The sequence below is a fragment of the Cupriavidus sp. USMAA2-4 genome (assembly GCF_001854305.1).
Lineage (GTDB): Bacteria > Pseudomonadota > Gammaproteobacteria > Burkholderiales > Burkholderiaceae > Cupriavidus > Cupriavidus malaysiensis.
In genome coordinates this window covers 510,013-565,887 of sequence record NZ_CP017749.1, presented here as the reverse complement: position 1 = coordinate 565,887, position 55,875 = coordinate 510,013, and the positions used below count along the sequence as shown (strand labels likewise).

Below are 55,875 nucleotides of genomic sequence, written 5' to 3'. Positions count from 1 at the left end.
GGGACCTACCGCCTGCTGCTGGTCGCGTCGCCCGGCTATCTGTCCCGCCACGGTACGCCGCGGGTGCCCGCCGATCTGGCCGGCCATGCCTGCCTGCAGCACAAGTTCCCCAGCACCGGCAAGTTCGAAGCCTGGCCGCTGAAGCGCAGCCACGCGGCGGCGGCGGACGTGGTGCTGCCGGCGACCATGGTCTGCAACACGTCCGAAGCACTGCTCGATGTGGCCAAGGATGGCCTGGGCATCGCTTGCCTGCCTGATTTCATGGTGAGCACGGCGCTCGAACTGGGCGAGTTGACCACCGTGCTGGACAAGCACATAGAACACCAAGGCACCTTCCGCCTGCTCTGGCCCTCCAGCAAGCACCTGGCGCCGAAACTGCGCGTGTTCATCGACTTCATGGCCGAGAGACTCTTCGCGGGCCAGGGCTTCGGCATGCCATCCGACCGCGCCACCCGGTGACTTCGCCCCCGCGCGCCACGCCCCTGACCCGCGCTACGTCGGGCCTGGCGGACCCGCTTGCCGCCTGCCCACGGCCACGGCCACGGCCTCACTCTTCCACACGGATGCGGGCCGCCTTGACCGCCGCGCCCCAGCGCTGGTTCTCGGCCTGGACGAACTCGCCGAACTTCCTCGGATCGATCGTGATCGGCGTATATCCCATGTCGGCCAGGCGCGCGCGGAAGTCGGCCTGGCCGGTGACGCGCGCCACCTGCGCCTGGATGGCGTCGACCACGGCCTGCGGCGTGCCGGGCGGGGCGAGAATGCCGAACCACGTATCGGCATCGACGGCATAGCCGCTTTCCGCGAGGGTGGGGATATCCTTGATCGACGGGAACCGTTCCGGTGATCCCAGCGCGTAGAGACGCAGCTTGGTCTTGTTGGCGACCGCCAGCGGCGTCGGGATGAAGGCGTAGTCGACCTGTCCTCCCATCACGGCCGTCATGACCGGCGCGGCGCCGCCAAAGGGAACCTCGAGCATCGTGCCGATATGCGCTTTCGTCTTCAGGATCTCCATGCCCATCTGCGCCATGCTGCCCGGGCCCCAGTGCCCGTACGAGACAGGGCCGTTCTTCGCCTTGGCGACGATGTCCTGCACGGTCCGGGTTTCCGCGTCGGGCCTGCCGGCGAGGACGAATCCCATCTTTGCCACCGGGGCCACGGGGCGGAAGTTGTTGGGCTGGAACTGCACGACCTTCGGGTGAATGTACGGGGCGACCGATATGAAGTCGGCGGCGGCGAAGAGCAGGGTGTAGCCATCAGGCGGTGCGCGATAGACGAGGTTCGCACCGATCACGCCGTTCGCGCCGGGGCGGTTCTCCACGATGAGCGGCTGGCCGAGGCCGTTCTCGATACCTGCCACCACCAGCCGGGCCAGGACATCCGTGCCTCCGCCGGGGGCGTAAGGAACGATCAGGCGGATGGGCCTGCCCGGGGTCCAGCCACCTTGCGCCCGGGAAGGCTGGATACTGCCGAACGTCATGGCAAGGGCGATAGCGAGGGCGGCCACTTGCGTGCCTGCCCCGACGACGCGCGAGAGGCGCCGCGCCTGGGTTGCGTTGGTCATCATTGTCTCCTGCTACGTTCCGTAGCTTCCTGTTCTTTGGCGGCCGCGTCCTGGGCGGCCGCATCCTGGGCGACCGCATCTCCTGCGGCCGCGGGGGCTTGTCAACGTTCCTGGTGTCTTCCCGCCTGTGCCGCGGCATGCTCGCCGGCCAGCTTGCCGAACACGGCGCCCCGCATCACCGAGGTCGCCCCGGTGTAGACCTGGTAGTACAGGCCGGCAGCTTCGCCGGCCGCATAGAGCCCTGGAATCGCCTTGCCGTCGGTATCCACCACCTGGGCGTGGCGATTGACCTTGATGCCGCCGAAGGTAAAACAGATGCCCGGCATGATCGGGTAGGCGTAGTACGGGGCCGTATCGACCGGCCGTGCCCAGTTGGACTTGGGCGGATGGATGCCGGAAGTGCAGAGATGATCGACTTCGAGCGGACGGAACTCGCCCGGCCGGCATGCGGCATTGAAGGACTGCACCGTCTTCTCCAGACCCTCCGGCGCAATGCCGCATTTCGCGGCCAGTTCCGCGATGCTCTCGCCTCGCAGGGGCGGCTGGTCGGTGCGGATGCCTTTCCTCCAGTTCGGCACGTCGTCGATCCGTCCGTCGAAGATCACGAATGCGATCCCGCCGGGCTGGTCCTTGAAGGCCCGGGAGATATGGTCGTAGTGAACATCGACCGGTCCCGGTGCTTCATCGGTGAAGCGCTGGCCGAGCTTGTTGACGAGGATTCCGTAGGGGAAGTTCATGACCAGCGCCTCGACCTGGGCCGAGCGGGGGTCCAGCGGTTCGGCGTGAAAAGAACTGAAGTCGCCGGCAGGCGCTGCGCCGAGGGCCAGCGCCATGCGGATGCCTTCGCCCTTGTTGTAATAGCCGCCGCGAGCCACGGGACGGATGTAGCGTGCCGCCGGGCCAAGGTATTGCGCCAGCATCTCCGGATTTCCCTCGAAGCCGCCCGATGCGATCACGACATGGCGTCCCTGCAGCGCGAAGGCATTGCCACCGCCGTCCACCAGGCCGAGCCGCAGATTGCCGCTGGCATCCCGGCGTGCCAGACGGCTGGCCGTGGTTTCGTAGAAGAACCGCACGCCAAGATCGGAGGCGTGGGCATGCAACGCTTCGATCATGGCCAGTCCTCCGCCTACCGGCATCAGGCGGGGGGCCGCGGCGGTGACGAAGTAAGTGGGCAGCGCATCGAAGCGGATACCGAAGGACTTGAGCCACTGCACGGTCGGCCCGGCCTGGCTCGAAAGCGTCGACAGCAATTCGGGATCCGGCATGCCGTGAGCCTTGACTTGGGGGGGCCAGTCCTCGTAGGGAGCGGCCATGCTGCGAATGACATCGGGGTCGAGATTGTCGCCCGCGTTCGCGCTGAGCAACTCGTCGAAATCGTCGCTGACCTCGGTATCGCTCTTCATGCGGAAGTAGGCCTCGGTCCAGCGGGTATTGCCACCGGACTCCTCGCGCGTGGCGCGCTCGATGACAGCGACGCTGACGCCACGGCCGGCCGCGGCAACGGCTGCCGAGAGGCCGGAGATGCCGCAGCCGATCACGATCACGTCGAAGCTGTCGGCACTGTGCGCAGTGCTCATGATGTGTCTCCTCGCGGTGGGGTCAGTATTTGCGGATGAACGGGTCCGGCATTTCCAGGTCCGTGGAGATCCACACGCTCTTGGTCTCCATGAACTCCTTCACGGCCTCCATGCCGCCTTCGCGACCGAGTCCGCTGTCCTTGTAGCCGCCGAACGGCGTGGTGAAGCTGGTGGAGCGATAGTTGTTGATCCAGACCGTGCCCGCTTGCAGCCGCTCGGACATGTACATGGTCCGGTGCAGGCTCTTGGTCCATACACCCGCGGCCAGGCCGAAGCGGATGTCGTTGGCGATGCGCAGCGCATCGTCTTCATCCTTGAACTTCAGCACCGACAGCACGGGGCCGAACACCTCCTCCTGCGCGATGCGCATCTCGTTCGAGACATTGGTGAAGATGGTGGGCTCGACGAACTGGCCGGCGCCGAATCCGGGGCCGCTGCGGACATTGCCGCCAAAGGCGCAAGTCGCGCCTTCCTCCTTGGCAATGCGGATATAGTCGACCACCTTGTCGAACTGCGGACGCGTGGCGACCGGTCCCATCTGCACGTCCGGGCGGGATGGGTCGCCCAGCCTGGCCTTGCCGGCGATCGCGATCAGGCGATCGACGAACGCGTCGTGGATGCTCTCCTGCAGCAGCAGCCGGGAACCGGCCATGCAGGTCTGGCCGCCGGCGGAAAAGATGCCCGTGATGACGCCATTCGCCGCGTTGGTCAGGTCGGCGTCGTCGAACACGATATTGGGGGACTTGCCGCCAAGCTCGAGCGTGACCTTCTTGAAATGCGCGGCGGCCGCCATGTTGACGCGCCGGCCACCCTCGTCACCGCCGGTGAAGGCAATCATGGGAACCAGGGGATGTTCCACCAGCGGCTCGCCGACATCCTTGCCGAAGCCGGTCACCACGTTGAACACGCCCGGCGGGAACCCCGCCTGCACAAAGAGCTTGGCCAGTTCCAGCAGCGAAACGGAGGTGTGTTCCGACGGCTTGGCGACGATCGTGTTGCCGGCACACAGGGCGGGCGCCACCTTCCAGGCAGTCAGGAGGAGAGAAGAGTTCCACGGGGTGATGGTGCCGATGACGCCGACCGGCTCCATGCGGGTGTAATTGAAGACCTTCGGCTTGTCCATCGGAATGACGGCGCCCTGGATCTTGTCCGCCATGCCGGCGTAGTAGTAGAAATACTTGGCGACGTAACCCACCTGGCCGCGGACCTCGCTGCGCAGCTTGCCGTTATCGCGTGCTTCGACTTCGGTGAGCAGCTCCAGGTTCTCTTCGATCAGGCCGGCGAGCTTGTAGAGCAGCATGCCTCGCGCGGTGGGCGAAAGCCTGGACCATGGCCCCTTCATGGCGGCGGCCGCGGCCTGGGCCGCACGGTCGACGTCTTCCCGTGTCCCCCGTGGGATCCGTGCCCAAGGCTCGCCGGAGTACGGGTCGAGCGAATCGAACCATTCGCCCTGGACAGGGTCGACCCATTCATTGTTGATCAGGAGTTGGTAATGCGATGGCATGCAAAGTGTCCTCTGTGATTGGCAGGAAGCCCGGTGGATGTGTCGTTTCCTGCGTGTCGATTCTGGTGATCGCGCTTGCCGCTGGCAAACGAAAAGAACTCCAGAGAAGATGAGGTTTTGTCATGAACTTTCCGAGGCAGTCCGCAGGCGGCGGGGAATTGCCCGGGCCGCCGCCTGCGCGGGCACGCTCCGGCTGCCCCGTGCTGCCACGCAGGCGCGCACGGGTGCGAGGCGGTGGTCGGCATCGTGCTCGCGCAAGGTCGGCGCCGGCGCGGCATTCGAGACGCGGGAGCCGGACAGGCCTGTCCGGCGGGGGATAGAGCGGAAGTCTTGAGCGATGCCGCGCGGCAGCAAGGCATCGACCGGTGGGCGGCGTAGACGGTGGGCGGCGTAGATAGTGGAAGCGTCGGCGGACAGACCCGGACTACGCCGGCCAGCACTGCATTGGCGCCGGGGAAAGGAGGGGCCGGCGCAAGCATGGCGTCCGCAGGCGGGGCGCTTGCGGACGACAGGCTCGGCGCTGCGCTATGTCAGCCGGGCACGGAAGCCGGACTCGATGCCGACCACCCAGTCCCGAAACACCCGCACCAGCTCAGAGTCCTTCTTGCGCTCGGGATAGACCAGGCAATAGCGCTTTTCATGCTTGAGCGAAAGATCGAAGGGAACGATCAGGTCGTTGCGCTGGATTTCATCCTGCACATAGACGCGCGGCACCAGCCCGGCGCCCAAGCCGGCACGGGCCGCCTCGATCACCATCCCATACAGCTCGAAATGCATGCCCGGCACCGGCGTGAAGTCGGCCACCCCGGCCGCTTCGAACCAGTGCTTCCAGGCTTCCGGCCGCGTGGCCTTATGCAGCAGCGGCATGCGGGCCAGGTCAGCCGGCGCGGCGAGGAGCAGGGCGTCGAAATAGCGTGGGCTGACGATCGGCACCAACTCTTCGTCGAACAGGTCCACCTTGACCACATTGGTCCAGGAGGGATGATCGAAATTCAGGGCCGCATCGAAGTTCGTCTCGTCAAAACCGAACGGCAACGGCCGCTCGGAGAGATTCAGGATGATGTCGGGGTGGCGCTCGCGGAAGTCTCTCAGGCGCGGCAGCAACCAGCGATTGGCGAAGGTGGGGATCACGGCAAGCTCCAGCACACCCCCCACGCCCTTATGAGACATCAGCGCGGCGGTATGCGCTTCGATGTCGGACAGGTTGCGCGCGATGTTCTTGAGGTAAAGCCGCCCGGCATCGTTCAGGACGACCTGCTTGCGCACGCGCGTGAACAGCTTGACGCCAAGATAGGTCTCCAGCGAAGCGATCTGCCTGCTGACCGCGCTTTCCGTCAGGCAGACTTCGCTCGCGGCACGCGCAAAGCTGCCCTGCCTGGCAGCGGCTTCGAACACCGCGAGCGCAATCGTACTAGGGATTTTGCGTCTCATAGAGCATATGTTTTCTGGCGTGCGCGAATCGCATCGGTCGCAGATTATGGCGCAATGGCGGAAGACGGCGCTTCGAGGAGGCGGAAGCAGGGCAGTCCCCGATATACCCGGGTCACCGGGCGCGGCCGGCGGCCCGAGCCCAGGCGGTTGGTACCGATGGCCGGTCGATGGCGAGCCAGTCACCGGCGCGGGCCGGACTTCTTGGCCTGGCCGTTCAGCCTTGTCGGCGCCGGGGCGTCGATTCCGGCTCCGGCACGGCGGACCCGGCTCCGGCTTTCGTTTCCCACGGTGGCGGCGACATCGCCTGTTGCAGGTATTGCACCAGCGAGCGGATCTTTCTTGAGGTGAAGGGGGTACGCGGATAAACGGCGAAGATGCCGTCGTCGAGCAGTGTCTCGTGCGGCAGGACGTGGATCAGGCGGCCCGCCGCCAGGTCGGCGGCGACGATGAACAAGGGCAGTGCCGCGAGGCCGTGGCCGGCGAGTGCCGCGTCGCGCAGTACTTCGCCATTGTTCGCGGTGAATGTGCCACGCGCAGTGATTGCCCTGCGCGTGGCCTGCGGTGTGGTGTCCTGGAACGCCCAGACCTGGCCGGGCGGCGAGTTGCTGTAGCTGAGGCAGGCGTGCCGGGCAATGTCGCCGATGCTGGCCGGCAGGCCCGCGCGTGCGGCATAGGCGGGGCTGCAGCATACGACGCGCCGGCTCACTGCCAGCCTGCGCGCGATCAGTGCGCTGTCGCCCAGCCGTGTGATGCGGATGGCGACGTCGGCACGCTCATGGCCGATGTCGACTACTCGATCGTCGAGATCCATCACGACGTGCAAGCGCGGGTAGGCGCTGGCAAACTCGGCGATCAATGGCGACAGCCAGAGCGTGCCGAAGCTCATCGGCGCCAGGATCCGCAGTTCGCCGCACAGTTGTTGCGACGTCTCCGAGATGCTCTCCGCGGCGTGGGTCAGCTGCGTCATCGCGGCACGGGCCTGGTCGTAGAAATGCTGGCCACTTTCGGTGGCTTGTACACGGCGCGTGGAGCGCTGCAGCAATGTGACGCCAAGGCTGCGCTCGAGGTCGTTGATGCGTTTGCTGACGACCGACTTCGATAGCGACATGCGGCGTGCGGCACCGCTGACGCTGCCCAGTTCCACCACCAGCAGGTAGGCTTCGATCTCCTCGGTCCTGAGTTGCATATTGGCTTTGCGCATTCGTCGTGACAGGAGATTGAACGGTAGTGCAAAAGAGCGGTGCTTGCGTGCTTGTCCACATGCGGCAACCTGCCGCCCGACCCGTTGCGCTATGGCGCGGCGATCGCGGATCTCTGTTGCGCTGCGGCAAAGCGATCGCTTGGGCCGGCCGGCCCGCGTGCGGCGCCCCGGAACGCGGCCTTTGGGAGGGGCAGCGGAGGTGTCGCCGGCCGCGGCTCATCCATGCAGCGGATTGCGCTTCTCCGGGTCGATACCGTACCTGGTGATGGCGTCCCGCAGCACGCTTCGTTCCAGCGAGCCTTCGTCTACCAGCGCCTTCAGTGCCGCCAGCGTGATCCAGCGGCGGTCCACTTCGAAGAAGTCGCGCAGTTTTTCGCGGGTGTCCGAGCGGCCGTAGCCGTCGGTGCCCAGCACGGTGTAGGCACGCGGCACGAAGGGTCGGATCTGTTCGGCCAGCAAGCGCACGTAGTCGGTAGCGGCGATGACCGGGCCGCGGGTTTGGGCCAGGCAACGTTCCACATGCGATTGCCGCGGCGCTTGGTCGGGGTGCAGCAGGTTCCAGCGCACCACGTCGTTGCCGTCGCGAGCCAGTTCGGTGAAGCTCGGGCAGGCCCACAGGTCGGCCTGGACGCCCCAGTCCTGTTCCAGCAGGTCAGCCGCGGCGATGGCCTCACGCAAGATCGTGCCCGCACCGAGCAACTGCACGCGCGCTCCCTGGCCATCGCCCGCGCGGCGGAACGCGTACATGCCTTTCAGGATGTCCTGCTCCGCTCCTTCCGGCATCGCCGGATGCTCGTAGTTTTCGTTCATCACGGTGATGTAGTAGTAGACGTCCTCCTGTTCCTGCAGCATGCGGCGCAGGCCGTCCTGGATGATCACCGCCAGTTCATAGGCAAAGGTGGGGTCATAGGAGATGCAGTTGGGGATGGCGCTGCCCCACACCAGGCTGTGGCCATCTTCATGCTGCAGGCCCTCGCCATTGAGCGTGGTGCGGCCCGCCGTGCCGCCCAGCAGGAAGCCGCGGGCGCGCTGGTCGCCGGCAGCCCAGGCGAGGTCGCCGAAGCGCTGGAAGCCGAAGATCGAATAGAAGATGAAGAAGGGAATCATCGGCTCGCCGTGCGTGCTGTACGACGTGGCAGCGGCGATCCATTCGGCCATGGCGCCCGCTTCGTTGATGCCTTCCTGGAGGATCTGGCCGTCCTTCGATTCCTTGTAGAAGCTCAGCTGCGAGGCATCCTGCGGCGTGTAGGTCTGCCCCTGCTGCGACCAGATGCCGATCTGCCGGAACAGCCCTTCCATGCCGAAGGTGCGCGATTCGTCCGAGACGATCGGCACGATGCGGCGGCCGAGCACTTTGTCGCGCAGCAGACCATTGAGGATGCGCACGAAGCTCATCGCGGTAGAGAACTCACGGCCCTCGCCGCTGGCCTTGAGCTGGGTGTCGAATGCCGAGAGCGGCGGCACCGGCAACGAGGGTCCCGTGCGGCGGCGCGAGGGCAGGTAGCCGCCCAGCGCCTGCCGGCGTTCGTGCAGATAGGCGTGCTCGCGCGAGCCTTCCTCGAATTTCAGGTAGCTGAGATCCGCCAACTGCTCGTCGCTCAGCGGCAGGCGGAAGCGCTCGCGGAAGCGCGCCAGCGTTTCCACGCGCATGTGCTTCTGCTGGTGGGTGATGTTCTGGGCCTCTCCGGCCTCGCCCATGCCGTAACCCTTGATGGTCTTGGCCAGGATCACGGTGGGCTGGCCGGTGTGGCTGGCCGCGGCCAGGTAGGCCGCGTAGACCTTGTGCGGATCGTGGCCGCCACGGTTGAGCAGCCAGATGTCGTCGTCGGACCAATCCGCCACCAGCGCCTTGAGCGCGGGCGTGTTGAAGAAATGCTCGTGCACATAGGCGCCGTCCTTGGACTTGAAGGTCTGGTAGTCGCCATCCACGCATGCCATCATCCGCTGCGCGAGGATGCCTTCCTTGTCGCTCGCGAGCAGCGCGTCCCACTTGCTGCCCCACACCACCTTGATCACGTTCCAGCCGGCTCCGCGGAATTCCGCTTCGAGTTCCTGGATGATCTTCCCGTTGCCGCGCACCGGGCCGTCCAGGCGCTGCAGGTTGCAGTTGATGACGAAGACCAGGTTGTCGAGCCGCTCGCGCCCGGCCATGCCCAGCGCGCCGCGCGACTCGGGTTCGTCCATCTCGCCGTCGCCGCAGAACACCCACACCTTTCGTGCATGGTGGTCGCCGAAGCCGCGGTCCTGCAGGTACTTCATGAAGTGGGCCTGGTAGATGCCCATGATCGGGCCAAGACCCATCGACACGGTCGGGAACTGCCAGAAATCCGGCATCAACCAGGGATGCGGGTAGGAGGAGATGCCTTGGCCGCCGACTTCCTGCCGGAAGTTGTCCATCTGCGCCTCGCTGAGCCGGCCTTCCAGGAAAGCGCGGGCGTAGAAGCCCGGCGCCGAGTGTCCCTGGAAGAACACCAGGTCGCCGCCGTGCCGCCCGGAGGGCGCGTGCCAGAAGTGGTTGAAGCCGACTTCGTACAAGGTGGCCGCCGAGGCGAAGCTGGCGATATGGCCGCCTACGTTGGTGTCACGCCCCGCGCGCAGCACCATGGCGATGGCGTTCCAGCGGATATAGGAGCGGATGCGATGCTCCAGTTCGTGGTCGCCAGGGCTGCGCGCCTGGCGTTCGACCGGAATCGTGTTCAGGTAAGCCGTGTTGGCGCTGAATGGCAGGTAGATGCCGGCCTCATGGGCGCGCCGGATCAATTGCTCGATGAGGAAGTGCGCGCGCTCCGGGCCTTCATGGGCCATGACGCCTTCCAGGGCATCCAGCCATTCCTGGGTTTCCTGTGCATCGATGTCGTTGTCGTTGTCGTTGTCGTTCGAGGACGAAATAGGCATCACGGGCAACATGATGGTCTCCTGTCGGCCCGACATGGGCAAGGGTGCGGACAAGGCCGCGATGAAGGGGAACGACGCACGGGGACACTAGCACCGGGGCGCTGGGCGGGTAAGGCGCGCCGTGGCGAATATCGTGTGCGGCATCGGGGCACACCGTCACGCAGGGGAATGCGCCGTGCGTGACGGCGAGGCGCTGTCAGGCGCCGTCGGTGAACGCATCGACGGGTTTCGCGGCGCCGTCGGCGTAGGGGGCGGTGCTGCGTACCGCGCCGTCGGTAAAGGGATCGGTCTTGCGCAAGGCAAGTGCGCGGAACTGTTCATCGGCCAAGGGCTGCGGCGTGCCGCGCGCGGCGAGTGGTTGGATAGGAGGGGGCGCTTCACTGCGAGCACCATCGGTGAACGGGTCGGTCTTGCGGGGGGCGGCTTGTGCGCCGGCGGCGACGATCAGCAAGGCGGCGGTGGCCAGACAGGCGGTCTTCAAGATTTCATCTCCTTCATTCAGGTGAGGCAGGCCGCGGCGTTGGGCGGGTAGCGTGGTGCGCGGTGCCGGCAGCGATCTCAATATAGCACAAACCGTACGGTATGGTACGCATTGTTGAGGGCGGTTGCCTTTGGTAGACTGCGCCGTCCATCCCATCCCATCCCATCCCATCCGTTCCGGAACCGTCCTGTGAAATCTATGCCATCGCCGACGCAGAAACCGCCCGCCTCCACGGACAAGCCCGCCGTGCGCATCACGCGCCGCGGCGAAGCCAAGCGTGCGGCGATCCTGGAAACTGCCGCCGGGATGTTCCTGGCCAACGGCTACGATGGCGTCAGCGTGGATGAAATCGTCAAGGCCTGCGGTGGCTCGAAGACCAATGTCTACAGCTATTTCGGCGGCAAGGACGGCCTCTTCGTCGCGGTGGTCGAGGCGCTGTGCGACCGCTTCCTCGAGAAGGTCGAGCAGATGGAACCGTCATGCAACAGTACGGCCCAAGGGCTGCACGTGCTCGCACGGGGTTTCCTCGAGTCATTGCTGCAGGACAGCCACCTGGCGTTCCTGCGGTTGATCATTGCTGAAGCGCGCCGCTTTCCCGAGATCGGGCAGGTCTGGTACACGCGCGGACCGCTGGCTACCTGCCAGTTCATCGCCGCCTACCTGGCGCGGCAACAGGCTGCCGGTACGAAACTGAACACCACGCCCGAAGTGGCGGCGCAGCATTTCCACAGCATGGTCATTGCCGGTGTCCTGCATCGCACGCTCGCCACCGGACAGCGCCCTGGCGAGGCGCAGATCGACGCACTGATTGCATCCGCCATCGACCTGATCGTGGCAAGGCCGGGGGCCGCAGGCTGAGCGGCCGGTGTCCTGATTCTGGAGTCGGTTGACTCACCCGGTCTGTCGAGAAGCCAGGCGAGGCCGGGAACGAAGCATCGCGAGGCCCATCGACGAGGCCGGATTCAGGGCAGGCTGGATAGGGGGAGCCACCAGCCGCGGCGCTGCTACGCATCGTTCGGCAGCGTCGAACAGCAAGTTCTGCCGCTCGCTATCACGCTGGCGGGCGGTCCTCACTTATGCTGCAAGGGCTCGCCGCAACCGAGAACCGGTCATTGACCAGCGGTGCGACGCGCACCGCAAAGCGAGCGTCTGCCCATTTTTCCAGGAGACCACCATGGCCAGCGAACCCATCCGCGATCCTCTCAAGGACCATCTGCTCACGCCGCAGAATGCAGCCTTCGTCGTCATCGACTACCAGCCGGTGCAGGTGAACTCGATCGCCTCGATGGATCGGCAATTGCTCGTCAATAACATCGTCGGTACCGCGCAGGCAGCGCTTGCCTACAAACTGCCGATCGTGCACTCGACGGTGAACGTCAAGACCGGCCTGAACAAGCCGCCGATCCCGCAACTCGCCAAGGTGCTGAAGGACCATCCGACCTACGACCGGACCAGCATCAATTCATGGGAGGACGTGGAGTTCCGCGCAGCGGTGAAGGCGACGGGCCGCAAGAAGCTCATCATGACGGCGCTGTGGACCGAGGCCTGCCTGACGTTCCCGGCACTGGATGCGCTGGCGGAGGGCTACGAAGTCTATGTCGTGGTCGACGCGGTCGGCGGCACCTCGCTGGCCGCGCACGAGGCGGCGCTGCGCCGCATCGAGCAAGCCGGCGGCAAGATGATCAGCGTGGCGCAGCTGTTCTGCGAACTGCAGCGCGACTGGTCGCGCAGCGAGACCGTGCCGGCTTTCATCAACCTGTTCATCGAAACCGGCGGCACGGCTGGCATCCAGTTCTCGTACGACCGCAATGAGTAGGTGTGGCTGACGGGTTCTACCTGCCCGTCGGGGGTGGTCGGAATGGCGCGTTCCTGGATGCGCCATGGCGGTCCACCCCCCTCCGCCCGGGGCGCATCGGCCCGCCCCAGCCATTGCCACTACCTGGTTTGGAGCAGGGCTGTGCAATTCTCTGATTCGTCAGTGACCTTCAGTGACCTTCAGTGACCGGCACCCCGTTGATCTGAGACGAGACCGCAGGCAGCCTCTTTTGTCTCTCCCACGCCTCATCGTCAACCGATCATGGCAATCTCGTCCCGCGGCTGGCGGATTCCATTCGGACGAGCCAGCGCCCCCTTGTGATCCGGGCCCGATGAAAAGGCGTACCATCAAAGCGTGATCGAACGCCGGCTCTGTCCGTGCCTGAGCGTGTCACGTCTTTCATGTCACGTCTTTCCAGCCAGGGGGTTCCGTCATGATCCTCTACCACACCGACCCCGATTCCCCGGTCGTCGAAATATCGGTCGAAGGCAAGGTCACCGACCAGGACCTGCGCGACGCGATCGAGCGCATGCGCGGGGATCTCGAACTGCATGGCAAGACCCGCGTGCTCGAGCGCATCGAGCATTTCACCGGCATTGAACCCAAGGCCTTGTGGACCGACCTGACGCTCGGCGTTCCGCTGGCGCGCAGGATCACGCGCGCCGCCGTGGTGGCCGACGCGGGATGGATCCACGCTTCGATGCATCTGGCGCGGTTCTTCACCAAGGCAGAAGTCAAGACGTTCCACATCGACGAACTGGAGCAGGCGCGGGCCTGGATCCATGCCTGAGCGCCGCCCGGCGCATCGCGCATCGTGCTGGTGCCGCCCCTGACGGGCGCGCGGAAATCGGCCTAGGCCGGCCGCCGCGCGCCTGGCGGGAACCGGCGCGGCGCAGGGCGTGCCACCGAATCCCCCGACCTGGCACACGCCGATGCTGTCATCCTTGCTCGGACGGCTCCTGATGGCCGCGTTCACCGAGGCCTTGCCGAAGATCGGCGAGACGGAACGGGCCGCGCTGGAGTCCGGTACGGTCGGGTTTGAAGGCTGCCTGTTTGCGGGCAAAGCCGATTTCGCCAGGCTGGCGGCGATTCCGGCCGAGCGCTTGGATGAGGAGGAGCGGGTCTTCCTCGAAGAGCAGGTGGCCGAACTGTGCGGCATGCTCGACGACTTCGCCATCGACGAGGCGCACGATCTGCCGGCCGAAGTCTGGGACTACCTGCGCAGGCATCGCTTCTTCGGCATGATCATCCCGCGCGCCTACGGCGGACTCGAGTTCAGCCATGCCGCCCATGCCGCCGTCGTCACGCGCATCGCAAGCGTCAACCTGGCCGCGGCGGTGACCGTGATGGTGCCGAATTCGCTCGGGCCCGCCGAATTGCTGCTGCGCTACGGCACCGAGGCTCAGAAAGCGCATTACCTGCCACGCCTGGCGCGCAGCGAGGATCTGCCGTGCTTTGCGTTGACCTCTCCCTATGCGGGCTCGGACGCGGCGGCGATCCCCGATGTCGGGGTACTGACGCAGCGTGAATGGAACGGTGCCATGACCCCGGGCTTCGCGCTGACCTTCTCCAAGCGCTACATCACACTGGCACCGGTTGCCACGGTCGTCGGCCTCGCTTTCAACGCCATCGACCCGGCCAGGCCCGCGGGCTCGCAGGAACTGGGCATCACCTGTGCGCTGATCCCGGTGCCGCACCCGGGCCTGCGCATCGGCGCACGCCACAGGCCGATGAACGGGGCCTTCATGAACGGACCTGTGCAGGGCGAAGACGTGTTCATTCCGCTCGACTGGGTCATCGGCGGCAAGCAGAACATCGGCAAGGGGTGGCGCATGCTGATGGAGTGCCTGGCCACCGGCCGCGGGATATCGTTGCCTGCCCTCAGCGTGGCGCTGCAGCAGACATCGCTGTATGTGGCCAACGGCTACGCGCGGCTGCGCAATCAGTTCGGCCTGTCCATCCACCGCTTCCCCAACATCGCCACGCCGTTGGCGCAGATGGCCGCCGAGCTCTATGCCACCGATGCCGCGCGACGGCTGACCACCTGCGTCCTCGACCAGGGCGAGCGGCCGAGCGTAGCCAGCGCCATCGTGAAATACCATTCGACCGAAGCTGCGCGCCGAGCGCTCAACCACGGCATGGACATCCTCGCCGGCAAGGCCATCTGCGCCGGCCCGTCCAACCTGCTGTCGATCGCCTATCGCCATGCGCCGATCGCCATCACCGTCGAAGGGGCGAACATCCTCACCCGCGCGCTGATCATCTTCGGGCAGGGGGCGGTGCGTTGCCATCCCTATCTGCTGAGGGAAATCCAGGCAGTCGAGCAGCGCGACGCCAGTGCCCTCGGCGAAGCCCTGCTCGGGCATTGCGGTCAAGTGCTGCACTGCCTGCGTGGCATTCTTCTCCAGGCGCCGCTGCTGGGCCAGGTCCCTCGGGGTTTCGAGCGCGAGGCACGCACGATTACCCGGCTCGCCGCCAGCTTTGCCTTCACCACGGACGTTTGCGTCGGGATCCTGGGTGGCAAGCTCAAGCGTCTCGAATTGCTGTCGACGCGTCTGGGCGATGCGCTATCGCATCTCTATATGGCATGTGCCTGCTTGTGGCGATACGCCGGGCAGCCGGATGCGGGACTCGCGCCGGTCGTGCATGGCGCTGTCCGGCAGCAGATCTGGCTCGCCAGTGCAGCCCTGCATGCGCTGTATGGCAATGTCTCCAATCCGGCGCTGAGGGTGGCCGGCATGGTCGCGCTGGGGGGACTCCGGCCGATTCGGCGCTTGCGTGACGCGGAAACCCTGGCGATTGCCGAGGCACTCGACGATCCGCTCGTCATCGGCCGGCTTTGCCCGGATATGGGTCTGCCCCGTGCGGGGGGCCTCCGTGACTTGCATGATCTGCTGTCACTGGCGCAGGAGATCGGCGAAGAGGAGAGCCAGCGGCTGGCCGGCGCCATCCGCCAGTCCAAGGCGCTGGAGGAAATCGCCGCGACGTCAGCCGCACCGCAGGCGCTGGCCTTCCTGCGTGCGCTCGACAAGGTGATCCAGGTGGACAGCTTCCCGGAATAGAAGGTCAAGGCGTCAATGCGCGTCAAGGCATCGACGCCGACGCGGCCTGCGACCGCTCCCTGACGGTGTCGCCAGGACGCGGTACGTGCCCGCACTCAACGCACATGCCCGCCGAACAATCCCAGGCAGCCGATGACGATCAGGTAGATGGCGACGATGTAGTTGAGCAGGCGCGGAATCAGCAGGATCAGGATCCCAGCGATCAGCGAGATAAGTGGGCCAGCGCTGGTGATGAGGTGCACGATGACTCCTTGGAGGCGGGCGATGGGTCGCATCGCTCCGGCCCTCCCGCGCGGGGCGCGGGGGACGGGCCGGGCGGCGCGTCGGCTGCGTCGGCTGCGTCAGCTGCGTCAGCTGCGTCAGCTGTGTCAGCGTGAGGAGATCTTCAAGGTGTCGTGGACGGAGTTCACGCCCTTCACGCTGCGGATCGTCTCGAGCGCGCGATCGTGTTGCTCCTTGCTCGGCACGTTGCCGCTGACATTGACCACGCCGTCCCTGGTCTTGACGTGGATGCCGGTGGACTTCAGGTCCTTGGTGGTCAGCAGCTTGGCCTTGACCTTGGTGGTGATGGTGCTGTCGCTCAGTTTCTCCTTAGCCTTGTCTGAACTCATGGCCGGGGTTGCGGGCTGTTGCGTGTCACGCTCGCCCTGCATGCGGCCGGACTGGGCAGGCGCCGCAGGGTTGGCCGGCGCGGTGGCCGGCGCCGTTGTCGAGTAGTCGTCCGCGGCTGTGCGCACGATGCCGCCGCTATCCAGTGCCAGCACGGTACCCGTGGCCGCTGCCAGCGCTGCTGCCAGGCAGGTCTTGCGGAACGCACGGGTGTGCGAGGTCGTTCGGGTCGTTCGGGTCTTGCGCATGGTCTCTCCTTTGAGGATGGCATGGAGGATTGGTCGCCGCCGCGTCCGCTCCAGGCGACGCGGCAAAGGCCGCACGATCCCTATCCCACCTATCCCATCTATCCCGCATGCCGCGCCAGCGCTTGCCGCTTGATGAGAACGGCGCGTTGCCGCGACACGGCATCAGGTGTTGGAACGCTCATCGGCCCTGGGTCTTTCCTGCAGTCCATCACAACTGCCGCTTCTTCATCTCATCGCGCCGCTGGTATTGACACACCGCGTTTCACGTGGCTGTGCTTTCGTTCTAGGATGGGGCCGTCGATACGGATGTCGGACGATCTCCTATTCTGCGAAACGATGGCCGGCTCGACCGCTCGATGTGAGCCCGGGACGCCCCAGGCAAAGACCCGGCGTGGCGCTTGCTCCCTTTCAGGCGGATCCAGGTGCGCCAGGCGGATCCAGCAGGTGCGAGCGGATCGGACCACCGGTTACAAACCGTCACAACGCTGGCTGAACCCTCGCCACGCACGGCATCGAACAGGGAAAGGAACTGCCCGCATCGGCTGCATTCCCATCCGCGCGCATCCGTGCGCGGCAAGGCGGCAGCAAAGGACCCTACCTATGCGTTCCAATCCCCGAAGTCCCCTCGAAGACGCTGTCAGCAAGGTGCCGGCGATCACGTTCGGCTTCTGGATCATCAAGATTGCAGCGACCACGCTTGGTGAAACCAGCGGCGACTGGGTGACGATGTCGCTCAAGCTCGGTTATCTCGTCGGCTCCCTGATCTTCCTTGCCGGCTTCCTCGTGCTGGTCTCGGCCCAGATCCGTGCGAGCCGGTTCTACCCGGTGCTGTACTGGGCCACGATCGTCGCCACGACGACGCTTGGCACGACGCTGGCCGACTTCTGCGACCGCTCGCTCGGCGTCGGCTATCCGGGCGGGGTCTCCATCGTCGCCACGCTGCTGGTCGCGAGCCTGGCGATCTGGTACCGCGTCGAGGGCACGGTTTCCGTCGGGAGCGTCGTCAGCGCGCGTGCGGAATGGTTCTACTGGATCACCATCATGTTCTCGCAGACGCTCGGAACCGCACTCGGCGATTGGGTGGCCGGCGAGGACCGGGGCGGCCTCGGGCTCGGCTATGAAGTCGGCGCGGCGATCTTCTCTGGCGGGCTTCTCATCACGGCCTTGCTCCGGCTCTGGCCGAGGATCTCGCGCACCGCGCTCTTCTGGGTCGCATTCGTGCTCACGCGTCCGCTTGGCGCGACCCTCGGCGACCTGCTCGACAAGCCTGTCGCGCAAGGCGGCCTGCACTTCAGCCGCTTCTATGCGTCGGGTGTCCTGGTTGCCTTCATTGCAGGCTGCATCCTGCTGCTCCCGCAGCGTGCGGCATCCCGGGTGAACTCGGCGATGTAGGACAAGGACCGACAGGCCTTTCAGCCTGCACCGCAGGCAGCCGGCAGGTTCGCCGCCATAGAGTGGAAGTACTCGATGGCTTTCCCTATGGGGGTGGATCATGCTCCGACGCTACGCGACCTGTTTCTCCCTCGGCATCCTCGCCATGGCGGCCTCGGCCGTCACGCTGGCGCATGAGTCCGCGGACGAGCGGAGTGCCCTGGCCTATGTCGAGCCGGCGCCGCCGGCGGTCTATGGGCAGGCGCCCACTGTCGTGGAGGGGCCGAATGTGGTCATCGGCTGGCATGGCGACCGCTATTGGGACGGTCGCCGGTGGTGGGCACGCGAAGAGTGGAACCGTCGCCATCCGCAAGGCAGGGCGTTTCATCATGATGACCACCGAGATGACTACCGCCATGACCGCCGCGACGACCGCCGCGACGACCGCCGCGACGACCGCCGCGACGACCACCGCGACGACCACCGCGACGATCGCCGTGGCTAGCGTGTGCGCGGGAACGCTCGCGGCCGAGGCCGCCTCCGCCGGTCACGAGATGCGCCTGCCAATGCCACCGCGTGCTGCCTACAATGAAAGTCGACGGGCAACCCGCGTCCGGTCCCGGACTCGCTGCTCGCCCACCGAAGGGAAGGTGCCCCCGGAGGCACCGGCCTGATGTTCGTGGCCGCCTGCGGCCGATTTCCACGGTGGAGGAGCGATGCAAGGAAGCCATCACAAGGTACGGGGCGCCATGCTTGCCACGGTGCTTTCACTGCTTGCTGCATGTGGCGGTGGCGGTGGCGGTGGCGGTGGCGGTGGCGATGGCGGCGGTGGGGGAGGGGGCTCGAATGGCGCCGCTGCCCCGGCGGGCGGCATTCACCTGCAGATCGTCTCGTTCGGCGACAGCCTGTCGGATGTCGGCACCTATGCGCCGCTCGCCAGCGCCGTCGGCGGAGGGCGCTTCACGACCAATCCGGGCCAGGTCTGGACCCAGGACGTCGCCCAATACTATGGCGACACGCTCACCGCGGCATTCACGATCAGCGCGACACATCAGTTGAGCGCGCACGGCGGCTTCGGCTATGCGGAGGGCGGCGCCACGGTGGCAACGGCGGCCAACCTGTACGATTTCCTGACCGATGTGATCGGCAATGTCGAAATGCCGGTCACGCAACAGGTCTCGTCCTACCTGAACACGCACGGCCGCTTCGACTCCAGTCAACTGGTGCTGGTCTTCGCCGGCGCGAACGACGTGCTGCGCGCCGGAGCCTTGCCGGCCGCGGCACAGACCGTGCAGACCGCGGCAACTACCCTGGCCCAGGTGGTCGCGCAGATCGTCCAGAATGGCGCCACGCATGTGGTCGTGGTCAATGTCCCGAATATCGGACTGGCGCCCAAAGGGCTTGCGGCGGCCGACGGCGGGGCAACCCTGACACAGCTGTCGCAGATCTTCAACGACAGACTGAACTCGGCGCTGCAGGCCGACGGCGTGCAGGGCAAGGTCATCCAGATCGATTCCTACACATGGGAGAACCAGGTCATCGCGAACTTCAAGGCGGATGGCTTCCTGGTGTCGAACACCAGCGTCGCCTGCGACCCGGCGAAGACGCCCGATAACACGGCCCTGCTGTGCTCGCCGCCCACCTACGTGACGGCCAATGCCGATCAGACCTATATGTTCGCCGACGACCTTCATCCGACGACACGGCTGCATGCGCTGTTCGCCCAGTTCGTGGAGCAGCAGATCGCGGCGAGCGGTCTTGGCCACTGAGCCGGCGGGCGGGGCGACCCGCAAGCTGCATCGCGGGGTCCGCGCCCATCCGGCCTGACCTCGCGGCCTCGATGTCGTCGGGGCGCATGGACCTGCGGGCAGGCCCTGCCGCTTCCAAGCCGGCAGACAGGTGTCGACTATGCCTGCACCATGGTCCACAAGGCCCCGCACCGCCACGCCGCAGCGCGCTACCGTACATTCCGGACGCCGTGCCCTGCAAGGTGGGCGCAGGGCCGGCAGGACGCGGGTTTGCCGGTGCATACCAAAGGTTTACTGGTGTCACCGTCGTTTTGCGAGGATGCTGGAGGCGGGCTGGCGGTGAGCGGGCCCTATTCCACGCTTCGCCACATCATCCCGAGGAGCCGGTACCATGACCCACGGCAGCGCCCATATCGAATCGACGCCCTATCGCACGGACATCGTCGTGGGCGGACACGCCATCACGGCGGACGAGCCGCCCGCGCTGGGCGGCAAAGGCGCGGGCCCTGCACCCTATGACCTGTTGCTGGCCAGCCTCGGCGCCTGCACGGCGATCACCCTCAAGATGTATGCCGAACGCAAGGGCTGGTCTTTCGCGTCGCTCGATGTCTCGCTGCGCATCGTGGGCAGCGAGGAGCGCCGCGTCGAACGGACGCTGGCGATACAGGGGCTGGACGACGGCCAGAAGGCGCGCCTGGCGGAGATCGCCGAGCGCACGCCTGTGACGCTGACGCTGAAGTCCGGCTTGCCGATCGATACCCGCCTCGCGTAGCGCGGAGCCGCAGCATGCCAACCGCCCGGGGATTCCGCGGCGGCGGCTGCGCTGGACGATGCGCCCGCCGGGCGCCGTTGACCATGGGAGCAGGTCCATGACCCAGCCGCACGCAGATGACGCCGGGGGGCGCAGGCACCAGATGTTCCCCGTCCTGGCGGCCGCCCAGGCTCGAGACCGGCATGCCCGGGGTCTTCGCCATCGGTGACGTCCGCGCCGGCTCGACCAAGCGCGTCGCGGCGGCGGTCGGCGACGGGGCGGCGGGCATCGCCCAGATCCACGCTTACCTCAGCAGCCTGAACAAGGAGTCAGCATGAACTCATGCCAGCACACCGACGGGATACTCGATGTCGTGCCCAGCGCACGGGGGTGCGAAGAATGCCTGAGGATCGGCAGCGCGTGGGTGCACCTCCGCCTGTGCCGGACCTGCGGCCACGTCGGCTGCTGCGACAGCTCGCCGCACAAGCATGCCCGCGCGCATTTCGAAGCGACCGGGCACGCCATCATCGAGGGCTACGATCCCCCGGAGGGCTGGGGATGGTGCTACATCGACCGGCAGGAAGTCGATCTGCCGAACCAGACACCGCAACGCGGGCCTATCCCACGCTTTGTCTGAGACCGACTGCCGGCTTGCGCCGGCGGCTGCCGCGCTGCCATCCATTCAAGCGCTGGGATAGCGCGGAAGCACGAACTCGGCCAGTTCCTCCAGGACCTCCCCGGCCGGCCGCGTGCTGTGGCGCAGGTTGAAAGCCACGTGGTTCGCGCCATGCCTGGCCAGGGCGTCGAGCTCTTCCAGCAGGCGGTGGCGGCCGAGCCGATAGCCGAGGAAGATCGGCGACGGCGCGGCGTCCGGGTCGTCGGCCAGGTCGATGAACATGGACGTGGCGAAGGGACGGAAGGCCCCGTGGGCCTGGGTCTCGACCGCGCTGCGCCACATGTCGATCCTCGGCTTCTGGGCTTCGATGGGGCGGAAATAGGTGACCCAGCCGTCGAGATTGCGCGCGATCCACTGCAGCGTCTGCTGCGCGCTGCCGACCGCCAGCATGGGCAGGTAGCGTCCGCTCGCCTTGGGCAGCAGGTCGAGACCCTCCAGGGTGCCGAAGCTGCCGGACAGCCGCGGGAAGTCTTCCGCGGTGCTGCGCCGGATCACTTCGACGGATTCCTGGTAGGCCGCGCCGCGCGCTTCGTGCGAGAGATGGAAGGCGGGATACTCGGCGGGGCGGTCGCCCGAGGCCGCGCCCAGCACGAAGCGCCCCCCGCTGACGACGTCGACCGAGGCGGCGGCCTTCGCCGTGTGCAGCGGATGGCGCAGCGGCAGCACGATCCCGGCCGCACTGAGGGCGATGTCGCGCGTCACCGTCGCCAGCTGGCCGAGCCAGACCCAGGGGTCGTAGATCTGGCCGGCGTCATTGAACTGCGGATCGAACAGCGGCACGTCGCGGACCCATAGCGTGGCGAAACCGAGGCGGTCGGCGCGCGCGGCGAGGTCGAGCTGCCCGCGCATGTCGGGGATGCCGTTCTCCAATGGGGCCAGCGGCAGCATCAGGCCGAGGGTCAGGCGGTCCGGCTGGAACATCCTGGCAAAGCCGCGGTGTTGTCCGGATGGCGATGGTGTGCGCACGGCGGTGCTCCTTCTTCCCAGGGGGACGATGTTCAGGACAGCGAGCAGGCGCCGTTGCTGCAGTCGTCCTGCTGCGCCACGGCCCGGCGCAGTGCCGCCTCGAACACCGCGACGGATTGCGCGCCGCTGACGATCTCGCCGTCGATGTCGAACTGCGGCACGCTGCGGACACCGCCGCCCTGCACCGCCCGTTCGGCGTCGCGGACCTCCCGCGTGTCCAGGCGGTGTTCCCCGATCAGGCACCAGGGGCAGATGAAGTCGGAAGTGATGGTGATGTTGAGCGTCATGGCTGGTTCTCCAGGTGATGGAGCCATGATGCGCCCCGCGCGCGACGGCGATAAGCGGGGTCAGGCCGAAAGCTGCGTTGTATTGCTCGCAACGCCGATCTTCACCGCCCGGCATCGAGCCGGCGCGCCATGCTGTTGCGCGCGGGCCGGGGCGGACGATCCGGTCGCGCCGCTATGGCGCGGTACGCCCGCCGTCGCGCAGCTTGCGCATCGCCGCCGGCGCGCCGTGCAGGAAGACGTCGACCTTCTGGCGGATCACCGCTGCCATGTCGCCCGGCACCTTCAGCCCGTAGATCCATTTGCGCACGCCCAGGTAGAAGATGCCGGCATGCAGGCCCCAGATCATCTCGATCTCGGCCTCGGTGTCGGCGGCATGGCGGGGCGGGGCGATGCCGAAGGCCTCGCGCACTTCGGCCAGCACCGGCAGGAAGACCTTGCTGCGCAGCTTGCTCAGGTACTTGTTGTTGATGCCCTCATGGGTCAGGCCGGCGAAGATGAACAGGCGGATCCATTCCTCGCGCAGGATCACCGAGGCATAGTCGAGATAGAAGACGTACAGCCGCTCGGCCAGCGGAATGGAGCGGTCGGCGATCTGCCGCTCCCATTCCGGGCGCCACTTGAACACCTCGTTGTAGACGCGCTCGATCAGCGCCTCCTTGCTGTCGAAATAGCGATAGAGCAAGGGCTGCGTGACCCCGATCTGGCGGGCCAGCTCGCGGGTGCTGCCGCCGAAGCCGTTGCGGGTGAAGTGCTCGATGGCCTTGTCGACGATCTGCTGTTCCCGCTCCTCCGGCAGGAGCCTGCGGGTGATCCTGTTGTCGTCGCTGTCCGCTGCGCTGCCTGCTTCCATGGGATGCCCTCTGACGATCGGGTGCGGGTGATGTCCGGGGATTCTACCAAGCCGCCGATCGACCGATAAACAACGGCCCGGGCCCGCCTGCGCCGCGTCGGCGCGCAGGCGGGCGCCGCGTTCATCCGCCGGCCTTCCCGCTGCCGGCGATGCCGAGCTCGCTGGCGACCTGCTGGTTGGCGTAGGCCGAGCGCTCCCAGGCGCCGCGCGCGGAGCGGTCGGTCACCGAGAAGACGTAGATGCCGGCGAAGGCCACCAGCATGGAGAACAGCGCCGGATACTCGTACGGGTAGATCGCCGTGGCATGTCCCAGCACCTGTACCCACACCGTCGGGCTCAGGATCGTGAGCACCACCGCGGTGAGCAGTCCCAGGGTACCGCCGATGACCGCGCCGCGCGTGGTCAGGCCGCGCCAGTAGATCGACAGCAGCAGCACGGGGAAATTCGAGCTGGCGGCGATCGAGAAGGTCAGGCTGACGATGAAGGCGATGGTCTGCTTCTCGAACAGGATGCCGAGCAGGATGGACAGCACGCCCAGCACGAGCGTGGTGGCGCGCGAGACGCGCATTTCCTCGTGGTCGGTGGCCTGGCCGCGGCGCACGACGGTCGCATAGAGGTCGTGCGAGATAGCGGAGGAGCCGGCCAGCGTGAGCCCGGCGACCACGGCCAGGATGGTCGAGAAGGCCACCGCGCAGATGAAGCCGAGGAACAGGTTGCCGCCGACCGCATGGGCCAGGTGTACCGCCACCATGTTGACGCCGCCGATCACCGCGCCCGAGCCGTCGTGGTACAGCGGATCGCCGGCCACCAGGGCGATGGTGCCGAAGCCGATCACGATGATGAGCGCATAGCCGATGCCGACGATGCCGGTGGCATAGAGCACGCTCTTGCGCGCGGCCTTGACGTTGCTCACGGTGAAGAAGCGCATCAGGATGTGCGGCAGGCCGGCGGTGCCGAAGATCAGGGCGAGGCCGAGCGAGATGGCCGAGACCGGGTCCGAGACCAGGCCGCCAGGGCGCATGATGGCGGCGTGCTTGCCGTGCGTTGCGATGGCCTGCTCGAACAGGCGGTCCAGGCTGAAGCCGAAGCGGCTCATCACCATGAAGGCCATGAAGGCGCAGCCGGCCAGCAGCAGGGCCGCCTTGATGATCTGGATCCAGGTCGTGGCGAGCATGCCGCCGAAGAACACGTAGACCACCATCAACACGCCGACCAGGACCACCGCCGAGGTATAGCTGAAGCCGAACAGCAGTTCCACCAGCTTGCCCGCGCCGACCATCTGCGAAACCAGGTACAGCAGCACGATCACGATCGAGCTGGTGGCGGAGAAGGCGCGGATCGGGCGCTGCCGCAGCCGGTAGGACAACACGTCGGCCAGGGTGTAGCGCCCGAGGTTGCGCAGCGGCTCGGCGATCAGGAACAGGATGATCGGCCAGCTGGCCAGGAAGCCGATCGAGTAGATCAGGCCATCGTAGCCGCTGGTGAACACCAGCGCCGAGATGCCGAGCAGCGAGGCGGCGGACATATAGTCGCCGGCGATCGCCCAGCCGTTCTGCAGCGCGGTGATCCTGCCGCCGGCCGCGTAGTGGTCGGCCACGCTGTGGTTGCGGCGGGCGGCCCATCGCGTCACCACCAGGGTGGCCGCGACGAACACCAGGAACATGCCGATCGCGGTCAGGTTCATTCCCTGCCCGACCGGGGGGGTGGCGGCCAGGGCCGGAGCGGCCGCGGCCAGCGCGAAGACCAGGCTCAGCAGGCGCTTCATTGCAGTTCTCCTTGGCGGATGCCGGCGATCAGCCGGTCGTAGACGGTATTGCTGCGATGGACGTAGAGCGCGACCAGCGCGAAGGTGAAGGCGAACATGCCGAAGCCGATGGGGATGCCGACGGTCATGGGCCGGCCGGCAACCAGCGGCACGGCCAGCAGGGCCGGCCGGAAGGCCAGCGTGAGGATGAAGCCGAAATAGGCCATCAGCATGGCCGCCGTCAGCGTCCAGGCGAAGCGGCGGCGCATGCGTTGCAGGCGGGCGAAGTCCGGGCGGCCGAGGATGGGGTGGGGGACCACCGGTGCATCGCGCTCGGTGGCGTCCGCATGGGAGGGGTAGGGGGCGGCTTGGGGCATGGCAGGGTCTCCGATCAATGGCAGGGGGCTCAGAAGCGCCGGGACACCGCGGTCTCGCGCATGACCGCCTCGGGCGTGCGGTAGCGCTCGGCCATCGCGCGCTCCTCGTCGCTCTTCAGTTGCGCCTGCATGTAGGCGCCGAGATGGCGCGCATGTTCGACGATCGCGTGGCCGATCTGCACACGCTCGCTGCTGTAGGCCGCGAGCGCGTCCGCCACCGGCGCACCGCTGCCGAGCGCGCGCACCAGCGCCATGGCGTCGCCGGCGGCCTTGGTGACACCCATGCCGCAGTGCGGGCGCGCGACGAAGGCGGCGTCGCCGAGCAGCGCGATGCGGCCGAACGCCATGCGCGGCACCGTCAGGTCGAAGATCGGCTGGAACAGCGGCTGGGCGGTCTTGGCGACCACCTCGGCAAACTGCGGCGCCAGCAGCTCGGTGGCCGCGCTCTCCATGTCGGCAAGCACGCCAGGGCGGATCAGCGCGGGCGGGATGCCGTTGCGCCAGCACTTGCCGCTGGCGTCGGTCAGCAGGTCGGGAAGCTCGTCGTCCTCGCGCGTGGCGCGGTACCACACGAAGTTGTAGCGGCGCTGGCCCGGCGCGGTGCTGTTGGCGGCGCCGGCCACGGGATAGCCGAGGATCTGCTCGTGCGGCGGCAGGCAGAAGGCGAACTGCTCGAAGATGTCCGCGCGGGTGCCGGCCGAGAGCTGCGCCTCGTCGACCAGGCCGCGCCAGGCGATGTAGCCGGCGTACTCGAGCCCGGCCGCCGGCAGCCATTGCTCGCGCAGCCCCGAGCGGAAGCCGTCGGCGGCGACCACGAGGTCGGCGCGGTGCGCCGAGCCGTCCTGCAGCGTCACCACGGCATGGTCGCCATGCGTATCGGCCGATACCACGGTGGCGCCGGTGCGGTAAGTGCCCGTAAAGGCGTGGTTCAGGACCTCGTAGATCTTGCCCCAGGCGGTCAGCGTCTGCGGCATGGCGCGTTCCGACAAGACCTTGCCCTCGCGCGACAGCGTGATGCGCCTGTCCACGTGCACGCCGATGCTGTCGTCGACCGCCACGCCGGCGGCGGCGAGCGCCTCGAACAGCTCCGGATGCGTGACGATGCCGGCGCCGCGTCCGACCAGGGCTTCGGGCGTGCGCTCGAAGATCTCGACGTCCCAGCCGTCGCGCATCAGCATGTTGGCGGCAAGCAGGCCGCCGAGCGAGCCGCCTACGACGATCGCCTTCGGCTTGGTGAGCCGTGTGGTAGTCATTCCAGTTCTCCAGTCAGGGCATGGGTGCCGTCGGGCTGCGCAAGGCCGGCGATGTCGAGGCCGGCGACTTCCGCCGCGGGGTAGTTGAGTTCGATCGTGACGCCGGACGGATCCTCGATGAAGACCTGGTGCAGGCCCAGGCCGGGAACCGTGCGATCGCGCCAGGGAATTCCCGCGGCGCGCAGGGTGTCCCACATCTGCCGGACACCGGTGGCGAGGAAGGCGATGTGGTCGAGGGTGCCGGTGCCGGACGCGGGCAGGGTGCGGTCGCCCAGGTAGGCGGACAGGCCGGCGGGACTGTCCGGATCGACGCCGATGATGTGCACGGTGCCGAAGCCGCTTTCGTCGTCGCCCAGGTAGAGCCAGGCGCCCGGGAAGTCGAAGGCCGGCCGGAAGCCGCGCCGGAAGCCCAGGACACGCTCATAGAACGCGCATGAGCGCTCCAGGTCGGTGGTACGGACGGAATAGTGTGCAAGCCTGGCCAGTGCCATCGCTCTCTCCTTAATTTATCAGTCGATCAGTGATCGGTTGATAAATTATAGGTTGGAGGTGACAGGCGACCAAGAACGATTCAGGCAGTAGTTACCCTGATGGATCGCTGTTTTTCGAGTGATAAATGAAGTGCGAGGCGCACCGGCGGCGCGGCAGTCGATGGCGGGCAGCCGGCAGCCGGGAACCACCGGCCGGCGCCGCGGCATTGCTGCCGCGGCGGTGGCGGGCTCAGGGGGCGAGCCGCGCGCGCAGCGCTTCGCCGCCCAGCGGCAGGTCGCGCAGGCGCAGGCCGGTGGCGTCCAGCAGGGCGTTGCCGATGGCGGCGGCGGTCGGCCCCATGGCGGCTTCCGCCACGCCGAGGAAGGGGGCGCCGGGCCGGTCGATCAGGTGGACCTTGATCTGCGCGGGCACGGTGGAGAAGCGCATGATCGGATAGCTGCTCCAGTCGACGCTGCGGATGCCGTCGCGGTCGAAGCGGAGCTGCTCGTAGAGCGTCCAGCTGGCGGCCTGCAGGATACCGCCTTCGATCTGGTTGCGCACGCCGTCGGGGTTCACCACCTGGCCGCAGTCCACCGCGACTTGCGCCGATTCGAGGCGCACCCTGCCGCTGTCGCGCTCGACCGAGACCTCCACCGCCATGGCGACATAGGCCATCAGGTTCTTGTAGCGCGCGAAGGCGAAGCCGACGCCCCGCTTGCCCGCGCGCGCGGCCTTCGCCTTGCGCGGCCAGCCGGACTCGCGCGCGGCCAGCCTGATCACCTCGAGCGCGCGGGGGTCATCCATGTGACGCACGCGGAATTCGACCGGATCGATGCCGGCCGCGCGCGCGAGGTCGTCCATGAAGGTCTCGATGCTGAAGACGTTGAGATGCGCGCCGAGCGAGCGCATGGCTGAGGTGCGCAGCGGCATCGTCGGCGAGAAGTGATTGACGATGTGCCTGGCTGGCAGGCGGTACAGCGGAATCGCGTTGCGGTCGCCACCGCCCTCCGGCTGCAGCATCGGCACCGACGGCGCCGGTGTGAACGGCTTGGCCAGCTGGGTGGCCGGGAGCAGCCGGCCCGCGTTGACCACGCGCTCGTTGTGCGAGCTGCTCCACAAGGCATAGTCCCAGCTGACGATGGTGCCGTCGGCCGACAGCCCGGCCCGGACCTGCGTGATCATGGCGGGCGTGTAGTGGTCCCACAGGTTTTCCTGGTCGCGCATCCATTGCACGCGCACCGCGCGTCCCGGCAAGGCGCGCGCGAGCAGGGCGGCATGCGCCGCCGCGTCGTCGGCGCCGTTGTGACCGTAGCAGCCGGAGCCCTCGACATGGACGCAGCGGATCTTCTCCTTCGGCATCGACAGCATCTCGGCCAGGCCGTCGCGCAGCGGATAGACTCCCTGGGAGTGCGTCCAGACCGTGAGCCGGCCGTTCTCCATGCGGCCGACGGCGCAGGAGGGGCCGATCGAGCCGTGCATCAGGTAGCGCTTGCTGTAGGCCGCTTCCAGCGTGCGCGCGGCCGCCGGCATCGGCGCCTTGGCGTCGGCGATGGTCAGGTGCTGGGTGGCGATCTGCCGCAGCTGCGCGGCCACTTCGTCAGGCGCCGGCAGCGCGCGCCCCTTGCCCCAGCGGCAGCCGGCCGACAAGGCGCGCTGCGCCAGCACGGCCTGCCATTCCTTCTGCGCGACCACGGCCAGCAGGCTGCCGTCGCGCACGATGGCAAGGAACCCTGGCGTGGCGCGCGCGCCGGCCTCGTCGACCGCGAGCAGCGGCGCGTCGTAGGCGGGCGGCAGCACGACGCGCGCGTGCACCATGTCGGGCAGGCGCAGGTCCTGTACGTAACTCGGTCCCCCCGAGACCTTGGCGGGGATATCGAGACGCCGCATCGACGCGCCGATCACGGTGAAGGCCGCCGGATCGCGCAGCGGCGAGACGGGCTTGGCCTGCACGTGGAGATTGACGTACGGCAGCAGCTCGGCGAACGTCAGCGAGCGGCCGTCCGGCGCCGCGATGCGGGCGTCGCGCAGGGTGAGGCTGGCCGGGTCGACGCGCAGCCGGCGCGCGGCGGCGTCGGCCAGCAGGCCACGCACCTGGGCGGCGGCATTCAGCAAGGCGCTGCCGCTGTCCGCCATGGTATGGCTGCCGGCGGTCAGGCCCTCATCGGGAGAGCGCGCCGTGTCGGCGGTCAGGAAGACGATGCGGCGGGGCTCGATCTGCAGCTCCTCGGCCGCGACCTGCAACAGGGCGGTCCGCACCCCGGTGCCGAGCTCGACCTTGCCGGTGTAGACCGTCACCTGGTTGTCGGGGGCGACCTGGATCCAGGCGTCGAGATAGGGATTGGTCTTCAGGCTGCCTGCCAGCGCGACGAACTGCCTGGCGACCGTGACCGCGGCACCCTCGTCGGCCAGCACCGTCTGCGCGAGCGGGCGCCGCGCCGGCAGCAGGGTGAAGCCGACCACCAGGGAGCCCGCGATCATCAGGGCCCGGCGCGCGGGGTTGTCGGGGCCGTCGGGGCCGTCGGGGAGCTCGCGGCTCATCGCGTGGCCTCCGCCGCCTTGGCCGCGCCGCGGGTGCCGGCGGCGGCCGCGCGGATCGCCGCCAGGATCCGCATATGGGTGCCGCAACGGCAGAGATTGGGTTCCATGTGCGCGCGGATCTCCGCTTCGGTGGGGTGGGCGTTCGCTTCGAGCAGCGCCTGCGCGCGCATGATCATGCCTGCGATGCAGTAGCCGCACTGGGCCGCCTGGTGTTCGATGAAGGCCTGCTGCAGCGGGCCGGGCCGCTCGGCGGAGCCCAGGCTTTCGATCGTCCGGACCGCGCGCTGCCCCAGCGCGGCCACCGGGACCAGGCAGGAGAAGACCGGCCGGTCGTCGACCAGCACGGTGCAGGCTCCGCACTGGCCGAGGCCGCAGCCGAACTTGGCGCCGTGCAGCCCGAGCTCGTCGCGCAAGGCGTACAGCAGCGGCGTGGACGGATCGATATCGAGCGCGTGGCTCTTGCCGTTGACTCTCAGCGTAATCATTGCGACATCACTCCCTTGCGGATGCTGCTGACGGTGGCTGGCACGCCGTCCCATGGCCGCCGCCCGGCGTAGGCGGCGCGCAGATAGGCCGCCAGGTCGGCGACCTGGCTGTCGTCCAGCACCTGCTGGAACGGCGGCATGTAGTGGAGCGCCTGCTCGCCCTGCCATGGCACGCCGTACAGGATCATCTGGATGGCATTGCGCGGGCTGGCCGAGTGGAGCGCGCTGCTGGTGGCGAGGCTCGGCCGCTTGCCGAGCGATTGCATGGGCGAGCGCTCGCCGTGGCATGAGGCACAGGCTCCGGCGAACAGGACCCGGCCGCGCTGCACGGCATCGGCATCGCCCGGGACCGGGGCGCCGGCGGTGTCGCGCGGCCGCTCGCGGTCGTCGGGCGCGGGCTGCTGCAGCGAGAACAGATAGGTGGCCATGGCCTCCACGTCGGATGCAGGCACCGTGGCCAGTTCCTGCGTGACCGGCAGCATCGGGCCCGCCGCCGCGCCGTGCGCGCCCGAGATGCCCGTGCGCAGGTAGCTGGCGAGCTGTGCCTCGGTCCACGGCACGGCGCCGTTGGCGAGGTGGAGCAGCGAAGGTGCCTCCCAACCGTCGATGAGGTTGCCGGCGAAGGCCTGGCCGGACTTCTCGCCGCCGATGAGGTTCAGCGGAGAATGGCAAGCCGCGCAGTGGCCGAGGCCGTTGACGAGTTCGCGGCCGCGGTTCCATTGCGCGCTGCGGGCGCTGTCGGGCGCTTGCGCTCCGGGGCGGAGGAACAGCACGTTCCAGAACGCCACCAGCGGCCGGAAGCCGAGCGGGAAGATCAGGTCATTGCGCGGCGCGGCGGCGGATACCGGGTCGCGCCGCATCAGGTAAGCGTAGGCCGCGGCGATGTCGTCGTCGGACATGCGCGTGTAGTGGACATACGGGAAGGCGGGATAAAGCTGATGGCCGTCGCGCGCGATGCCGCGCCGCAGGGCCCGCGTGAAGGCCGCCAGCGACCAGGTGCCGATGCCGGTCTCGGGATCGGGCGTGATGTTGGTCGAATAGATGGTGCCGAACGGCGTGCGCAGCGGCAGGCCGCCGGCATAGGGCTGGCCGCCGGGCGCGGTGTGGCAGACCGCGCAATCGCCCAGCGCCGCCACGCGGGCGCCGCGCAGTACCTGCGCGCGCTCGAATGATTCCGGTGCCGGCGCCTGGACGGGGGCGATCTCCCGCTCCAGCATCAGGTACAGCGCGAGGCCGCCTCCTGCCAGGACGATGGCGCAGATCAGCATCCACCATTGGCGTCGAGAGGGCATGGGGAAATCTCCTTGGCTTCCGGTGCGTGGCACCGGCATCGGTGGGCGGCATGCCCGGGCTGGCCGATTTCGGCAGTGTAGGAGGCGGCGCGGACCGCAGCCATTGCGGAATGGTCGTGACCGCACCAGACGAAGGTGTTAGGCCGGGCGCGCAGGGCGCCCGGTACGTGACCGTCTGTCGCTTACCGCAGCGGCGCGTAGTCGGGCAGCGGCGCGTAGTCGGTGTAGCCGGCTGCGTCGCCGCCGAAGAACGAGGCCGGATCCGGCTGGTTCAGCGGCGCCGAGGTGCGCAGGCGCAGCGGCAGGTCGGGGTTGGCGATGAAGGGCCGGCCGAAGGCGATCAGGTCGGCGCGGCCCTCGGCGAGCGCCTTCTCCGCGGACGGGCCGTCGTAGCCGCCGGCCAGCATCAGCACGCCCTGGTAGGTGTCGCGCATCATGCGGATCATGCGGTCCCAGCGCGGGTCCGTGGCCTCGTCCTTGACGGTGCCCACCATGGCGGGTTCGACCAGGTGCAGGTAGGCCAGCGGCCACTGGTTCAGGCGCCGCGCGATATGGACGAAGGTGGCCTCGGGCGTCTCGTCGTCCATGCCCATGAAGCGGCCCATCGGCGTCAGGCGCACGCCCACGCGCGCGGCGCCGATTTCGGCGGCGACCGCGTCCACCACCTCCAGCAGGAGCCGGGCACGGTTCTCGATGCTGCCGCCATATCGGTCGGTGCGCTGGTTGCTTGCCGAGTTGATGAACTGGTCCAGCAGGTAGCCGTTGCCCGCATGGATTTCCACGCCGTCCATGCCGGCCTCGATGGCGTTGCGCGCGGCCTGGCGGTAGTCCGCGACGATGGCGGCGATCCCTTCGACGCTCAGCGGCTGCGGCACCGGGATCTCTCCCCAGACGCCACGGCCGTGTTCGTCGAGGATGAAGGTCTTGCCCGGCACGGGCAGCGCGCTGGGCGCCACCGGCAGGGCGCCACCGGGCTGGAAGACGGGGTGGGACACGCGTCCCACGTGCCAGAGCTGGAGGAACATGCGCCCGCCGGCGGCGTGCACGGCGTCCGCCACGGCGGACCAGCCGGCGATCTGCGCCTCGGTATGGATGCCGGGCGTCCAGGCATAGCCCTGGCCCTGCTGGGAGATCTGCGCGGCCTCCGAGATGATCAGCGCGGCAGAGGCACGCTGGCGGTAGTACTCGGCGTTCATCGCGGTGGGCACATTGCCAGGTTGTCCGGCGCGGGAGCGCGTCAGCGGTGCCATGACGACGCGGTGGTCGAGCTGGAGCGGGCCGATGGAGATGGGGGAAAAGAGTCGGGAGTCCATGACAGGGATACCTCCGGTCGTGAGCGTTATCGGGGAACGGGCCGAATCAGCGGCGCGGGGCCAGTGCCAGCGCGGCGAGCGATACCAGGGCCAGGCCGCTGCCGGCGGCGATCACGCCATGCCAGCCGGCGTGGGCATACAGCGTGCTGGCGACTGCCGATCCGAGCGCGCCACCGGCGAAGATCGACGTCATGTACAACGCATTGAGCCGTGCGCGGCTGGCGGCATCGAGCGCGTAGATCGCGCGCTGGCCCAGCACCATGTTCATCTGCACGGCGAAGTCCAGCACGATGCCGGTCAGCGCGAGGCCGTACAGCGCGGCGTGCCCTGCGGCCAGGCCGGGCAGGAAGCTGGCGGCGGCGGCGACCATGGCGCCGAACGAGGCCAGGCGGGTATGGCCGGCATCGGCAAGACGGCCGGCGATCGGCGCGGCGATGGCGCCCAGCGCGCCGACCAGGGCGAAGATGCCGATCTGCGATTGCGACAGGCCCTGGCGGCTGGCCAGCTCCAGCGGCACGGCGGTCCAGAACAGGCTGAAGGCGGCGAACAGCAGGCCCTGGTAGAGCGCGCGCTGGCGCAGCACCGGGTAGCGGGCGAGCAGGTGCCAGAGCGAGGCGATCAGGCTGGCGTAGCTGGCACGATGCTGCGGCACGCGGCGCGGCAGGGTCATGGCGATGATGGCGACGGTGACCAGCGTCATCGCGGCCGCCGAGAAGAACACGGCGCGCCAGCCGAAGAACTGCGCCAGCATGCTCGACAGCGGCCGCGACAGCAGGATGCCGGAGAGCAGGCCGCCCATGATCGTGCCGACGGTGCGCCCGCGCAGCGCCTCGGGGGCAAGGTGCGCGGCCAGCGGGATCAGGATCTGCACGCTGACGGAACTGAGGCCGAGCAGCAGCGAGACGAGCAGGAACCAGCCCGGTTGCGACGACAGCGCGGCGCCGACCAGGCTGAGCGCGGCGGCGGCGCCGCTGAGCATCAGCAGGCGGCGGTTCTCCAGCAGGTCGGCGAGCGGCACCAGGAAGAACAGGCCGATCGCGTAGCCGATCTGGGTCAGCGAGACGATGACGCTCGCCCCCTGGGGCGAGAGCCCGATGGCCGGTGCGATCAGTTCGATGATCGGCTGTGCGTAATAGAGGTTGGCCACCAGCACGCCGGCGGACAGCGAGAACAGCGCAATCAGCGCCGGGGACATCGGCGCGGCCGCCTGGTGCGAGCCGCTGTGGAGGGAGGAGGTCGTGGTTTCCATGGCTTCGGGTTTCGGGCATCGGGGTTGGGATGTGCCGAAGCTTAGGTGGCGCAAGGCGGGCTTGGAATGAGGGCGCAGCGCAAGGTAGCGTTGCGTCCAGCACAAAGCCGCCGGCGGGACGTCGCTGCGGGTGGTGGCGCCGGGCGGGACTGGCGGTGACAGGCGGTGACTGGCGGTGACTGGCGGTGACTGGTGGTGGCCGGCGCGCGCCGGCCATGGCAAGCGGCCGGCGCCAGGGCAGGAAGCGCCGCAGGCGGTCCGTTGATGATCTATTGATCAATAAGTGCCGGCGGCGGCGCTTGCGGCGGGGTCGCCGGCCTGGCGCCGGCGCGGCGCGGCCGGTTCCGCACCGTCCTGCCCGCCCGCAGCGCAGGCGTTGCGCCGGACGCAAAGCTGTGCAGCGCTGCGTGGCGATTCTCCCGCGGCCGCGCCGCGCGTACTGTGGCCTCCGACAAAACAAGGAGGCCTGTCATGGATACCAAGCACACCCCGGCGCGCCGCGCGCTGGTCATCGGCGGTTCCCTCGGGGGACTGTTCATCGGCAACCTGCTGCGCCGCATCGGCTGGCAGGTCGACATCTACGAGCGCTCGCCGCATGCCCTCGACAGCCGCGGCGGCGGCATCGTGCTGCAGCCCGAGGTGATCGAGGTGTTCCGCCGCCTGGGCATCGATGCCGGCGAGGTCGAGCTGGGCGTCGCCTCCCGCTACCGGACCGTGCTGGAGCCGGACGGGACAGTGCGCAGCCGGCGCTTCGCGCCCCAGATGCAGACATCGTGGTCCCTGATCTACTCGCGGCTGCGCGCAGCCTTCGGCGAGGCCGGCTATCAGCAGGGCAGGACGCTGGTCGGCATCGAGCAGGATGCGGAGGCCGGCACCGTCGCCGCCCGCTTTGCCGACGGCAGTGTCGAGACCGGCGACCTGCTGATCGGCGCCGACGGCGGCAACTCGACCGTGCGCCAGCAGATCTGGCCCGAAGCGCGGCCCTCGTATGCCGGCTACCTGGCCTGGCGCGGGCTGGTCCCGGAGTCCTGCATGCCGGAGTCGACACGCCAGATGCTGGCCGGCGATTTCGGCTTCGCCAACAACCGGGGCTCGCACATCCTCGGTTATCTGGTGCCGGGCGAGCACAACGACACGCGCCCTGGCCACCGCTTCTACAACTGGGTCTGGTACCGCGTCGCGGACGCACGCATGCTCGCTGCCGTGATGACCGACCGCAATGGCAAGGCGCGCGGCTACTCGGTGCCGGAGGGCCTGCTCGACGAGCGCTGGCTCGCCCATCTCCAGCAGGATGCCGAGGCCCTGCTGCCCGAGCCCTTCCGCGCGATCGTCACGGCGACGGAGCAGCCGTTCGCGCAGGCCATCCGGGACCTGGCTTCCGAACACATGGTGTCCGGCCGCATCGCGATCCTGGGCGACGCCGGCTCGATCCCGCGTCCGCATACGGCGGCCAGCACGTCCAAGGCGGCGGCCAATGCGCTGGCGCTGGCGGATGCGCTGCAATCTGCGTCGGCCGATATCGCCGCGGCGCTGGCGCGCTGGGAGCCGGCCCAGGTCGCGTATGGGAAGGCCTTGCGGCGCCAAGGTACCGAGACCGGCAACCTGCTGTTGTTCCACGGGGCCGCCACGGCCGGTGCTGTCTGAGCGCGGGTGCCGGGGCCGGCCGGCTCGGCCCGCCGCGCGCCGCTTACTTGAACAGCCAGGGCGCGACGAGCCGCGTATAGCGCGGCATGACCACATAGACCATCAGGAACACGATGGCCGCGGTCACGGCCGCCTTGTTCACGAAGGCGTCGTGGTCGAAGCCGAGCTGCCCGAGCAGCGGCAGGACGCCCCATGGCACGGAGATGCTCAGCGGCAGGATGGCGCTCCAGGTGACGAGCCACTGCTTCCACGCGGTCGGGACCTTGACCGGCGCGTGTTTCGGCGTGAACCAGAAATCGAGCCCGGTCTTGATCTCGTAGCGGTCGCCCTGCCGCAGCGCGGGGCCCATGTCGGCGATGTGCCGGCGGCGCTCATCGGATTCCATCCAGGCGCTGAGGCTGTGGAAGTCGGCGAAGCGGACGATGGTCGCGTACTCGCGGCTGCCGCCGGCCGGACGGATCACGTCGGTGCTCAGGTAGCCGGGGAATTTCGACGAGGCGGCGCGGATGTCCGCCAGCCACGCCTCGTACTGCGCGACGGCGTCGGGCGCCACGTCATGGACGATGATGCTGGTGACGATTTCCTGCGGCGCTTCCTGCGGCATGGGGGCGGTCGGGTTCATCGCGCTTCCGGTGGGTGGCGGAGGCCGGCGGCGCGAGGCGGCGCCGTGGCCGAAGCGCTCCATCTTACGCGGAAAGCGGCGGGGCCGCGGTGCCCGTCACCGCGGGGGCGCTGAAGCGGAAACGGCTGCTGAAGCGGATGCCGTCTCGTGCGAGACGGCTGCAGGCGTCGGTGGCCTGTTCCCGGGCGGGAAGGCTGTCACACCTGTCCGCGATTGCGCGAAGACACGGCAACGGTGGTCGGCGACTCGGCGAGCGGTACGAAGCGGCGCGTCTTGCCATCGAGCGCATCGATGCTGCCGGTCTCGATATCGTAGACCCAGCCGTGCAGGCTCATGCGTCCCTGTTCGAGCGCCAGCGCCACCGATGGATGGGTGCGCAGGTTGGCCAGTTGCGCGATCACGTTCTCACGCACGAGGCCATCGAGCTTGGCGCGAGGCGTATCGAACTGATGGGCCGCATTGATGGCTTTGGCCGCATCGGAGTGGCGCAGCCAGTTCGCCACCGCCGGCAGGTGGTCAAGGCAGGTGCAGCGCGAGATCGCGCCCATCGCGCCACAGTCCGAATGCCCGCAGATCACGATATCGCGCACGCCCAGCACCGCCACCGCGTACTCGACGGTGGCCGACACGCCACCGGGCTCCGGGCCGTACGACGGCACGATGTTACCCGCGTTGCGGATCACGAACAGCTCGCCCGGCTCGCGCTGGGTGAGCAGCTCAGGCACGACGCGGCTATCCGAACAGGTGACGAACAGTGCCTTTGGGTTCTGTGTCGTGGCGAGCTGTTTGAACAGCTCGACCCGTTGCGGATAGACCTCGCGCTGGAAGCGCAGAAAGCCGTCGATGATGTCACGCATGGCGTCCTCCCGATTCGAATGCTCGATACTGGCATGGTCGTTCGATACGCTGCCATGCCGGTGCGGCCCAGATTATCGCCGATGTCGGGCCTCCCGGGGCACGGGGACCCGCCCCGTTCCGGCGCACTGCCGGCGGCCTTGTCTTCATCTCCGGCCAGGTCGGCATCCGCCCGGACGGCACGGTGCCCGATAGCGTGGAGGAGCAGATCGAGCTCGCCTTCCGGCGCCTGGGTGCGGTCCTGGCCCACGAGGGGCTGGGTTTCGAGGACCTGGTCGAGCTGGTCTCCTACCACGTCCGGATCGACGAACAGCTCGGCGCGTTCCGGGAGATCAAGGCGCGCTGCATCACGCGCGAATTCCCGGCCTGGACGATCCTCGGCGTGGCGTCGCTCGCGCGGCCGAACCTGCTGGTCGAGATCAAGGCGGTCGCGGCTGCCTGGGTCCACGGCGGCCGCGACGCGGACCGCATCGCAGGGCGATCGACGAAAGTACTTGCCTTTTTCCGTGGTTCAGTTATAGTCACGTCCTCGCGTGCGGCTGTAGCTCAGTTGGATAGAGTACTTGGCTACGAACCAAGGGGTCGTGGGTTCGAATCCTGCCAGCCGCGCCACCTATTCTCAGGATGTAGCAGATGGACGGCCTGGAAGCCTCAAGCTTCCAGGCCGTTTTTTTATGCGCCCGCGCCGGCCGGGGTGCGGCCCCGGCGGCAAGGAAAAGCGCCGTCCGCGCTGCGGCGGCGGACGGCGCAAGCTGCGGCAGATCAGCGGAATCGCCACAGCGGACTGGATCGTAGCCGCGCGCTGCGCCGCCGATTGCAAACAATGATGTCCGCCCGTCGCCGCGTGCCGTGCGCAGCATCCCGCCGTTGCCGAAAGTCCACGCCGCGCAGCGGCTTCAGTCCGCCGGGCCGAGGATGCGCTCCACGCATTCCGCGCGCAGCGGCACGCCCAGGAAGCGCGCGATCTCGACGATCTGCCCATACAGCATCCATTGCCCGTGATGGATGGCGCAGCCGCGTGCGCGTGCCGCCCTGAGCAGCGGCGTCTCCTCTTCCCGCATCACCGCCTCGCAGACGAGGGTCGACGCATCGAGGCGCTCTGCCGCGAGCGGCAGCGGGTCGCTGTCGCGCAGGCCCAGCGCGGTGGCATTGACGACCACGTCGAAGCCGGCGGGATCGTCGCCGCCGGCGCGGATGTCGACGCCGGGCACCGCCGCGCGCAGGCGCGCGGCCAGCTCCTGCGCCTTGTCGGCCGAGCGGTTGTGGATGACCAGCTCGGCCGGCCGCTCGCGCGCCATGGCATAGGCCATCGATTTGCCCGCGCCGCCCGCGCCGAGCTGCAGCACGCGCTTGCCGGCCAGCGCGTGGCCACGTTCGCGCAGGCCGGCGACAAAGCCGTCGCCATCGAAGTTGCCCCCGCTCCAGCAGCCCTTGTCGCGGTCGAAACGCATGGCATTGACCGAGCCGACCAGGCGCGCCGTGTCGCTCAGCGCGCCGCAGGCGGCCACTACGGCTTCCTTGTGCGGCACGGTGACGACCAGTCCGTTCAGGCTCTGGATCGCGCGGGCGCCGTCGAGGAAAGCGGCCAGTTCCTCGGGGGCGACGTGGAAGGGCACGCAGACCGCGTTGAGGCCCTGCCTGGCGGTGGCGGCATTGAACAGCTGCGGGGTGCGGACATGGGAAACCGGCGCGGCGACGATGCCGACGAGTTGGGTGTTGCCGTCGATCTGCATGGTGTGGTTGGCGTTGGTTGGGTGATGCTGCCGTGGTTGGGAGGGTTGTCGGTGGAGGAATTGGTGATGCGGGCGCCGAGGGCTTCGTTGGTTTGCTCGCGTGCTGGATCGTGCTGAGGGCTTCGTTGGTTTGCTCGTGTGCTGGATCTCACCGAGGGCTTCGCTGGATGTGGTGCCTTGCTAGACCACCCCTCTCCCCCGCCCTCTCCATGCGGGGAGAGGGAGCCAAGACACTATGCTTGGTGTGCGGTGCTGGTGCATCTCGTTTCGGCTTCGTTCAGCGCGACGGGGTTTGCACCGCGCCGGTTCGCTCCCCTCTCCCGCCTGCGGGAGAGGGGCCGGGGGAGAGGGCAGGCGCCAGCGTCGCGCCCAGGCCCGTATCCGGGATGATGGTGCCTGCCAGCGGCACCAGGCACCCCCTCAGATCCCCGCCATGCACGTGTACTTCACGACCAGGTAGTCCTCGATGCCGAAGTGCGAGCCTTCGCGGCCGACGCCTGACTGCTTGACGCCGCCGAACGGTGCCACTTCGTTCGAGATCAGGCCGGTGTTGACGCCCACCATGCCGTACTCCAGCCGTTCGGAGACGCGCCACACGCGGCCCAGGTCGCGTGCGTAGAAGTAGCTGGCGAGGCCGAATTCGGTGTCGTTGGCCATGGCCACCACCTCGTCCTCGGTGTCGAAGCGGAACAGCGGCGCCACCGGGCCGAAGGTCTCTTCGCGCGCCACCAGCATGCCGGGCTTGACGTCGGCCAGCACGGTGGGCTCGAAGAAGGTGTGGCCGAGCGCGTGGGGTCTGCCGCCGGAGAGCACGCGCGCGCCCTTGGAGACGGCGTCGGCGATGTGTTCCTCGACCTTGGCCACCGCCTTGCCGTCGATCAGCGGCCCGATGCGCACGCCGTCGTCCATGCCGTTGCCCACCTTGAGCGCGGCGACCGCGGCCACCAGCTTCTGCGCGAAGGCGTCATAGACCTTGCTGTGCACGTACAGGCGGTTGGCGCATACGCAGGTCTGGCCGGCGTTGCGGTACTTGGAGACGATGGCGCCTTCGACCGCGGCATCGAGGTCGGCGTCGTCGAAGACGATGAAGGGGGCGTTGCCGCCCAGTTCCATCGATACCTTCTTGATGGTGGAGGCGGTCTGCGCCATCAGCTCGCGGCCCACTTCGGTGGAGCCGGTGAAGGTCAGCTTGCGCACCAGCGGGTTGTGGCTCAGCTCGCCGCCGATGGCGGCGGCCGAGCCGGTCACCACCGACAGCACGCCGGCGGGGATGCCCGCGCGCTCGGCCAGCACGGCCAGCGCCAGCGCCGACAGCGGCGTCTGCGAGGCCGGCTTGAGCACCATGGTGCAGCCGGCCGCCAGCGCGGGGCCGGCCTTGCGCGTGATCATGGCGGCGGGGAAGTTCCACGGCGTGATGGCGGCGCACACGCCCACCGGCTCCTTGGTGACGACGATGCGCTGGCTGCTGATCGGCGCCGGGATGGTCTCGCCGTAGACGCGCTTGCTTTCCTCGGCGAACCACTCGATGAAGGAGGCCGCATAGGCGATCTCGCCGCGCGACTCGGTGAGCGGCTTGCCCTGCTCGGCGGTCATGATGGCGGCGAGGTCGTCCTGGTTGGCGAGCAGCAGCTCGAACCACTTGCGCAGCAGCGCCGAGCGCTCCTTGGCGGTGCGCGCGCGCCAGGCGGGCAGGGCGCGGTTGGCGGCCTCGATGGCCTGGCGGGTTTCCTCGGCGCCGAATTGCGGCACCTGGGCCACGTGCTCGCCGGTAGCGGGATTGAGGACGGCGATATGGCGTGCGCCGTCGACCCAGCGGCCGTCGATATAGCACTGCTGGCGCAGCAGGGAGGGGTCTTTGAGCGTGAGCATGATGGGATTCCTTGGCGACGATGAGAGTGGGGGCGCTGCAAGGTGACCGGTGCCCGCGCGGCGGCGGGCTCCGCTTCGATTCTACTGCCGGCGTCAGCCGGCGATGTAAAGGCCGCCGTTGACGTGCAGCACCTCGCCGGTGATGAAGCTGGCGGCCGAGCTGCACAGGAAGCCGATCGCGGTGGCGATCTCGCGCGGCTGGCCGAGGCGCTTGAGCGGCGTCTGCTCGACCGAGTCGGCGCCGCGCTTCTGGATCAGATCGGCCGTCATCGGCGTGGCGATGATGCCGGGCGAGACCGCGTTGACCCGCGTGCGCGGGCCCAGCTCGCGCGCGAGGCTGCGCGTCAGGCTCAGCAGGCCGCCCTTGGAGGCCGAATAGTGTGCGTTGTAGTAGGCCCCGCGGTGGGCGGCCACCGAGGTCAGGTTGACGATGGCGCTGCCCTCGCGCAGCGCCGGCATGGCGCGGCGCACCAGGTAGAACACGCCGTCGAGGTTGATCGACAGCGTGCGCCGCCATTGCTCGTCGCTCATGCCGTCGACCGGCTGGGCCTCGTACAGGCCCGCCGACGGCACCAGGAAGTCGATGCCGCCGAAGCGTTCCTGCGCCAGCGCCACGGCGCGTGCGCTGTCGCCGGGATCGGCCGCGTCCATGCGCAGCGTGGCGACGCGCTCGCCGGCGGGGTCGAGCTCGCGCGCGAAGGCGGCGAGGCCGCCCTCGTCCAGGTCGGTCAGCACCAGGCGCGCGCCGTGCGCGTGGAACAGGCGGGCGGTCTCGCGGCCGATGCCGCCGTTGGCGCCGGTCAGCAGCAGGGTGCGTTGGTCGAAGTCGTACATGGTGTCTCCTGGATAGGGTTGTCTGTGGCGCAGGTGTCGGTCGCGCGGCTCGGGGCCCGGGCCGCTCAGATGTGCAGGGCGCGGCCGTACGCCGCCAGCACGGCTTCGTGCATGGCTTCCGACAGGGTGGGGTGGGGCAGCACGGCTGCCATCAGGTCGGCCTCGGTGGTTTCCAGCGTCTGCGCGATGGCATAGCCCTGGATCATCTCGGTCACTTCCTCGCCGACCATGTGGGCGCCCAGCAGCTCGCCGCTGGCGCCGTCGAACACCACCTTGACGAGGCCGGCGGTGGCGCCCATGGCGATGGCCTTGCCGTTGCCGACGAAGGGAAACCTGCCCACCTTGACCTCGCGCCCGAGCGCGCGCGCCTGGGCCTCGGTCAGGCCCACGCTGGCCACCTGCGGGTGGCTGTAGGTGCAGGCCGGGATGCGCGCGGGATCGAGCGCGTGCGGATGCAGGCCGGCGATGTGCTCGACGCAGATCACGCCTTCGTGGCTGGCCTTGTGCGCCAGCCAGGGCGGACCGGCCACGTCGCCGATGGCGTACAGGCCGGGCTCGCCGGTGCGGCCGAAGCCGTCGGTGACGAGATGCGTCTTCTCGACCCTGGCCGCGGTGTGCTCCAGGCCGAGGTCTTCCACGTTGCCGACGATGCCGGCCGCCACCAGCACCACGTCGGCTTCCACGCGCGTGGCGGTGCCGGTACGCGGCTGCAGCGTCAGCGCCCAGCCTTCGCCGTGGCGCTCGGCGCGCTCCAGCGCCGTCGCCACGTGCAATGCGATGCCGTCGCGCTTGAGGCTGGCGGCGACCTGGGCCGAGATCTCCTCGTCCTCCACCGGCAGGATGCGCTCGGCCATTTCCACCACCGTGACTTCGGCGCCGACGGCGCGGTAGAAGCTGGCGAACTCGATGCCGATGGCGCCGGCACCGACGATCAGCAGGCGGCGCGGCAGGCTCGGCGGCGCCAGCGCCTCGCGGTAGCTCCACACCGTCTTGCCGTCGGCCGGCAGCGCCGGCAGCTGGCGCGCGCGCGCGCCGGTGGCAAGGATGATGTGCGGGGCCGACAGGGCCTGGCGGCCGCCGTCGGCCCCGCTCTCCGCCCCGCCCTCTACCTCGAGCCGGCCGCGGCCGGCCAGGCGGGCGTGGCCGCTGATCACCGTCACGCCGTGCTTCTTCATCAGGTGGGTCACGCCCTTGTTGAGCTGGGCGGCCACCGCGCGCGAGCGCGCCACCATGGCCGGCAGGTCGGCGCTGGCGCTGCCGGCGCGCACGCCGAAGGCGGCCGCGCCATTGACCAGGCGCAGCACATCGGCCGAGCGCAGCAGCGCCTTGGTCGGGATGCAGCCCCAGTTCAGGCAGACGCCGCCGAGCTGCGCTTTTTCCACCAGCGCGGTCTTCATGCCCAGTTGCGCGGCGCGGATGGCGGCCACGTAGCCGCCGGGGCCGCCGCCGACGACGACCAGGTCGAATGCGGATGCAGTCACGTCGCGTCCTCAGATCAACATTGACAAGGGGTTTTCCACCAGCCGCTTGAACGCGGCCAGCCACTGCGCGGCCAGCGCGCCGTCGATGGCGCGGTGGTCGGCCGACAGCGTGCAGCGCATGACCTGGCCGGGGCGCAGCTCGCCGTCTTCCACCACGGGCACCGCCTGGGTGGCGCCGACCGCCAGGATGGCGGCCTGCGGCGGATTGATGATGGCCGAGAACTCGCTTACGCCGAACATGCCCAGGTTGCTGACGCTGAAGCTGCCGCCCTGGTATTCCTCGGGGCGCAGCTGCCCGGCGCGGGCACGCGCGGCGAGGTCGGCGATCTCGGCGCTGATCACCGACAGCGGCTTGCGGTCGGCGCCGCGCACGATGGGGGTGATGAGGCCGGTCCCGGTCGACACGGCCACCGCCACGTCCGCCTCGCGGTAGTGGCGCATCGCGCTGTCGGTCCAGCCCACGTTGGCCTCGGGCACCTCGCGCAGGGCCACCGCCACCGCGCGCACGATGAAGTCGTTGACGGAGATCTTGCGCGCGGCCCCGGCATTGACCTGCGCGCGCAGCGCCAGCAGCGCTTCCATGCGGCAGTCGGCCACCAGGTAGAAGTGGGGAATGGTGGCCTTGCTTTCCGACAGGCGCCGCGCGATGGTGCGGCGCATATTGCTGTGCGGCACCTCGGTGAAAGCGGCATCGGCGGGCAGCGCGGCGGCACTTGTGCTTGCTGCCGGCACGGCAGCGCCGGCGGAGGCGGCCGGGGCAGCGGCCGGAGCCACCGGCGGGCGGCCGCCTTGCGCGGCCTGCTCCACGTCGCGCTTGACCACGCGGCCGTTGGGGCCACTGCCGCGCAGCGCGGCGAGGTCGACGCCGAGCCGGGCCGCCAGGCGGCGCGCGAGCGGGCTGGCGAACACGCGGGACGAGGGCGCGGCGGCCGCAGCGGCCGCCGTCGGGGTCGCGCCACCACCGCCGGCGGCGGCGATCAGCGCGTCGATATCGATGGCGCTCTCGCCGTCGACCAGCAGCACGCCGATGGGCGCGCCGACCTCGACCTCCTGGCCGGCGGCGACGAGGCGGCGGCCCAGCACGCCGGCCGCGTCGGCGTTCAGCTCGACCACCGCCTTGTCGGTCTCGATCTCGGCGACGCAGTCGCCCACGGCGACCGTCTCGCCTTCTTCGCGGGTCCACGCCTGCAGCGTGGCATGGGTGGCATTGGCCGCCACCTCGGGCATGCGCAGCAGAATCGCCATGTCAGTGCGCCTCCGCCGGGAACAGGTCGGGCCGGTAGGCCGCGATGTCGTCGTACTGCACGAACTCCAGCACATTGCCTTCGGGGTCGTGGCAGAAGGCCAGCCAGGTGCCGGCGCGGACTTCGACGCGCCGGGGCCCGGTCAGCAGGCGTGCGCCGGCGGCGGCCAGCCGCTCGACCACGGCCTGGAGGTCGTCGACGATGAAGGTCAGGTAGCTGGCGTTGGCCTTGTCGAGGATATAGCCGGGCACCGCGGCGTGCGCCGGCGGCGTGGCCGGGGCCAGCAGCTTGACGCGCTCGCCGCGCGGCGTCTGCAGGCGCACGGCGGTGTAGCCGTCGCGGTGCATGGCGGCCTGCGCGGCGGCGGCCGCCGGCACCTGCACCTCGCTGACGAAGGCGAGGCCGAGCACCTGCTCGTAGAAGCGGCGCATCGGAGCGAGGTCGCGCACGGCGATGCCGACCTCGAGGGGAACGATCATGTTCAGGGTCATGGGGAAATCCTTGGCTGCATCGATGGGTCGGGGCAGGCGCGCATCAGGCGGCGCCCTGGTCGCGCATCACCTGGCGCAGGCCGGCGGCCACTTCCTCGGTGCGCGCCGCGGCGGCGCGCTCCAGCACCTTGGAGATGCTGGGCGCCGCTTCGGCGCCGGTCACGCGCTGCACCGGCTGGTCCAGCCAGTCGAAGCAGCGGCGCTGGATCTCGTCGGCCAGCCAGCCGCCGTAGGAGGTACCGCGCGCGCCCTGCTCGACGATCAGCACATTGTTGGTCTTGCGGATGCTGGCCTCGATGGTGTCCCAGTCGAGGCTGGCGCGGTCGAGCCAGCGCAGGTCGATCACCTCGGCGTCGACGCCGGTCTGCTCCACCGCTTCGAGCGCATGGCCCACCATCGACAGGTAGGCGATCACGGTCACCGCGGCACCCTGGCGGCGCAGCGCGGCCTTGCCCACCGGCAGGTGGTAGTCGAGGTCATCCACCGGGCCCGTGCCCGAGCTGTTGTACAGGTCGACGTGCTCGATCACCAGCACCGGGTCCTTGCAGGCCAGCGCGGTGTTCATCAGGCCGACGTAGTCGAAGGGACTGGACGGCGCGACGATGCGCCAGCCCGGGCAGGTGGCGAAGATGCCGGCCGGGTCCATCGAGTGCTGCGAGCCGTAGCCGGTGCCCATCGCCACCTTGGTGCGCAGCACCAGCGGCACGTCGCTCTCGCCGCCGAACATGTGGCGCGCCTTGCCGATCTGGTTGAAGACCTGGTCGGCCGCCACCCACATGAAATCGGGGTACATGAACTCGACCACCGGCTTGAAGCGGCCATCCAGCGCCATGCCGCCGCCCAGGCCGACGAAGGCGTTCTCGCTGATCGGCGTGCCGAGCACGCGCGCCGGGAAGCTGTCGCGCAGGCCGCGCGTGGCGCCGTTGGTGCCGCCCTTGAGACGGTGCACGTCTTCCCCCATCACCACCACCGAGGGATCGGCCTGCATGCGCCGGTGCATGACGTCGGCCACCACGTCGATGAACTTGCGCGTTTCCAGCTTGCCGCCGAAGCTGTCCTGCTCGGCGTAGCGCAGGCCCTGCAGCTCGCGCAGGTCGCTGCGGATGCCGACGTCGCGGAAGTCCGGGCTGGGCCACAGCTCGGGGCGGATGCGGCGCTTGCCCGGCTTGCCCGAAGGATCGGCCTCGGTCAGCGCGGCGGCGGCCTCGCGCATGGCCTGCTTGACGCGCTCGCGCAGCGCGGCGATCTCTTCGGCGCTGACCAGGCCGCGCTCCTGCATGCGGCGCGCCATCAGTTCGAGCGGGTCGCGCGCGCGCCATTGCTGTTCCTCTTCCTTGCTGCGGTAGCCGAAGGCGCTGCCGGGGAAGGGGCCGTTCTGGTGGAAGAAGCGGTACAGGTCGGCCTCGATGATGGTCGGGCCCTTGCCGGCGCGCATGTGCGCCAGCGCTTCCTGCGTGGCCAGGTGCACGGCCAGCGGATCCATGCCGTCGACCTTCCAGCTGGGGATGTTGAAGGCCAGTCCGCGTGCGGACAGGCGCGGCTCGGCGGTCGATTCCTCCACCGTGGTCGACACCGCGTAGCGGTTGTTCTCGATGAAGAAGCACAACGGAAGCTGCCACGCCGCCGCCAGGTTCATGGTCTCCAGCACCGAGCCGATGTTGACCGCGCCGTCGCCAAAGTAGGTGATGGCCACGGCGTCGGTGCCCGCGTGCTTGTGCGACCAGGCCGCGCCGGCGGCCATCGGCACGCCGCCGCCGACGATGGCGTTGGTACCGAGCGCGCCGGCCTCGGCCCACTGCAGGTGCATGGAGCCGCCGCGGCCCTTGCAGAAGCCCTGCGCCAGGCCGAGGATCTCGGCCAGCGTGCGCTGCAGCAGGGTCTGCACCGCCGGCGCCAGCGGCGCGCGCGGGTCGAGGCCGGCCGGGGCCAGGTAGCCGAGCGCCTTGGACAGGAACTGGTGGTGGCCGCGGTGCGAGCCGTTGATCTGGTCGGCGCCGCTCAGCGTGACCAGCGAGCCGGCGGCGCCGCCTTCCTGGCCGATGCTCGAATGGGCCGGGCCGTGGACCAGGCCCTCGGCGGCCAGCTCCAGCACGGCTTCCTCGAAGCCGCGGATCAGGTGCATATGGGTGAGCAGCGAGCCCAGCAGGGCAGGGTCGGCGCGCGCCCAGTCTTCGTCGGTGGCGCGCAGTTCCACCCATTCGGCGGCGGGGCGCAGGGTGCTACGTTCAGACATGAAGGAATCCTCGTGGTCCAGTGGTTCTTGCGATGCGCCGCACTGCGGCGCGTCGTGTGGTGTGGTGTGGTGTCTTGTCGTCTCGGGTGGCCCCGGGGCGGCTCGGGGCGCCCGCGTTCAGAAGCCGTCGGCGGTCCAGCCGCCGTCGGAGACCAGCGCGTGGCCGGTGATGAAGGCGGCGGCGTCGGAGGCGAGGAAGAGCGCCACTTCGGCCATCTCTTCCGGCGTGCCGAAGCGGCGCAGCGGCGTGCGCGCCAGCAGGGCCTCGCCGTCCATGGCGCCGCGCGCCAGCAGCGAGTCGACCAGCGCGGTGCGGGTGTAGCCCGGGCACACCGCGTTGACGCGGATGTTGTGCTCGGCCCATTCGGCCGCCAGCGACTTGGTCAGCGACACCACGCCGGCCTTGGCCGCGCAATAGGCCAGGCGCCGGGCCGACGAGGCCAGGCCCCACATCGAGGCGGTGCTGAGGATGTTGCCGCCGCCCTGGCGCACCATGCGGCGCGCCGCGGCCTGCGTGCAGAAGAAGACGCCGCTCAGGTCGATGTCGATGGCGCGGCGCCAGTCGTCCGGCGTCAGCTCCAGCGAGGGCTTGTTCATCGAGATGCCGGCGTTGTTGAGCAGCACGTCGATGCGGCCGAAGCGCGCCTCGGTGGCGGCGCAGGCGGCCTCGACCGCCTCGGGGTCGGTGATGGAGGCGCGCACGGTCTCCACCTCCACGCCGGGATGGGCGGCCTCCAGCTCGGCCTTGGCGGCGGCCAGGCCGCCGGCGTCGAGGTCGAGCAGCATCAGGCGCGCGCCGTGGCGGGCGAAGCCGTGCGCCATGGCGCGGCCGATGCCGCTGGCGGCGCCGGTGTCGAGCACGACCTTGCCGGCCAGGCCGGGATAGCGGGCGGGCGCGAACGGCTGGGCGTCGGGATATCCGTGCTGCATGCCTTGCGGTTGTGCGGTGTTCATACGGCGAGCCAGTCCTTCATCAGTTGAGTGTTGGCGGTGAGTTGCGCGGGCGTGCCTTCGTAGACGATGCGGCCATGGCCCATCACGCAGACGCGGTTGGAGACCTTGAGGGCGATGGCCAGCTTCTGCTCGACCAGCACCACCGAGACGCCGCGGCGGTGGATATCGGCGATGGCTTCGCCCACCACCTGCACGATCTTGGGCGCCAGCCCTTCGGTGGGCTCGTCGATCAGGATCAGCAGCGGGTTGCCCAGCAGCGAGCGGCACATGGTGAGCATCTGCTGCTCGCCGCCGGACAGGCTGCCGGCCTTGGTGTTGCGCCGTTCCTTCAGGCGCGGGAAGTAGTCGAACATCTGCTCGACCGTCCACTTCGGCGCGCCCTGCTGGGCACGCTGCTCGCCCATGCGCAGGTTCTCGTCGACGCTCAGGTTGGCGAACACCTCGCGTTCCTCGGGCACGAAGGCGATGCCGCTGCGGCAGATGGCATAGGGGGCGGCGCCGGCGAGATCGCGCCCGCGCAGCTGGATCCGGCCCGCGCTGGGCGGCACCAGGCCCATGATGGCCTTGAGCGTGGTGGAGCGGCCGGCGCCGTTGCGTCCCAGCAGGCTGACCACCTCGCCCTGCTCGACGTGGAAATCGACGCCGTGCAGGATGTGGCTCTTGCCGTAGTGGGCGTGCAGTCCTTCCACCGACAGCAGCGGTGCGCCGGCGTGCCGGACGCCCTGCCCGCTGTGTTGTTGTCCGATACCTGCGCTCATGCGGCGGCCTCCTCGCCCAGATAGGCTTCCTTGACGCGTGGGTTGTTGCGGATCTCCTCCGGGCTGCCGGTGGCGACGATCTCGCCGTAGACCAGCACGCTGATACGGTCGGACAGCGAGAACACCACGTCCATGTCGTGCTCGACGATCATCAGCGTGCGCCCTTGCGACAACTCGCGGATCAGTCCGGCGGTGTAGTCGGTTTCCTCCTGCGACATGCCGGCCATCGGCTCGTCGAGCAGGATCACCTTGGGGTCCGAGGCCAGCGTCATGGCGATCTCCAGCGAGCGCTGCTCGGAGTAGGACAGCTCGCCGGCGACGGTGCCGGCGCGGGCGCCCAGCCGCACCTGGTCCAGCAGCTGCATGGTCTCGTCGCGCACCGCGCGCAGGCGGTTGACGAAGCGCCACAGCACGTACTGCAGGCCGTGCCGCCGCATCACGGCGAGGCGCACGTTCTCGAACACGCTGAGGCCGGCGAAGATATTGGTGATCTGGAAGGAGCGCGCCAGCCCGCGCCGGTTGATCTCCTGCGGCGACAGGCCCTGGATGGCGGCGCCGTCCAGCAGCACCTGGCCGCCGCTGGCGGGCAGGCGGCCCGAGATCAGGTGGAACAGGGTCGATTTGCCGGCCCCGTTGGGACCGATCAGCGCGTGGCGTTCGCCGGCGCGCACCTCGAGATCGACGCCGCGGATGATGTCGACGTCGCCGAAGGATTTGCGCAGGCCGCGCAGCGAAAGGATGGCTTGCGGGTTCATGCCGGATTCCTGTGGGCGTTGGCGGAAGGCCGGGCCGGGGCCGCGGCGGCATCGGCCGCGTCCTTGACGCGCAGCCAGGCGCCGTTGGCGAGGCGGGCGAGGAGCACGCCGGCGGCCAGCAGCGCGGCGGGCACCAGCCAGGTGAACGGAGAGAGCGGGTCCCAGTCGCGGCCGAACAGCGGGATCGGCGGCAGGCCGCCGCCGGCGAGGGCCGCCATCGCGCGGTAGTCCTGCGAGAAGGCGCGCTGCAGCATCTCCACCGTGAAGACCGTGCCGGCCGCCAGCAGCAGCGCGCCCAGCACGAAGGCCAGCGCGAGCGGCAGCATGCGGCGCAGGCCGTGCGTGCGGCAGTTGGCCAGCAAGGACTGCACCAGGCCGGCCAGCCCGGCCGGCACGAACAGCATCACCAGCACGAACAGGATGCCCTGGTAGAGCAGCCAGGAGCGCGTCAGGTCGGACACGGCGTAGCCGAAGAAGGTCATGGCCGCCGCGCCGAGCGCGGGCCCGAGGAACAGCTTGACGCCGCCGATGTAGCTGTTCAGCACCACCGCGGCGGAAGCCGAGGCATCGAACACCACGTAGTTGGCCGCTTCCATATTGATGGCCTGCAGGCCGCCGGCGACGCCGGAGAACATCGCGGACACGGCGAACACCAGCACGCCGAGTCGGTGCACGTCATAGCCGAGGAAGCGCAGGCGGTTGGCGTTCTCGCGCAGGCCCAGCGTGAGCCGGCCGACCGGCGTCAGCGTGTACAGGTAGAGCAGGCCCAGCGACAGCAGCACCCAGGCCAGGGTCAGGTAGTAGACCTGCGTGCTGTCGCCGAAGCTGAAGCCCCAGGCCGGCATGCGCATGGTGGAGATACCCGCCTCGCCGCCGAACCAGCCGGCCAGGTGGGGCGCCAGCGCATGCAGCAGCTCGGCCAGGGCCAGCGTGATCATGGCGAAGTAGACGCCCGCGCGCTGGGTGGCGAACCAGCCGGCCGCCAGGCCCGCCAGCAGGCCCATGGCGCCGCCGGCCAGCGGCAGCAGCGGCGTCGGCAGCAGGCCGTTGCCGCCGAAGGCGTTCATCGCGTGCACGGTGGCGAAGGTGCCGATGCCGAAGTAGGCGGCGTGGCCGAACGACAGCATGCCGCCCTGGCCGCTCAGCAGGTTGAAGGCCGCGGCGAACAGCACCGCGATCAGCATCTGGATCGAGGCGTTGACCAGGGCCGGGGAAAGCACTGCGGGCAGCGCGGCGAGGGCCGCGACGGCGAGCAGCAGGAGGGTTTTCTGGATCGGGGTCATGCGGGCTCCGTGGCTTATTCCTTCTCGCCCATCAGCCCGGACGGGCGGACCAGCAGGATCAGCAGCATCAAGGCGAAGGGGATGGTGGCGGACAGGCTCGACAGCTTGAGCGTGAGCAGGCCGCCCACCTGCTCGGCCCATTCGCGCAGGCCGGCCAGGGCCAGCAGGTCGGCCAGGCTGCGGTCGACGCCGACCGACAGCGAGGTGATCAGGCCGATCAGCAGCGAGGCCAGCATGGCGCCGCCGAGCGAGCCGAGGCCGCCCACCACCACCACCACGAACACCATCACGCCGAGCTCCAGCGCCATGTTCGGGTTGGTGGTGTAGAAGGCGCCGGCCACCGCGCCGGCCAGCCCGGCCAGCGCGGCGCCGACGCCGAACACGCCCATGAAGACCAGCGGCACGTTATGGCCGAGCGCCTCGGCCATGCGCGGCTTGTAGATGGCCGAGCGCACCACGATGCCGACGCGGGTGCGCGTCAGCAGCAGGTAGATCAGGCCGAACATGGCCAGCGCGATGCCGCCCATCAGGATGCGGTAGAAGGGATAGGCGGTGGCGCCGAGCTGGAAGGCGGCGAAGTCGAGCGCGGGCGGCACGCGGTAATCGACCGGGAAGTTGCCGAAGAAGAGCTTGATCAGTTCGGCGATGATGAAGGACAGGCCGAAGGTCAGCAGCAGTTCGTGCGCGTGGCCGAAGCGGTGCACGCGGCGCAGGAAGAAGCGCTCGACCGCCACGCCGGCCAGGCCGACCAGGATGGGGGAGACCACCAGCGCGGGCCAGAAGCCGAGCACGCCCTGCAGCGTGTAGGCCAGGTAGGCGCCGAGCATGTAGAAGGAGGCGTGCGCGAAGTTCAGCACGCCCATCATGCCGAAGATCAGCGTGAGGCCGGCCGATACCATGAACAGCAGCAGGCCGTAGATCGCGCCGTTGAGCAGCGAGACGATGAAGTATTCCATGAGGCTTCCTGGGCTTTCGTAAGGACGAGCGGGTCCTGTGCGCGGCGCTGCCATCGACCTGCGGGCGGACGGCGCGCGGCGCGCATGCCGGGCCGCGCCACGGATGGCGCGGGCCGGTCAGCGTTGCGGGAAGAGGGCGATCAGCCGGGGCGCTGCATCTTGCAGCTCGCCTGCGGCGGCGTGGCGGCGTCGGCCGCGGAGAAGGCCTTGACGGGCTTAAAGCCCAGGTCGGTGCCGTCGACCTTGAACTTCGCCTCCTTGCTGACCACCGACACCACCATCGGCAGCAGCACCTGGTGGTCGGCCGCGCGCATGCTCATCTCGCCCAGCGGGGTCTTGACCCTGGCCTTTTCCAGCGCCAGCGCCAGTGCCTTGGTGCTGAGCCTGCCGCCCTCCGGCTTGACCGACTTCAGCGCCTCGCCCAGCATCTCGATGCCGAAGATCGACTGCGGCTCGATGAAGACCGGCAGGTGGCCTTCCTTGGCCTTGAAGTCGTTGGCGAGCTTCTCGCCGTCGGCGCCGCCCGCCTCGGCATTGAAGGGGTGCGCGACATAGTGGCCGAGCGCGACCTCGCCGGCATTGCCGACGTTGCCGGGCTGGTCGAGGAAGACGGTGGCGAAGCGGGTCTTCAGGCCGGCCGCCTTGGTCGCCTTCATCAGCAGCAGCAGGTCGTTCGACCAGTTGCCGGTGATCACGGTATCGGCCTTGGCGGCGGCGATCTTGGCCACGTAGGGCGAGAAGTCCTGCACCTTGTTGACGTCGTGCAGCGTCTTGTCGACCACCGTGTAGCCGCCCAGGCTGGCGTAGTCGCCGATGGCCTTCTGCATGTCGGCGCCCCAGGAGTAGTTCTGGTTGATCGAGTACACGCGCGATCCCAGCGCGTTCAGCGGCTTCATCGCGGCGACCAGCGCCTTGACGCGGATCTGCGCGTTGGTGGCGAAGCGGAAGTGGTAGAAGTGGCACTTCTCGCCGGTCAGCTCCATCGCCTCCCCACCCAGGTTCAGGTAGAGGATTTCCTTGCCCGGATTGCGCAGGTTGAACTTGCGCACGTCCTCGGTGATCTGCCCCGACACGGCGGAGGACGATCCCTGCATGACGATCTGCGCGCCATCGGCCACCGCGGCCTTCAGCTTGTCGGCGGCGCCGGCCGGGCCGCCCTGGTTGTCGTACTCGACCAGTTGCAGCGGCTCGCCGTTCCAGCCGCCGGCCGCGTTGAGCCGGTCGATGGCGAAGCGCGCCGCGGCGCGGAACATCAGCCCGGTCGATGCCTGCGGCCCGGACAGGGTCTCGACCAGCGCGATCTTCACCGGGGCCGCCGATGCCGTGCCTGCCAGCAGGGAAAGTGCCGCTGCCGCGAGCAAAGGACGGGAAATACGGCTACCGCTCATGCATGTCTCCTTGATAGTTGGGCCATCCGGATGCGCCTGGCGGCGTCATCCCTTTATTTGTCCGACGATTATTGGTCTGACAGTTATAAAAGTGGTCAGACAGGTTTACTATAGGGAGTCGGGCGGGAGGCGTCAACGGCGGAAGGGGCGTCTTCGGGTTTCCACTGATAGCGGAAAACACAGGGAAATACGGGGAAAATCATGCATTCGCCCTGGCCTGCGGGTTTGCCGCGAGCGGTCGCGAGCGCAGCCCGCAGGGCCGGCGCCGGCTGCCGTGGCTGCCCCGGAGAGCGGGGGTGGCGCCCGGGGCAAGACGTGCTACATTGACCTGTAAGGCCAGTTGCCGGCCTATCTCGCCGGCCTATCTCGCCGGCCTATCTTGTCGGCCTATCTTGTCGGCCTGCCTGTCGGCCTGCCTGTCGGCCTGCCTGTCGGCCGGGCGGAACCGGGCACAGAACGTACGGAGACGTACGGGACCAGACGAAAGACGAACACGTACAGAGCGCGCCAGGCGGCGCGAGGGAGAGAACCGTGAGCAAGACCGTGCCAGAACCGGCACCGAGCGGCGCCGAGCGCGCGACAAGCGTGATGTTCCATCCGGAGGCCAAGCACCTGCCGGACGAGATCGCGCGGCGGCTGAGCCAGGCCATCCAGGCGGGGGAGTTCGCCGTCGGCGACAGGCTGCCGAGCGAGCGCCTGCTGTGCGAGCAGTTCTCGGTGAGCCGCGCGGTGGTGCGCGAGGCCTTGTCGCAGCTGAAGTCCGAAGGCCTGGTGGAATCCAAGGCCGGCAGCGGCGTGTTCGTCATCGAGCGCAGCCAGCGCCAGGCCTTCCGCATGCAGGACGTGGCGATCGACGAGAAACACTCGCTGTCGATGGTGATGGAGCTGCTGGTCACCATCGAGGTGGCCGCCACCCGCTTCGCGGCGATGCGCCGCACGCCGGAGGACCTCAAGCGCATCCGCCGCGCGCTGGTCGGCATGGAGTACGAGATCGCCAATGACCGGCTCGGCGACGACGAGGATTTCGCCTTCCACCAGGCCATCGTCGATGCCACCCACAATCCGCACTTCCGCGCCCTCAGCGAGCACCTCGAGCACGGTGCGCGCCGGCTGATCCGGCAGGCGCGCAGCAATACCAAGAGCCGCCACGCGGACCTGGTCGAGGCGGTGCAGGAAGAGCACAAGCGGATCTACGATGCCATCGTCGCGGGCGATGCCGAGCGCGCGGCGGAGGCGGCGGAATCCCACCTGCGCAACGCCGCCAAGCGCCTGAACATGTACCTGAAGGGATAGCGCGGCCGTCGCGCTTCCCGGCCCCGATCAAAGCAGCGAGGTGCGGGGCGCTACAGCTTCTGCGCCGCGGCCAGGGTGAAGATCCTGGCCCAGCGCAGCGCTTCCTTGCGCGAGGCCATGGGGATCTGCCACAGCGGCCGGGCATTGTGCTCCAGGCGCAGCGCCAGCGACCACTTGCCGTCCGCGCCGCCGGGCTCGGCGCCGGCGATATCCGCGAAGATGAAGCGCGAGCGCGCTTCGTGCAGCGTCAGCAGGCCATGCTTGTGCTCGGCGTCGACGCGCACGCTGCCCCAGGGGCCTTCGAGCGTCAGGATGCGTTCTCCCTTGACCGTGGTGCCGTGGATGCTGCGGTAGCGCCGCACCAGGCCGGCGACCAGCGCCGCCAGCAGCGCGGCGGCCGCCAGCACGGCGCCGGCGCCGGCCAGCGTGCCGAAGGCCGAGGCCACCGTCAGGTACAGGCGCACGGCGCCGTAGACCAGGGCGCCGAGCATGGCGAGGACGAGCAGGATGATAGGCACGATCGGATTCCGTCGGGAACGTGGCCGGCCCGCGCAGGCAGGGGCGCCGGCCGCGCATGGGCGCATGAGTGCGGGGCGCGGCGATTCTAGCAGTGCCCGCCGTGCCTTGCCGGCGCCTGCAGGGGGCAGCCGCTTCAGGCCCCCCGCGCGGCCGGCGCGCCACGGTGCAGCGGCAGCCCCGCCGCCGGCATCCCGGCGCGCAGGATGCGGCCGTGCGTCGAGTCGGTGACGTAGAGCGTGCGCCTGTCCTCGCCGCCGAAGGCCAGGTTGGTGGTGGAGCTGCCCGGCGTGCCGCGCAGGACCTCGACCGGCTCGGCGCGCCCGTTGAGCACCCAGACGTAGCCCAGCCCCGGGTTGGCCACCAGCAGGCGGCCCTCGGCGTCCACGGCGAGGCCGTCCGGACCGCTGGGGCCGTAGGAGGTGAAGAACTGCCCCACCTTGGCGACGCTGCCGTCCGCCAGCAGCGGCACGCGCCACACGCAGTTGCCGCGCGTGACGGCGAGGTAGAGCACGCGCTCGTCGGGCGACAGTGCCACGCCGTTCGGGCTCGGCACGTTGGCCAGCAGCAGGTCGAGCCGCCCGTCCGGCCGCAGGCGGTAGAGGCGGCCCGACGGGTCGTGCAGGCCGCTCTGGCCCTGGTCGGTGAAATAGAGGTTGCCGGCGCTGTCGAAGACGAGGTCGTTGACGCCCTTGAAGCGCTCGCTGTTGCGCCGCTCCAGCCAGGGCGCCACGCGCCCGCTGGCGAGGTCGAGGCGCATCAGCCCGTTCTTGTAGTCGGTGATCAGCAGCGTGCCGGCATCGAGGAACTTCATGCCGTTGGGCTCGCCGTCGTATTCGGCCACCAGGGTCCAGCAGCCCTGCGGGTCGATGCGGAAGACGCGGCCCCAGGGGATGTCGGTCACGTAGAGGTGGCCCGCGTCGTCGAACACCGGGCCTTCGAGGAAGGAATCGGCGACGGCGCCGCCGCGGTTGGCGTCGGCCCACTCGCTGCGCTCGCGGCGGCGGAAGGACTCGGGCATGGCCGTGAAGCATTCGAACTCACGGACCTGGGGGGCTTGCAGCAGAAACATGGCTTGGCTTCCTTGGCGCTTCACGCGGCGGGCTCGAATCCGTACAGGCGCGCCGGATTGTCCACCAGGATGCGTTCCAGCGCGGCGGCCGAGCCGGCCCACGCATGCAGCAGGTCCATCAGGTCGGCATCG

At 68.9% G+C, this 55,875-nt stretch carries 52 protein-coding genes, 1 tRNA gene and 1 pseudogene (2 of these 54 cut by a window edge); 15 read left to right on the top strand and 39 right to left on the bottom strand.

Features of this window, described 5'->3' with window-relative positions; genetic code table 11:
- Window positions 1–459 carry the 3' end of a LysR family transcriptional regulator gene (locus BKK79_RS22600; RefSeq protein ID WP_071038848.1) on the top strand. 468 nt of this gene lie to the left of the window's left edge, so the window shows 459 of its 927 coding nt (coding positions 469–927); the start codon falls outside the window, past its left edge; it ends in the stop codon at window positions 457–459.
- Window positions 460–547: 88 nt separating this feature from the next.
- Here the strand turns inward: BKK79_RS22600 and BKK79_RS22595 are convergent, their stop codons facing one another.
- From BKK79_RS22595 to BKK79_RS22565, 7 genes are all read right to left on the bottom strand, one after another.
- Window positions 548–1,567: a Bug family tripartite tricarboxylate transporter substrate binding protein gene (locus BKK79_RS22595; RefSeq protein WP_083384412.1), complete on the bottom strand. Its 1,020-nt coding sequence runs from the start codon at window positions 1,565–1,567 to the stop codon at window positions 548–550.
- 98 nt (window positions 1,568–1,665) lie between these two features.
- On the bottom strand, window positions 1,666–3,144 hold the full coding sequence (locus BKK79_RS22590; protein ID WP_071038847.1) for an FAD-dependent oxidoreductase: 1,479 nt from the start codon (window positions 3,142–3,144) through the stop codon (window positions 1,666–1,668).
- A gap of 22 nt (window positions 3,145–3,166) precedes the next feature.
- Entirely contained in the window at window positions 3,167–4,648 is a 1,482-nt protein-coding gene (locus BKK79_RS22585; protein ID WP_071018500.1) for an aldehyde dehydrogenase, read from the bottom strand.
- 525 nt (window positions 4,649–5,173) lie between these two features.
- Window positions 5,174–6,079 (bottom strand): LysR substrate-binding domain-containing protein, encoded by a 906-nt coding sequence (locus BKK79_RS22580; RefSeq protein WP_071038846.1) that lies wholly within the window; start codon window positions 6,077–6,079, stop codon window positions 5,174–5,176.
- Between the two features lie 214 nt (window positions 6,080–6,293).
- Window positions 6,294–7,265: a LysR family transcriptional regulator gene (locus BKK79_RS22575; protein WP_071040302.1), complete on the bottom strand. Its 972-nt coding sequence runs from the start codon at window positions 7,263–7,265 to the stop codon at window positions 6,294–6,296.
- 231 nt (window positions 7,266–7,496) lie between these two features.
- On the bottom strand, window positions 7,497–10,187 hold the full coding sequence (gene aceE / locus BKK79_RS22570; protein ID WP_157128503.1) for a pyruvate dehydrogenase (acetyl-transferring), homodimeric type: 2,691 nt from the start codon (window positions 10,185–10,187) through the stop codon (window positions 7,497–7,499).
- A gap of 184 nt (window positions 10,188–10,371) precedes the next feature.
- Entirely contained in the window at window positions 10,372–10,656 is a 285-nt protein-coding gene (locus BKK79_RS22565; protein WP_071038845.1) for a hypothetical protein, read from the bottom strand.
- Window positions 10,657–10,854: 198 nt separating this feature from the next.
- Here BKK79_RS22565 and BKK79_RS22560 point away from each other — a divergent pair, with 198 nt between their 5' ends.
- From BKK79_RS22560 to BKK79_RS22545, 4 genes are all read left to right on the top strand, one after another.
- Window positions 10,855–11,514, top strand: a complete 660-nt coding sequence (locus BKK79_RS22560) for a TetR/AcrR family transcriptional regulator (RefSeq protein ID WP_071038844.1) — start codon at window positions 10,855–10,857, stop codon at window positions 11,512–11,514.
- Window positions 11,515–11,830: 316 nt separating this feature from the next.
- Entirely contained in the window at window positions 11,831–12,472 is a 642-nt protein-coding gene (locus BKK79_RS22555; protein ID WP_071018512.1) for a hydrolase, read from the top strand.
- Between the two features lie 433 nt (window positions 12,473–12,905).
- Entirely contained in the window at window positions 12,906–13,262 is a 357-nt protein-coding gene (locus BKK79_RS22550) for an STAS/SEC14 domain-containing protein (RefSeq protein WP_071018514.1), read from the top strand.
- 142 nt (window positions 13,263–13,404) lie between these two features.
- Window positions 13,405–15,534, top strand: coding sequence for an acyl-CoA dehydrogenase (locus BKK79_RS22545; RefSeq protein ID WP_084085066.1), 2,130 nt, complete (start codon window positions 13,405–13,407; stop codon window positions 15,532–15,534).
- A 95-nt stretch (window positions 15,535–15,629) separates the two neighbouring features.
- On the opposite strand, the gene BKK79_RS39240 is transcribed toward BKK79_RS22545, so the two are convergent.
- Window positions 15,630–15,776 (bottom strand): DUF3096 domain-containing protein, encoded by a 147-nt coding sequence (locus tag BKK79_RS39240; protein WP_083384752.1) that lies wholly within the window; start codon window positions 15,774–15,776, stop codon window positions 15,630–15,632.
- A gap of 126 nt (window positions 15,777–15,902) precedes the next feature.
- Entirely contained in the window at window positions 15,903–16,391 is a 489-nt protein-coding gene (locus BKK79_RS22540) for a BON domain-containing protein (protein ID WP_071018518.1), read from the bottom strand.
- Window positions 16,392–16,991: 600 nt separating this feature from the next.
- Here BKK79_RS22540 and BKK79_RS22535 point away from each other — a divergent pair.
- The 6 genes from BKK79_RS22535 to BKK79_RS22515 all read left to right on the top strand — a co-directional run bounded on the left by BKK79_RS22535 (window position 16,992) and on the right by BKK79_RS22515 (window position 20,898).
- Window positions 16,992–17,783, top strand: coding sequence for a COG4705 family protein (locus BKK79_RS22535; protein WP_071038843.1), 792 nt, complete (start codon window positions 16,992–16,994; stop codon window positions 17,781–17,783).
- 100 nt (window positions 17,784–17,883) lie between these two features.
- Complete coding sequence (locus BKK79_RS22530) at window positions 17,884–18,267, top strand: hypothetical protein (protein ID WP_071038842.1); 384 nt, start codon at window positions 17,884–17,886, stop codon at window positions 18,265–18,267.
- A 211-nt stretch (window positions 18,268–18,478) separates the two neighbouring features.
- Window positions 18,479–19,531, top strand: coding sequence for an SGNH/GDSL hydrolase family protein (locus BKK79_RS22525; protein ID WP_071038841.1), 1,053 nt, complete (start codon window positions 18,479–18,481; stop codon window positions 19,529–19,531).
- Between the two features lie 370 nt (window positions 19,532–19,901).
- Window positions 19,902–20,282, top strand: coding sequence for an OsmC family protein (locus BKK79_RS22520; RefSeq protein ID WP_071038840.1), 381 nt, complete (start codon window positions 19,902–19,904; stop codon window positions 20,280–20,282).
- A gap of 182 nt (window positions 20,283–20,464) precedes the next feature.
- Window positions 20,465–20,599 carry a hypothetical protein gene (locus tag BKK79_RS41980; protein WP_257787602.1) on the top strand — a complete coding sequence of 45 codons (135 nt, stop codon included), beginning with the start codon at window positions 20,465–20,467 and terminating at the stop codon, window positions 20,597–20,599.
- Window positions 20,596–20,898 (top strand): UBP-type zinc finger domain-containing protein, encoded by a 303-nt coding sequence (locus BKK79_RS22515; protein WP_071018527.1) that lies wholly within the window; start codon window positions 20,596–20,598, stop codon window positions 20,896–20,898. Before BKK79_RS41980 ends, BKK79_RS22515 begins: the two co-directional genes overlap by 4 nt.
- 45 nt (window positions 20,899–20,943) lie before the next feature.
- On the opposite strand, the gene BKK79_RS22510 is transcribed toward BKK79_RS22515, so the two are convergent.
- The 12 genes from BKK79_RS22510 to BKK79_RS22455 form a co-directional block, all read right to left on the bottom strand.
- Complete coding sequence (locus tag BKK79_RS22510) at window positions 20,944–21,903, bottom strand: LLM class oxidoreductase (RefSeq protein WP_071038839.1); 960 nt, start codon at window positions 21,901–21,903, stop codon at window positions 20,944–20,946.
- 32 nt (window positions 21,904–21,935) lie between these two features.
- Window positions 21,936–22,190 (bottom strand): hypothetical protein, encoded by a 255-nt coding sequence (locus BKK79_RS22505; protein WP_071038838.1) that lies wholly within the window; start codon window positions 22,188–22,190, stop codon window positions 21,936–21,938.
- A 172-nt stretch (window positions 22,191–22,362) separates the two neighbouring features.
- Window positions 22,363–23,040: a TetR/AcrR family transcriptional regulator gene (locus tag BKK79_RS22500; RefSeq protein WP_083384416.1), complete on the bottom strand. Its 678-nt coding sequence runs from the start codon at window positions 23,038–23,040 to the stop codon at window positions 22,363–22,365.
- Between the two features lie 121 nt (window positions 23,041–23,161).
- On the bottom strand, window positions 23,162–24,805 hold the full coding sequence (gene actP / locus BKK79_RS22495; RefSeq protein WP_071038837.1) for a cation/acetate symporter ActP: 1,644 nt from the start codon (window positions 24,803–24,805) through the stop codon (window positions 23,162–23,164).
- Window positions 24,802–25,161 carry a DUF485 domain-containing protein gene (locus tag BKK79_RS22490; protein WP_071018535.1) on the bottom strand — a complete coding sequence of 120 codons (360 nt, stop codon included), beginning with the start codon at window positions 25,159–25,161 and terminating at the stop codon, window positions 24,802–24,804. Before BKK79_RS22490 ends, actP begins: the two co-directional genes overlap by 4 nt.
- Window positions 25,162–25,190: 29 nt before the next feature.
- Window positions 25,191–26,414 (bottom strand): FAD binding domain-containing protein, encoded by a 1,224-nt coding sequence (locus BKK79_RS22485; protein WP_071038836.1) that lies wholly within the window; start codon window positions 26,412–26,414, stop codon window positions 25,191–25,193.
- The gene (locus BKK79_RS22480) at window positions 26,411–26,905 is read right to left on the bottom strand and encodes a VOC family protein (RefSeq protein WP_071038835.1); all 495 of its coding nucleotides are present in this window, start codon (window positions 26,903–26,905) and stop codon (window positions 26,411–26,413) included. Before BKK79_RS22480 ends, BKK79_RS22485 begins: the two co-directional genes overlap by 4 nt.
- A gap of 229 nt (window positions 26,906–27,134) precedes the next feature.
- On the bottom strand, window positions 27,135–29,423 hold the full coding sequence (locus BKK79_RS22475) for a xanthine dehydrogenase family protein molybdopterin-binding subunit (protein ID WP_071038834.1): 2,289 nt from the start codon (window positions 29,421–29,423) through the stop codon (window positions 27,135–27,137).
- Entirely contained in the window at window positions 29,420–29,908 is a 489-nt protein-coding gene (locus BKK79_RS22470; RefSeq protein ID WP_071018543.1) for a (2Fe-2S)-binding protein, read from the bottom strand. The genes BKK79_RS22475 and BKK79_RS22470 overlap by 4 nt, the downstream gene beginning before the upstream one ends.
- A complete protein-coding gene (locus BKK79_RS22465) occupies window positions 29,905–31,200 on the bottom strand; it encodes a cytochrome c (protein ID WP_071038833.1) in 1,296 nt (431 codons plus the stop codon). The genes BKK79_RS22470 and BKK79_RS22465 overlap by 4 nt, the downstream gene beginning before the upstream one ends.
- A 182-nt stretch (window positions 31,201–31,382) precedes the next feature.
- Window positions 31,383–32,513 carry an alkene reductase gene (locus BKK79_RS22460; RefSeq protein ID WP_071038832.1) on the bottom strand — a complete coding sequence of 377 codons (1,131 nt, stop codon included), beginning with the start codon at window positions 32,511–32,513 and terminating at the stop codon, window positions 31,383–31,385.
- A 46-nt stretch (window positions 32,514–32,559) separates the two neighbouring features.
- Entirely contained in the window at window positions 32,560–33,762 is a 1,203-nt protein-coding gene (locus tag BKK79_RS22455) for an MFS transporter (RefSeq protein WP_071038831.1), read from the bottom strand.
- 471 nt (window positions 33,763–34,233) lie between these two features.
- Here BKK79_RS22455 and BKK79_RS22450 point away from each other — a divergent pair, with 471 nt between their 5' ends.
- On the top strand, window positions 34,234–35,406 hold the full coding sequence (locus tag BKK79_RS22450; RefSeq protein ID WP_071038830.1) for an FAD binding domain-containing protein: 1,173 nt from the start codon (window positions 34,234–34,236) through the stop codon (window positions 35,404–35,406).
- 43 nt (window positions 35,407–35,449) lie between these two features.
- Here BKK79_RS22450 and BKK79_RS22445 read toward each other — a convergent pair whose 3' ends face one another.
- Window positions 35,450–36,028, bottom strand: a complete 579-nt coding sequence (locus BKK79_RS22445; RefSeq protein ID WP_071038829.1) for an antibiotic biosynthesis monooxygenase — start codon at window positions 36,026–36,028, stop codon at window positions 35,450–35,452.
- A gap of 197 nt (window positions 36,029–36,225) precedes the next feature.
- The gene (locus tag BKK79_RS22440; protein ID WP_071018556.1) at window positions 36,226–36,885 is read right to left on the bottom strand and encodes a carbonic anhydrase; all 660 of its coding nucleotides are present in this window, start codon (window positions 36,883–36,885) and stop codon (window positions 36,226–36,228) included.
- Window positions 36,886–36,929: 44 nt separating this feature from the next.
- On the opposite strand from BKK79_RS22440, the pseudogene BKK79_RS42335 reads away from it, so the two are divergent.
- A pseudogene (locus tag BKK79_RS42335) lies at window positions 36,930–37,307 on the top strand (Rid family hydrolase); the annotation flags it as partial.
- 111 nt (window positions 37,308–37,418) lie between these two features.
- Window positions 37,419–37,495: transfer RNA gene (locus BKK79_RS22430), tRNA-Arg, on the top strand.
- A 284-nt stretch (window positions 37,496–37,779) separates the two neighbouring features.
- Here the strand turns inward: BKK79_RS22430 and BKK79_RS22425 are convergent.
- From BKK79_RS22425 to BKK79_RS22365, 13 genes are all read right to left on the bottom strand, one after another.
- On the bottom strand, window positions 37,780–38,616 hold the full coding sequence (locus tag BKK79_RS22425; RefSeq protein WP_071038827.1) for a shikimate dehydrogenase family protein: 837 nt from the start codon (window positions 38,614–38,616) through the stop codon (window positions 37,780–37,782).
- Window positions 38,617–39,036: 420 nt separating this feature from the next.
- Window positions 39,037–40,485 (bottom strand): NADP-dependent succinate-semialdehyde dehydrogenase, encoded by a 1,449-nt coding sequence (gene gabD, locus BKK79_RS22420; protein WP_071038826.1) that lies wholly within the window; start codon window positions 40,483–40,485, stop codon window positions 39,037–39,039.
- A 93-nt stretch (window positions 40,486–40,578) separates the two neighbouring features.
- Entirely contained in the window at window positions 40,579–41,319 is a 741-nt protein-coding gene (locus BKK79_RS22415; RefSeq protein WP_071038825.1) for an SDR family NAD(P)-dependent oxidoreductase, read from the bottom strand.
- 65 nt (window positions 41,320–41,384) lie between these two features.
- Window positions 41,385–42,800, bottom strand: coding sequence for a dihydrolipoyl dehydrogenase (gene lpdA, locus BKK79_RS22410; RefSeq protein ID WP_071038824.1), 1,416 nt, complete (start codon window positions 42,798–42,800; stop codon window positions 41,385–41,387).
- A gap of 9 nt (window positions 42,801–42,809) precedes the next feature.
- The gene (locus BKK79_RS22405) at window positions 42,810–44,045 is read right to left on the bottom strand and encodes a 2-oxo acid dehydrogenase subunit E2 (RefSeq protein WP_071038823.1); all 1,236 of its coding nucleotides are present in this window, start codon (window positions 44,043–44,045) and stop codon (window positions 42,810–42,812) included.
- A gap of 1 nt (window position 44,046) precedes the next feature.
- Window positions 44,047–44,535: a VOC family protein gene (locus BKK79_RS22400; protein WP_071038822.1), complete on the bottom strand. Its 489-nt coding sequence runs from the start codon at window positions 44,533–44,535 to the stop codon at window positions 44,047–44,049.
- Window positions 44,536–44,578: 43 nt separating this feature from the next.
- A complete protein-coding gene (locus BKK79_RS22395) occupies window positions 44,579–46,768 on the bottom strand; it encodes an alpha-ketoacid dehydrogenase subunit alpha/beta (RefSeq protein ID WP_071018571.1) in 2,190 nt (729 codons plus the stop codon).
- A 117-nt stretch (window positions 46,769–46,885) separates the two neighbouring features.
- Complete coding sequence (locus tag BKK79_RS22390) at window positions 46,886–47,698, bottom strand: SDR family NAD(P)-dependent oxidoreductase (RefSeq protein ID WP_071022235.1); 813 nt, start codon at window positions 47,696–47,698, stop codon at window positions 46,886–46,888.
- A gap of 20 nt (window positions 47,699–47,718) precedes the next feature.
- Window positions 47,719–48,480 (bottom strand): ABC transporter ATP-binding protein, encoded by a 762-nt coding sequence (locus BKK79_RS22385; protein ID WP_071038821.1) that lies wholly within the window; start codon window positions 48,478–48,480, stop codon window positions 47,719–47,721.
- Window positions 48,477–49,235, bottom strand: a complete 759-nt coding sequence (locus BKK79_RS22380) for an ABC transporter ATP-binding protein (protein WP_071038820.1) — start codon at window positions 49,233–49,235, stop codon at window positions 48,477–48,479. Before BKK79_RS22380 ends, BKK79_RS22385 begins: the two co-directional genes overlap by 4 nt.
- A complete protein-coding gene (locus BKK79_RS22375) occupies window positions 49,232–50,518 on the bottom strand; it encodes a branched-chain amino acid ABC transporter permease (protein WP_071038819.1) in 1,287 nt (428 codons plus the stop codon). The genes BKK79_RS22380 and BKK79_RS22375 overlap by 4 nt, the downstream gene beginning before the upstream one ends.
- A 14-nt stretch (window positions 50,519–50,532) precedes the next feature.
- Window positions 50,533–51,474, bottom strand: a complete 942-nt coding sequence (locus BKK79_RS22370) for a branched-chain amino acid ABC transporter permease (RefSeq protein ID WP_071018579.1) — start codon at window positions 51,472–51,474, stop codon at window positions 50,533–50,535.
- Between the two features lie 140 nt (window positions 51,475–51,614).
- The gene (locus BKK79_RS22365) at window positions 51,615–52,862 is read right to left on the bottom strand and encodes a branched-chain amino acid ABC transporter substrate-binding protein (protein WP_071018581.1); all 1,248 of its coding nucleotides are present in this window, start codon (window positions 52,860–52,862) and stop codon (window positions 51,615–51,617) included.
- 531 nt (window positions 52,863–53,393) lie between these two features.
- On the opposite strand from BKK79_RS22365, the gene BKK79_RS22360 reads away from it, so the two are divergent.
- Complete coding sequence (locus BKK79_RS22360; RefSeq protein ID WP_269466497.1) at window positions 53,394–54,155, top strand: FadR/GntR family transcriptional regulator; 762 nt, start codon at window positions 53,394–53,396, stop codon at window positions 54,153–54,155.
- A 50-nt stretch (window positions 54,156–54,205) separates the two neighbouring features.
- Here BKK79_RS22360 and BKK79_RS22355 read toward each other — a convergent pair whose 3' ends face one another.
- From BKK79_RS22355 to BKK79_RS22345, 3 genes are all read right to left on the bottom strand, one after another.
- Window positions 54,206–54,673 (bottom strand): hypothetical protein, encoded by a 468-nt coding sequence (locus BKK79_RS22355; RefSeq protein WP_071038818.1) that lies wholly within the window; start codon window positions 54,671–54,673, stop codon window positions 54,206–54,208.
- Between the two features lie 134 nt (window positions 54,674–54,807).
- Complete coding sequence (locus BKK79_RS22350) at window positions 54,808–55,743, bottom strand: SMP-30/gluconolactonase/LRE family protein (protein ID WP_071018587.1); 936 nt, start codon at window positions 55,741–55,743, stop codon at window positions 54,808–54,810.
- Between the two features lie 20 nt (window positions 55,744–55,763).
- Window positions 55,764–55,875: the end of an amidohydrolase family protein gene (locus BKK79_RS22345; RefSeq protein WP_071038817.1), read on the bottom strand. It continues 800 nt past the right edge of the window; the window shows 112 of its 912 coding nt (coding positions 801–912); its start codon lies beyond the right edge, outside the window; it ends in the stop codon at window positions 55,764–55,766.

Bases quoted from the DNA above. Each gene is read 5' to 3' on its own strand.
- BKK79_RS41980 (WP_257787602.1), top strand. From the start codon at position 20,465: ATGCCCGGGGTCTTCGCCATCGGTGACGTCCGCGCCGGCTCGACCAAG.
- BKK79_RS22525 (WP_071038841.1), top strand. From the start codon at position 18,479: ATGCAAGGAAGCCATCACAAGGTACGGGGCGCCATGCTTGCCACGGTG.
- BKK79_RS22535 (WP_071038843.1), top strand. From the start codon at position 16,992: ATGCGTTCCAATCCCCGAAGTCCCCTCGAAGACGCTGTCAGCAAGGTG.
- BKK79_RS22390 (WP_071022235.1), bottom strand. From the start codon at position 47,698: ATGCAGCACGGATATCCCGACGCCCAGCCGTTCGCGCCCGCCCGCTAT.
- BKK79_RS22580 (WP_071038846.1), bottom strand. From the start codon at position 6,079: ATGAGACGCAAAATCCCTAGTACGATTGCGCTCGCGGTGTTCGAAGCC.
- BKK79_RS22560 (WP_071038844.1), top strand. From the start codon at position 10,855: ATGCCATCGCCGACGCAGAAACCGCCCGCCTCCACGGACAAGCCCGCC.
- BKK79_RS22370 (WP_071018579.1), bottom strand. From the start codon at position 51,474: ATGGAATACTTCATCGTCTCGCTGCTCAACGGCGCGATCTACGGCCTG.
- aceE (WP_157128503.1), bottom strand. From the start codon at position 10,187: ATGTTGCCCGTGATGCCTATTTCGTCCTCGAACGACAACGACAACGAC.
- BKK79_RS22400 (WP_071038822.1), bottom strand. From the start codon at position 44,535: ATGACCCTGAACATGATCGTTCCCCTCGAGGTCGGCATCGCCGTGCGC.
- gabD (WP_071038826.1), bottom strand. From the start codon at position 40,485: ATGCTCACGCTCAAAGACCCCTCCCTGCTGCGCCAGCAGTGCTATATC.
- BKK79_RS22375 (WP_071038819.1), bottom strand. From the start codon at position 50,518: ATGACCCCGATCCAGAAAACCCTCCTGCTGCTCGCCGTCGCGGCCCTC.
- BKK79_RS22545 (WP_084085066.1), top strand. From the start codon at position 13,405: ATGCTGTCATCCTTGCTCGGACGGCTCCTGATGGCCGCGTTCACCGAG.
- BKK79_RS22380 (WP_071038820.1), bottom strand. From the start codon at position 49,235: ATGAACCCGCAAGCCATCCTTTCGCTGCGCGGCCTGCGCAAATCCTTC.
- BKK79_RS22350 (WP_071018587.1), bottom strand. From the start codon at position 55,743: ATGTTTCTGCTGCAAGCCCCCCAGGTCCGTGAGTTCGAATGCTTCACG.
- BKK79_RS22365 (WP_071018581.1), bottom strand. From the start codon at position 52,862: ATGAGCGGTAGCCGTATTTCCCGTCCTTTGCTCGCGGCAGCGGCACTT.
- BKK79_RS22425 (WP_071038827.1), bottom strand. From the start codon at position 38,616: ATGCAGATCGACGGCAACACCCAACTCGTCGGCATCGTCGCCGCGCCG.
- BKK79_RS22450 (WP_071038830.1), top strand. From the start codon at position 34,234: ATGGATACCAAGCACACCCCGGCGCGCCGCGCGCTGGTCATCGGCGGT.
- BKK79_RS22590 (WP_071038847.1), bottom strand. From the start codon at position 3,144: ATGAGCACTGCGCACAGTGCCGACAGCTTCGACGTGATCGTGATCGGC.
- BKK79_RS22550 (WP_071018514.1), top strand. From the start codon at position 12,906: ATGATCCTCTACCACACCGACCCCGATTCCCCGGTCGTCGAAATATCG.
- BKK79_RS22530 (WP_071038842.1), top strand. From the start codon at position 17,884: ATGCTCCGACGCTACGCGACCTGTTTCTCCCTCGGCATCCTCGCCATG.
- BKK79_RS22475 (WP_071038834.1), bottom strand. From the start codon at position 29,423: ATGAGCCGCGAGCTCCCCGACGGCCCCGACGGCCCCGACAACCCCGCG.
- BKK79_RS22440 (WP_071018556.1), bottom strand. From the start codon at position 36,885: ATGCGTGACATCATCGACGGCTTTCTGCGCTTCCAGCGCGAGGTCTAT.
- BKK79_RS22555 (WP_071018512.1), top strand. From the start codon at position 11,831: ATGGCCAGCGAACCCATCCGCGATCCTCTCAAGGACCATCTGCTCACG.
- BKK79_RS22585 (WP_071018500.1), bottom strand. From the start codon at position 4,648: ATGCCATCGCATTACCAACTCCTGATCAACAATGAATGGGTCGACCCT.
- BKK79_RS22500 (WP_083384416.1), bottom strand. From the start codon at position 23,040: ATGGAAGCAGGCAGCGCAGCGGACAGCGACGACAACAGGATCACCCGC.
- BKK79_RS22460 (WP_071038832.1), bottom strand. From the start codon at position 32,513: ATGGACTCCCGACTCTTTTCCCCCATCTCCATCGGCCCGCTCCAGCTC.
- BKK79_RS22575 (WP_071040302.1), bottom strand. From the start codon at position 7,265: ATGCAACTCAGGACCGAGGAGATCGAAGCCTACCTGCTGGTGGTGGAA.
- BKK79_RS22595 (WP_083384412.1), bottom strand. From the start codon at position 1,567: ATGATGACCAACGCAACCCAGGCGCGGCGCCTCTCGCGCGTCGTCGGG.
- BKK79_RS22465 (WP_071038833.1), bottom strand. From the start codon at position 31,200: ATGCCCTCTCGACGCCAATGGTGGATGCTGATCTGCGCCATCGTCCTG.
- actP (WP_071038837.1), bottom strand. From the start codon at position 24,805: ATGAAGCGCCTGCTGAGCCTGGTCTTCGCGCTGGCCGCGGCCGCTCCG.
- BKK79_RS22455 (WP_071038831.1), bottom strand. From the start codon at position 33,762: ATGGAAACCACGACCTCCTCCCTCCACAGCGGCTCGCACCAGGCGGCC.
- BKK79_RS22395 (WP_071018571.1), bottom strand. From the start codon at position 46,768: ATGTCTGAACGTAGCACCCTGCGCCCCGCCGCCGAATGGGTGGAACTG.
- BKK79_RS22470 (WP_071018543.1), bottom strand. From the start codon at position 29,908: ATGATTACGCTGAGAGTCAACGGCAAGAGCCACGCGCTCGATATCGAT.
- BKK79_RS22405 (WP_071038823.1), bottom strand. From the start codon at position 44,045: ATGGCGATTCTGCTGCGCATGCCCGAGGTGGCGGCCAATGCCACCCAT.
- BKK79_RS22505 (WP_071038838.1), bottom strand. From the start codon at position 22,190: ATGACGCTCAACATCACCATCACTTCCGACTTCATCTGCCCCTGGTGC.
- BKK79_RS22485 (WP_071038836.1), bottom strand. From the start codon at position 26,414: ATGACTACCACACGGCTCACCAAGCCGAAGGCGATCGTCGTAGGCGGC.
- BKK79_RS22415 (WP_071038825.1), bottom strand. From the start codon at position 41,319: ATGTACGACTTCGACCAACGCACCCTGCTGCTGACCGGCGCCAACGGC.
- BKK79_RS22490 (WP_071018535.1), bottom strand. From the start codon at position 25,161: ATGCCCCAAGCCGCCCCCTACCCCTCCCATGCGGACGCCACCGAGCGC.
- BKK79_RS22520 (WP_071038840.1), top strand. From the start codon at position 19,902: ATGACCCACGGCAGCGCCCATATCGAATCGACGCCCTATCGCACGGAC.
- BKK79_RS22540 (WP_071018518.1), bottom strand. From the start codon at position 16,391: ATGCGCAAGACCCGAACGACCCGAACGACCTCGCACACCCGTGCGTTC.
- BKK79_RS22385 (WP_071038821.1), bottom strand. From the start codon at position 48,480: ATGAGCGCAGGTATCGGACAACAACACAGCGGGCAGGGCGTCCGGCAC.
- BKK79_RS22515 (WP_071018527.1), top strand. From the start codon at position 20,596: ATGAACTCATGCCAGCACACCGACGGGATACTCGATGTCGTGCCCAGC.
- BKK79_RS22445 (WP_071038829.1), bottom strand. From the start codon at position 36,028: ATGAACCCGACCGCCCCCATGCCGCAGGAAGCGCCGCAGGAAATCGTC.
- BKK79_RS22480 (WP_071038835.1), bottom strand. From the start codon at position 26,905: ATGGCACTGGCCAGGCTTGCACACTATTCCGTCCGTACCACCGACCTG.